Below are 57,322 nucleotides of genomic sequence, written 5' to 3'. Positions count from 1 at the left end.
CCCTGACCGATCTGCCCCACCCGCACGCCGCTGAGAACGACGTCATCGTGCAAGTCCACGCCGCCGGCTTCACCCGCGGCGAGCTCGATTGGCCAGGGACGTGGACCGATCGCGCCGGTCGCGACCGCACCCCGAGCGTCCCCGGCCACGAACTGTCAGGTGTAGTCGTCGCGCTCGGCTACGGCACCACTGGACTCACGGTGGGCCAGCACGTCTTCGGGCCGACCGACTGGGCCCGCAACGGTTCGCTCGCGGAGTACACCGCCGTGGAAGCCCGCAACCTGGCCCCGCTCCCCGCTGACGTCGACCACGTCGCCGCGGCCGCGCTACCGATCTCCGGTCTGACGGCCTGGCAAGCCCTGTTCGACCACGCTCACCTCGAAACCGGCCAAAGCGTCCTCATCCACGGAGTCGGTGGCGCCGTCGGCTCTGTCGCCGCGCAACTCGCCCAGGAGGCGGGAGCCCACATCATCGGCACCGGCCGAGCCTCCGACCGTGACGCGGCCCGAGATTTCGGCGTCCACGAGTTCGTCGACTTGGACGGAGAGCTCCTGGAGGACGTCGGCGAGGTCGACGTGATACTCGATGTGATCGGCGGCGACATCCGCGACCGCTCTACCGCGCTACTACGCCCCGGCGGCACCCTCGTCACCATCGCCGGTCCACCCACCATCCACCCTCACGACGGCCGAGCCATCTTCTTCGTCGTCGAGCCCAACCGGGAGCAACTGGCCCAACTGGCCACCCGCCTCCGTCATGGCCGGCTCATCCCGCTCGTCAGCAGCGTCTGCTCCCTGGCCGACGCCCCCGCGGCGTTCAGCCCCGACGGGCGCACCCGCGGCAGAACGATCGTCAAGGTGACCACGGACTGACGAGACCAGCCGTTTCGACCGTCGACCGAAGCGTCCAGCTCGGAGGCGCCTGGATTAGCTCATTAGATGCTGTCGCCGAAGTAACGCGGCAACTCGACCGATGAAATGCCGTTAAACAGGGAAATGCCACGGCACAATGTGGCGATGCGGACATTTGCTCGATTGTTGCACGCTGTCGTCGCCGGGGCACTGGTTGTGGTAGCCGGTCAGGGTCTCGCGGCCGCCCCCGCCGCGAGCGACGCCCATATTCAGTTGCCCTGGCTGACGTCTGGGCCGGATGCGGTGCAGGCGTCGGGTGCGGCGCTGGCAGACGGAATCACCGGCACGGTGCTGTGGTCGCGACAGCCGAACACCCCGGTCCCGATAGCTAGCATCACGAAGGTGATGACGGCACTGGTCGTGATCAATGCCGGCGACCTCGACCGGGCCATCACCGTGCCGCAGGAAATCATCGCCTACGACACCGAGTACGACGGAAGCACCGCAGGCCTGGTCCCCGGCGAGGTGCTCACCGCGCGACAGCTGCTGTACGCGATGATGCTGCCGTCCGGCTGCGACGCCGCCTATACCCTTGCCGAAGCCTACGGGCCCGGACAAGACGGTTTCATCGCCAAAATGAACGACACCGCGCGTCAGATGGGCCTGGCGGGAACACATTTCGCCGACCCCAGCGGGCTGCCTGCCCCCACCGACCACTCCACCTACTCCACACCGGCGGACCTGGTCGCCCTCGGCCTGCGCGCGATGAGCCTGCCGGTGTTCCGGGAGATCGTCAGTTCGCAGAGCTATCACGTGCCCGCCGGCCCGGGCAACCGCGCTCACCTCTGGCAGACCACGAACAGGATGCTGCACGACTATCCCGGCACTATCGGCATCAAAACCGGATACACCGACGCTGCGGGAACCTGCCTGCTGTTCGAGACGGTCAGGGCAGGAATACCGCTGATCGGTGTGGTCCTGCACAGCTCACCCGACAGCGGCGGCGCTGCCGCGAAGGATGACGCCGAGCGCATGGTGAACTGGGCCTACAACCCGATCTTCAGCGCGCTGCCGATCAGTTAGCGCCGAATGCGGTGAGCCCTCTGCTGATCCGGTTCCGAGGTCGGACTCCAGCTGTGGTCATGCCGCTTCGAGGACCGGATCCGTTCGGCGACGAAGTGCCCTGCGGTGGTGGCGGTGCGCGCCGCCTCGACCACCTGTTCGCGCTGTTCGCGGTGATACCGTGAACGCGACAAACGTCCCGTCGACCGACAGTGAGTGGCCAGCGTTGGTGTCCGAGTCCGTTGTGAGTGAGGCCGAGTCTCGTAAAGGACTTCCGCGCACCAAGCGCGGCGAACGCACACGCGCCGCGCTGATCGCCGCGGCGCGCGAGGTATTCGAGCGCGACGGATACCTCGATGCCAAGATCTCCGATATCTCCAAGGCCGCCGGGACGGCGTCAGGGTCGTTCTACACCTATTTCGACGGCAAGGAAGAGATCTTCGCGGCGGTGGCGGAGCAGGTGCAGGAAGAGATGCTGCACCCCCACGTTCGCGGGCGCACGGGCGTCACCGACCCGCGCGACCTCATCGAGGCGGCCAATCGGGACTACCTGCGCTCCTACAAGCGCAACGCGCGCCTGATGGCCGTGCTCGAGGAGGTCGCCCTGATCAACGAGGATTTCCGCGAGCTGCGGATGGAACGAGGCAAGGCTTTCGCGGAGCGCAACGCGAAGATGATCAGCGCGCTGCAGGAATCCGGCCGGGCCAGCGCGGACCTCGATCCCATGATCACCGCGCACGCCTTGTCGGTGATGGTGAGCCGGATGGCCTACCTGGTCTTCGTCCAGAATCAGCGCATCCCGTTCGAGAAGCTCGTCACCACCCTGACGCAGCTGTGGGTCAACGCGCTGCAGCTCGAATCGGACTGATCTATCGCGCAAGGTGGGCAGCGTTGATAAGCGATCGTTCGAAGGAAAGACCGCCATCGGTGTCGTTCCTGGTGAGCGAGGGAGCGGGATTCGTGTCCGGCCAGGTCGTCTATGTGGCCGGCGGACCTCGGGACAAGGACGGAAGGACAGCCACCGATGAAGGTATTCCAGGGCTTGGCCGAGCTGGAGAAGGCCATCGGAACTCACCTCGGATACAGCGACTGGTACACCGTGACCCAGGAGCAGATCGACCGTTTCGCCGACGCGACGGGCGATCACCAGTGGATTCACGTGGATCCGGTGAAAGCGGCGACGGGACCGTTCGGCACGACCGTCGCCCACGGATTTCTTACGCTGTCTCTCATTCCGATGTTGACCCGGCAGATCTATCGCGTCGAAGGGTTGTCGATGGGCGTCAACTACGGCGCCAACAAGGTGCGGTTTCCCGCGCCCGTTCCCGTGGGGTCCCGGCTGCGCGCGGGAGTCGAGTTGCTCTCGCTCGCGCCTGCGAACCTGGGATTCCAGGCGGTCAGCCGCGTCACCGTCGACATCGACGGCGCCGCCAAGCCCGCGTGTGTCGCCGAGACGGTCGCGGTGCTGGTGCCTTGATGAGCGACCGTAACCGCGAGGATCTGCCCGGCTTGGACCTGGATCGCCTGGCGGCATGGCTGGCCGAGGTCGAGCCGGATCTGCTCGCCGGGCCGCTCACCGGCCGCCTGATCGCAGGCGGGAAATCCAACCTGACCTACGAGATCAGCGACGGCAGGTCGGCGTGGATCGTGCGGCGGCCCCCGCTCGGTCACGTGCTGGCAACCGCACACGACATGTCCAGGGAATACCGGGTGATGACCGCGCTGGCCGGCACCGGCGTACCCGTTCCCGCCACCTACACGCTCTGCGAGGATCCCGATATCCTCGGCGCGCCCTTCTATCTGATGGAGCGGGTGATCGGGACGCCCTACCGCACGGCGGCCGAACTCGCAGCGATCGGCGCCGACCGGACGCGAACCATCTCGACCGGAATGGTCTACGCTCTGGCCGCTCTGCACGCCGTCGATCCCGCCGCCGCCGGAGCGATCTCGCCGATACCGCGAAGATCTGCTCGCCTTCATGGACGAGCACGTCTACCCCGCGGAGGCGGTCTACCACGCACAGATGACGGAGTCCGGTGATCCGCACTTCCACCCGCCGATTCTCGAAGAACTCAAGACCGAAGCGCGCAAGCGCGGTCTGTGGAATCTGTTCCACCCGCACCCGGAGTGGGGTCCGGGCCTGACGAATCTGGAGTACGCGCCGCTCGCCGAGATCATGGGACGAAGCGCGCATCTGGCGCCGGAGGCGACCAACTGCAACGCTCCCGACACCGGGAACATGGAAGTGCTGACGCTGTTCGGCACGCCCGAGCACAAACAGACGTGGCTGCGTCCGCTGCTGGACGGCGAGATCGCCTCGGCGTTCGCGATGACCGAGCCGGCGGTCGCCAGCTCCGATGCCACCAACATCGAGCTGCGCATGCGGCCCGACGGCGACGAGTACGTGCTCAACGGCCGGAAATGGTGGACCTCCAATGCCTTGCACAAGAATTGCAAGGTCCTCATCGTGATGGGCAAGACGGATCCGGATGCGCCCGTGCACCGCCAGCAGAGCATGATGGTCGTCCCGATCGACACCCCTGGCGTGACGGTCCTGCGCAATCTGCCCGTCTTCGGGTATCAGGACCGGGAAGGGCACGCCGAGGTGGTGTTCGAGAACGTCCGAGTGCCGCGCACCGCGCTGCTGGCCGGTGAGGGCGACGGGTTCATGATCAGCCAGGCCCGGCTCGGGCCGGGACGGATCCACCACTGCATGCGAGCGATCGGCATGGCCGAACGGGCGCTGGACCTGATGATCGACCGAGCGCAAGCGCGGACGACGTTCGGCGCGCCGCTGGCCGACCGCGCCAATATCCAGGATTGGATTGCCGAGTCCCGCATCGAGATCGAGATGGCGCGGTTGCTGACACTCCAGGCCGCCTATCTGATGGACACCGTCGGAAATCGCAACGCGCGGGTCCAAATCGCCGCGATCAAGGTGGCCGCGCCCCAAGTCGCGCTGAAGGTGATCGACCGGGCCATCCAGGTCCACGGCGGTGGTGGTGTCTCCGACGACTTCCCTTTGGCGAACATGTACGCGCATCTGCGCACTTTGCGTCTGGCGGACGGGCCGGACGAGGTGCACAAGCGCACGATCGCCCAGATGGAGTTGCGCCGCCGCGACCCTTCATGGGGCAAGCGACCGTAGCCGGACAGGACGAAGCGGCACAACCCACTTCAAGAGGAGGAACGTATGGCCGAGCCCTGTGTGGTGGTGGCGACCATGATCGCGAAGCCGGGCCGGGAAGAGCTGGTGGAGCGGACGTTGCGGACGGCCGCGCCCGCGGTGCACTCCGAGCCGGGCTGTCTGCTCTACGCACTGCATCGACGGATCGGCGAACCCGGTCGATTCGTGATGATCGAGAAATGGGCGTCGAAAGAAGCGCTGCGCGCCCACGGCCAGAGCGCGGTGTTGCGTGAGGTCAACGAGGCCTTGGGCGACGCGCTCAGTCATCCGGCCGAGGTGCTGGTCTTCGACGCGCTGCCCGCGGGCGATTCCGAACTGGGAGCGCTCTGACGCACGAACGACTGCCCGGCACGATGTTCACCGGAGCGAATATCGGAAAGTTCGTGCTAACGCTCTGAATTGGATGCGTCCGGGCTCGCGTTCTCGGCCAGTACGACGTCGGTGGATTCCTTGGTGCTCGGGCTCATTCGGGGTGCCCTTCGTTGTTCTCGCTGAACAGGTGCTTGCGAGCGTAGATCGGCGGAACGCCGAACTCACGACGGGCCGAGAGCGGCCCACAGCCGCTCGATGGTGTCCGCCGCGTCGCGGTGCAGGACGCCGGTGAGCCCCGCGTGTTCGGCCGCGACGATGTTCTGTGGCAGGTCGTCCACCATTACGGTGGCTCCCGGCTCCACATGCAAACGGGCGCAGGCGATGTCGTACGCGCGCCGCGATGGCTTGCGTACACCGATCTCGCCGGAGATGGTGACGGCGTCGAACATCGAAGCGAGGTCGAATCCGGCGTAGCAGTCGTCGCCGAGTGAGTTCGACAGCAGCCCCACACGGAATCCCGCAGTCCTGACTTCGGTCACCAGCTCGATCATGGCGCTGTCGGCTCGCAGGCCGGACTGAATGCGGTGAACGAGCCCGGCTCCGTCCACCTCGACCCCGTGCGCACGCAGCCGCGCCGCGAAGCCCTGTTCGAACTCTCGCTCGCCCATGCGTCCCTCCTCGTGGGCGACCAGCAGTGCCCGGGCCTCCACGTCATCGCTGAACAGGCGCAGCGGTAGGCGGGGATCGCAGCCGATCGACTCGCCGAACTCTCGGAACGCCTCGAAGACGCTGGACGTCAGCACACCCCCGAAGTCGAACAGCACGGCGGTCGCCCGGTGCTCGGCGGGTACGGAGGTGGGACCGGTCATGAGAGTTCCTTTCCGCTCCGTGCCGCCGGACGCGGCGTCACGTTGTCGAATGCGTGCAGTTGTCGGCGGCGCGGCCGAGCACTGGGCGATTGTCCGGCAATCCGGGGCATGCTTTCGCAACCCGAGCGTAGTTGAATCTGAGTTCATGTTCAATATCAAATGCTTGGCTGACCGCATGAGGCGCCGATGAAGAGCGGCCCCTACGCCTAGCCGTATCTTGAACGTGACATCAGATTCGGGTAACTATCGAAGTCGAGTTTTCAGCACCACGAGATATCGGAGCAGTCTCTTGACCACGGTCTCCCCGCGGAGTGCTCGTCTGACCTTCCGCGCCCTCGAGCCGATCCACGGCATGATCTACTTCACCCCGCACGGCCCCGAGGTGTATCGCGACCTCGGCCTGACGGATCCGCGGATGATGTACTTCGCCTCCAGGTCCGCTGCCTTCGGTCCGGTGGCGGCCGATGTCACCGTCGCCGCGTTCTTCAACTTCAATCCGGCCGCGGTGCGTGTCGCCCTGCCTGCCGCGTGGGAAATCGCATCTCCCGCAGCGATCTTGCGCGCTAGGTTGCTCGCCGTGGACCGTTCGCTGCGGCAGGCGTGGGGCGGTGACATCGCCGACGCCGACGTCCGCGAGGCCGCTGATTTGGCACGGCGTGCCGCCGAACGCGCCCGCGAGCGGCCCCAAGGGCGTGCGCTGTTCGCGGCCCATGCGGCGCTGCCCTGGCCCGACGAACCGCATCTGGTGCTCTGGCACGCGCAGACACTGTTGCGGGAGTATCGAGGTGACGGCAATGTGGCGCTACTGGCGACGGAGGGACTGGACGGTATCGAAGCACTGATCACGCACAGCGCGACCGGCGAGGTCGCCGCCGAGGTACTGCGCCTCAGCCGATCCTGGAGTGAGCAGGACTGGGCATCCGGCGTCGACCGGCTTCGTGCCCGCGGGTGGTTGGCGAACGGCGCTCTCGCTCTGAGCGAGCACGGCGCCGCCCGGCGCAGGGCGATCGAGGACAGGACCGACGAGCTGGCGGTCTATCCGTACGAGGCGATCGGCGAAGACGGGTGCGCACGTCTGCGCGCTCTGGCCTCGTCGTTGGCGGTTCGGGTCATCGAAGGCGATCTGGGATTTCCGTCCGTGCTGTCGGAGCGCTACCGGCAGGCGATCCAGGCCGAATCTCGATGAGCCGGGCGAAGGTGGCCGCGGTGCGGCCGGAGATCACCCGGGTACTCGCGGTCCCCGCCGCGTTCACCAGGGAGATTCCGCCGGAGTTCGAGGACGGCAACCGGCACATGAACGTGATGCACTACTTTCGGCTGCACGGCGAGGCGATGTGGCAGCAACACTGTGCGCTCGGCTACACCGAGTCCGGGGAGTTCGGTCTGTTCGCGATGGAGCAGCACGTCGCCTACTACCGGGAAGTGCTGGTGGGACATGAGGTCTCGGTGCACGTCTGCGATCTCGGGCGCACCGACAAGGTCGCGCGCGGTATCTCGTATCTGGTCAATCGCACCGTCGGCGAGGTCGCGAGCTCGTTCGAGTTCCTCAGCATGAACGTCGATCGGGGGTCTCGCCGCCCGGCGGAATTCGCCGACACGGTCGCCGCGGCCTTGGATGAATCAATCGCGCGCGCTCGATCGCTTGGTTTCGGACCCGACGACGGGGTGCTCGAATTGCGTCCCTCGCTGGTTCGCGAGCGGGACTGAACAGCTCCGGCCGGGCGGCGTAGCGTCTTCACGGCGCCGCCGCCCGGTTTCTTCGGCTCAGTCGAGGCTGCGGGCGAAGTCGATCAGGGCGGCGTTCACTTCGGCCGCGCGCTCCTGTTGAATCCAGTGCCCCGCGCCGTCCAGCATGATCGACCCGCGCAGGTCCGACAGCACGGCGGTCATCTTGGCGGTCGGGGTGAACCGGATGACCGGATCCTGCGACCCCGCGATGAACAGCGCGGGCTGGTCGATCGTCGCTTCGGCCAAGTGCGCGGTGAGTTCCCAGTTCCGGTCCAGGTTGCGGTAGTAGTTGAGACCGCCGGTGAAGCCGGTGGCGGTAAAAGTCTGCACGTAGTACTCCAGTTCGGCTTCGCTCGACCAGTCCGGGACCGCCTGCTTCGCGCCTTGCAGATCGCGAGCGCTGATAACGTCGTCCTGCAGCAGGGTGCGGCGCACGTCCGACGCCAGTGCCGCGTCGGCCGGCCCTGGTTCCTGGAACCAGCACATGTAGAAGTCGTCGCCCAGCCGAGACCGCAGGATCGCCACCGGCGGGGCCGAGGAGCGCGGAGTGGCCGGGACGCTCAGGCCCGCGACCGCCCGCACCCGACTCGGATAGTGCAGGGCGAACTGCCAGACCACCGACGCGCCCCAGTCGTGGCCGACGAAGATCGCGTCATCGAGGCCCGACTCGTCCAGGAGGCCGACCAGATCGGCGCAAAGGGTGACGATGTCGTAGTCCTCGATCCGCTCCGGGCGGGAGCTGCCACCATACCCACGCATATCCAGGGTCAGCGTACGGAATCCCGCCTCGGCGAACGCGAAGACTTGATGACGCCAGGAGAACCCGAGTTCGGGAAAGCCGTGGCAGAAGACCACCGCAGGGCCTTCGCCATGGTCGACGACGCGCAACTCGATCCCGTTCGTCGCGACCTGGCGGCTGCCGAGCCGCAGCCACCGGTCCAACGGATCGCGTGTTTCCATCCCTGAGTCCACCTCGTGCTCGGATGCTGTGGCGGCCACCGACAGTATTCAATTCTGACGTCGAATTCAACTCTTGGCCGAGCTCGTCGGCTCGACTGGAGCAATGACTCGAAATCCCTCTCGGAGAGTGGCATTCGTGCCGCGAAAGTCATCGGTGGACGAGTGGGTGGAGGACGTCCCTACCCGAATTGATGCCAGGGTATCCGGGCGCGGGCGAGTTCGGACTGTTCGTCGGCGGTGAGTGGTGCACGCCCGCTTGCTTTGGCCAATGTGGTGGTGCGGTCCCAGCCAAGGCGCGTGGCGGCCGTGCCGACACCGAGAAAGTCGGTGACGGCAGCTGCGGCCGCGGGTGTGGTCCAAGCGGGGGTGCTGAGGGCGTTGGCCAGGTCGAGGCCGTGCAGGGCCAGTTCTACGACGCGGGTGAGCAGGAATTCTCGCAGAGTCATGCCGTCACCCCATCGAGTGACGAGGAGCCGCTCGGGCGGTTGTCCGGCGATGGCGCGCAGAGCGCGGCGGCGTTGATGGTCGAAGGCGGCGACGAGCGCCGCTGTATTCGGATGTGCGGCTGCGGCGTCCTTGGCCGCCGACACGCGTGCGGCGTTGGCGGTCGCGTCGAAGATGCGCGGGTGGTAGTAGCCGGCGGCATCGAGGTTCGCGCGGGCGGGCGGGGGAGCGGCCAAGCCGTCGGGGACGCGAGCGATCGCGGCCGTGACGTGCGCGATGAGTTCGGCGACTGTCCATGGCGGGCATGGGGTTGGCAATGTGAACTGGTGTGCCGTCAGTGTGGCGGTGGCCCGCACCCAGGCGGTGCACTCCTCGTCGAAGGCCCGGGTAACGAGGTCATCCGTAGGCGCGTCAGGCATCGACCGGCCCTCGGCGCTTCGTACGGCGCAGTGTCGCGAAGACCGCGAGGGCGGCGGTGATCGCGAGGGTTGGATGCACGATGCGGTCGCGCATGTCGACCGGGATGACGCCGAGGATGGCGTCGCCGCCCACGATGCCAAGGGCGGTTTCGATCGCGTAGAGGACTCCGACTGCGGTGACCACCGGGATGGGCCGGGTGCGCAGCCCGGCGAGCAGGGTGATACCGACTACCGCTTGCAGGGCCGCACGCCATCCCGATCCAGGAAGGGAGAATGCCGGATCGCCGAGCAGTGTGGTGAGCGACCGGATGAGAAGGAACAGTCCGACGACGGAGCAATACCACTGTGTGGCAGTCATCTCCGCTGATCTTCGAAAGGTATGGGCGACCACGCGACTCCTTATTGCCATGGTGGCAGTAACTGTATTGCTTATACTGCCACTGTGGCAATAGCGGAGGTGAAACGGCGTAGGCGCACCGTGGCGGAGGCTCGTGCGGAGATTCTGGGAGCGGCTGGCGCGCTGCTGCGTGAGCAGGCATCCGAAGCGGTGACCGTGAGCGCGATCATGGCCCGGACGACATTGTCGCGGAAGTCGTTCTATGTGTACTTCCCGGATCGGGTCGCATTGCTGCGCGAACTACTCGCTCCGTTGCGCGCCGAGACCGATGCCGCCATCGCCCGGTGGCGCACTGCAGCCGATCCCCGCCCGGCCGCGCGTGCCGCGCTGGAATCGGCTGCGCGGATGTATCAATGCGACGGCGCCCTGTTGCGCACCCTGGCCGTGGCCTCGCAGCGGGACGCGGAGGCCGCCCAGTTGTGGCAGGAGTTCCTGGCTCCACTGGAAGAGGTTGCGGCCGAGACGATCACGCGAGCCGACGAGCGGCTTCCCGCTGTGTCGGTTGCCCGGGCCCTGGTCGCGATGAACGTGCACTATCTGCTCGACGAGGTCGTCGGCGCCGCACCCGAGTCGGTGGACGCGGCCGTCGACGCGGTCGCCGTCATCTGGGAGCGCACCCTGTATCCCCACGACTGAGACGGCGGTCGTTTCCGGCTCGACATGACCAACCCCAGAATGACCAGCAGGCTCAGGACCTATCGGTGCGGTGTCCGCGCAATCTGCGGCGCGCTGCCGGAATTCGGCTATCGCCCCTCCGGGGCGCTCAGGGCAGGTACCCGACCAGAGCCTCGCTGAGACGACGCGCCGCCACACACGGTTTTCGAGGTGCATCGGGCTCGGCCGGACTGCTGGAGATCCCGCTGTTGTCGATCACCTAGGTCGCGAAGGCGGACTGGGCCTGCGCCGGAGCGGGGACATCAGCGCCGCACCGGCGAGGAGGGCGGCAGGCGCGGGTCACCCCTTCGGTCAGCCGCGCACGTGCAGCCCGAAACCCGTACGGCCCGAGGGCTCCAGCCCTTCCTTCAGCTGCAGCGAGGGGATCTCATAATCACCGAAGTTCTGCCGCCGGAACGCGATCGGCTCGGTCGAATCCAGGGTGAGCAGGCGTTGCTGCCAAGCCTTGGCGACATCCGGGTGGTCCTCGCCGGTCATCCGGTCGGTCCCGTACAGCACGAACGGCGGCAGCACTTCGATGCCCGGGTAGTAGAGGATGCCGTGGTGGATCGGGAACAGTAGATCCTCGATCGGGCCGTTGATGCCGCGGGCGGCGTAATGCGACTCCGGGCCGCCGGCGGTCACCGACAGCAGAGCTTTCCTGCCCGCGAGTGTGCCTTCGCCGAAGCGCTCACCGTACTTCGTGTCGTTGTGCTCGCCGACGCCGTATGCGAAGTGGTAGGTGAACACGCGGTCTACCCAGCCTTTGAGGATCGCGGGCATCGTGTACCACCACAGCGGGAATTGGAAAATGATCATGTCGGCCCACAGCAGTTTCTCCTGCTCGGCCGCGACGTCCGGGGTAAGCGTCCCGGCGTCGAAGGCCCGGCCGGAGTCCAGGGCGACCTTCAGCGGACTCGAGGCGTGGGGCCCGTAGTCTGCGGCGTCCACGACCGCCTTCCAGTTCATCGCGTACAGATCGCTCACTCGTACCTCGTGCCCGGCTGTCTCCAATGTGGACACAGCGAGGTCCTTCAGCGAGCTGTTGAGCGACTTCGGCTCGGGGTGGGCGTAGACGATCAGCGCCTTCATGGGAACTCCTTCGGATCAGGTGCCTTCGATCCTGAGCACCGCTGCGCCCGGTGTTCAGAGACGCTTCTTCCGTCGGACGGGACTTCCTGGTAACGGCAGGACCACCTTCGCGAGCACCACCGAGGCCATACTGGGGACGTGGACGATCTTGCGGGCTACCTGCGGACCCGGCGTTCCCGGGTCGACCCGGCGACCGTCGGCATTCCCATCGACAGGCGCCGCCGGGTCGAAGGGCTTCGCCGCGAGGAGGTCGCGCACCTGTCCGGGGTCAGCGTCGACTATTACGTGCGCCTGGAGCAGGGCCGCGCGACCCAGCCTTCCGAGCAGGTCCTCGACGCGCTCGCTCGCGTCCTGGGCCTCGATGAGACCGAACGCGGGCACCTCTACCGGCTCGCCCGGCAGCGCCGCCGCCGCGCGAAGGCGCCGAGCGGGCGGGTCCGCCCGGAGCTGCTACGTGTCCTCGACCTGGTCGCCGACGCACCCGCGCTGATCATGGACCACCGCATGGACGTGCTCGCCGGAAATCGGCTCGCCGGCCTTCTCTACGGCCGACCGATGCCGGGCCTGAACACCGCCAGGCACATCTTCCTCGAGGAGGCCGAGCGCGGCCTCTACGCCGACTGGGAGAATTGCACCCTCGACGTGGTCGGGCACCTGCGCCTGGCCGCAGGCAAATACCCCGAGGACCCCCGCCTGGCCTCGCTTATCGGTGAGCTGGCGATGGGCAGTGAGCGCTTCCGCCGCCTCTGGGCCCGCGCAGACGTGCGCGCCCGCACGCATGGACGCAAGGCGTACCGACACCCGCTGGTCGGATTGCTGGAACTGCATCAGGAGAACTTCGCACTACCTGACGAAACGGGCATGGAGCTGCTGGTGCTGTCCGCGCTCCCCGGCAGCCCCGCCGAGGACGGGCTGCGTCTGCTCGCGGGGCTGGACGCGGACAGCGGTGACACGCATCCCACGATGAACGCTCAGGTTCGCGAGTAATTCAACGCCGCCCCCGGGAACACCTAGCTGAGGAAGTTTCGGGAGGCGAGTGGGGAGCTGAGTCGGGCCCGGAGATGCACTTGATCATCGCCGGGCCCAACACTTCAGTCTGAAGCAGCCGTCACCCCCATAACCCGAGAATGCGCGGATTCGACGAATCGGCCGCTATCCGCCTCCATGTCGGCCTGTCGGGCCGGCTTCACTTCAAGTGCCGGGCGAAGAACCGGTTTGCCTCCTCTCCCGCGAACTGCGGGACGCCGGTGTGCCCGCCCATGTTGGCGTGCAGCGTCTTCTCCTTGGAGCCGAAGGCGTCGAACAGGTCCAGGGCCATCTGCCGGTCGTTTCTCTCGTCGTCCCACTGCAGCAGGACATGCAGTGGAATAGTGACCTGCCGGGCCTCCTCGAATATGGCGCGCGGCACGAAACTCCCGGCGAACAGAACGGCGGCCACGATGCGCGGCTCGACCGCCGCCAGCCGGGTGCCGACGGAGATCACCCCGCCTGAATACCCGACCGGCCCGCCGATCTCGGGCAGCGCGAGAAGGGCGTCCAGGGCGGCCCGCCATTCTGGGACCGCCTGGTCGACCAGCGGGAGGACGAGCCGGTCGACGATGTCGTCGGTGACCGGCTCGCCAGCCCGTAGCACCCGGTGCAGGTCGGCGCGGACCTGCTCGGCGGCAGCCGAACGGGGCCGGTCACCGCTGCCGGGGAGCTCGATGGTGGCTGCGGCGAAGCCCTCCGCCGCGGAGTGCCGGGCCCGGGCAATCAGTCGGGGGTACATCTTGTCCAGTCCGCCTGGGTGGCCGATCAGGATCAGCGGCGCCGGCGCGGATGCTGATCCGGGCGTCCACAGGACGCCGGGGATCTCGCCAAGGGTGAATTCGCGCTCGAGGATTCCGTCGTCGAGGCGCTGTTCAGAAATGAATCGCACGGTGGTGCCTTTCGGGAGTGCTCTTGAACGGCGCTCCCGGACGATCTATCGCCCGACCGTGACCCCAGAGGGGAGCACCCATGTAGATACTGCGTTCACGGGTACCACCTCCTCGTTCACTTGCACGGCTTCCGGAAGGCTAGCAGTGGTCGCCGCGGTCGACCAACAGGTTTTGCGGAGGCTCCGGGGCCGATGCCGCGGAGCCGCTCGCTTACGGTGTCCGCCGTGTCTGGTGACGAGGGTGCTGCGGTCGAACGCAGCTCAGTCGGCGAGATAGCGCAGCATCACTGCGGTGTCGAAGTGCCTCGTCTCGACCAATCGGAGCTGGATGCGCTTGTCCAACGATGGGAACAGCGGTGTGCCGCCGCCGAGCACCACGGGCAAGACGAACAGTTGATACTCGTCGATCAGCCCGTGTGGTATCAGCGAAGCCGCGAGGCTCGCGCCACCTATCTCCATGACGCCATCGCCTCCCGCCTTGAGCCTGCGGACCTCCTCGACCGCGTTCTCGCTGATCAACGTGCTGTTCCAGTGGACCTCCGTGAGCGTCCGGGAAAAGACGACCTTCGGCTTCTCCGTCCAGAGCCTGCTGAACTCCCGCTCGATGCGCGGCGCGTCCGCGGGCACATGCGGCCAGTACTCGGCCATCAGCTCGTACAGGCGACGGCCGTGCAGCGAGACCTCGATTTCGCGGTAACGGTCGTTGTGAAACTGGTGTAGCTCCTCGTCAGGGTTGGTCCAGTCGATGCTGCCGTCGCGGTCGTTGATGTAGCCGTCCAGGGACACGCTGAACCCGTAGATCAGTTTTCTCATGACGAGGTAGACCTCCTACACGCTCGAAACTCATCGGCGCTCATCGGATAGAGGCAGGCGTCAGGCTCTGGGCCTGCCTCCAACGCCCGGTCGCACTTATGGATTCGTCATCGCGACAGCGAGTTGCGCAGATCCGTGATGGTGGCGCGGCGCTCGTAGGCGATCCAGGCGAAGATCGCGGCAAGCACCAAAGGGAAGATTCCCATCAAGGGCTTGTCGGCGATGAAAGCCTGCGTCGCTGCGGCGAGCACGGTGAGAACGGACAGACCTGCGGCAGCCAGGGCACTGAGCCGTGGCACCATCAGGCCGATACCGCCCGCCACCTCCGCAACTCCGATGAAGACGAGCAACCCGAGGGGGATGGTCAGATTCTCGGGGGCGTTGTCCGTCAGGGCGCTCGGCATAACGAGTTTCGGCCCGCCGGAGGCGATGATGAAGAACAGGCCGAGCAGGATCTGCAGGGCCCACAGGACGCGGTTGCGGACCTTGCCGGGACGGTCGGTGACGTCGCTGGAGAAGTTGGTGGTGGGGTTGGCGGTGGTCATTCCTGGTCCTTCTGGTTGGTGCGCCGCGTTGGTAGCGCGTTCACCGGATAGGACGGAGCACCGTCGGAGAACTCATCGCTGTCCACGAAGATTCTCCGGACCGCTTTACGTAGAGCAGTTTTGCTTCGATAGTGCGAGATCGTGGGTCTCACTCCGTTGGTACCGCATGCGAGTAGTCCGCTACGCGGCGGTTCGTTCTGGGCGTGGCGACCATAGTCATTCGTCGACGTTCGTTGTCTCGCGATCGCGTAGTCGGCTACTCGCGCCGACAGTTCGTGACCTGGGCATGATGGCCGGTGTGCGATAGCCGAGATCGACCGGTCGACGTACGCCTGCGAAATGAAGACCGACGCCGCGATCGAGTAGTGAAATGGTGCTCATCCATAATGCCACGCATGCGACGTGTTTCCAGCTCACGTTGATCGAAGAATTCGCCCTGCACAGCGGCGACCGCCGACTTTCCATTCCGCACGCGGCAGAGCGGGTGCTGACCTATCTGGCACTGCTGAACCGGCCGGTCTCTCGTGGCCGCCTCGCCGGCGCGCTGTGGCCGGAGTGCGCTGATCACTGCGCGGCGCAGCGTCTGCGAACCGCCCTGTGGCGCTTGCGCCGTATCCAGGACGCAGTCGTGGAGATCAACGGCGACCGTCTTCGCCTCCATCCGGACGTGGTCGTCGATCTGGCGTATCTGACCGAATTGGCGCAGAAACTGGTTCACCAGCCGTGCTCGGAGGATCTCGCGCGCGTCCCGCTGCTGCTGGATCGCGCAGCGCTGCTGGCGGACTGGGACGAGGAGTGGGTGGTCGTCGACCGGGAACGGTACCGATTGGCCTGGGTCGCGGCGCTGGAAGCGGCGGCCGAAGCCTTGCTGGAGCGTCGGCAGGTCGGCGCCGCCCTGATGGCCGCGTCGGCGGTGGCGGCGGCGGAGCCGCTCCGGGAAAGCTCCCGCAGGATTCTGATGCGAATCCATCTCGCGCAGGGCAACAAGATCGACGCCCTTCGGGAATACCGGCGATACCGAGACCTGCTGTGGGCCGAGTTCGACACCGAGCCGTCGCCGGAATTCGACGAACTCCTTCTTCGCATCCAGAAGTGCGACGCCCCGACGGTCGAGTCGCTCCGGAATCGCTGAGACGAGTCGCACGGGCGCGGTGACGATAGACGACGAACGCTGTCGGGCACTGCCGCGCTGGGCGAAACGCTGAGGTGACGGTGGTGTGACGCGCCTGAGGAACACTCCGCCAGTAGCGGACATGACCACATCAACCTCTGTTTCCAGGCGGTTGCACCATGAATTCTCGTGAACAAGTCCAAACGGCGTGGTTGAAGCAGATCGGGGCCGCCGCAGAGCGTTACGTCGCGACCGAGACCAAGCGCGAAGACATCGAGCAACGTCGCAAAATGAAGGACAGCCCGGTTGTCGACTCTCCGGAACAGATCAGCGCTCGGGCGCAGCGGCTGGCTACCAGCGGCGAGATGCCGGTCGAGGCCATGATCGAAGCCGGCCGGATCGAGCCCTCCGACCGGATCACGACGCTCGAGCGGATCATCGGCGCCAGCAACGAACTCCAACCGGCCAACTTCCTTTCCCGCGGTGCTCGCACGGCGGCGTCGGTCGCGCGGATATCGCTGAGCCGCAACGGCCGAGAAGTACCGCTGGGCACCGGGTTCCTGGTGTCGCCCCGGCTGCTCTTGACCAACAATCACGTACTTCCCGATCAGGACACCGCCCGGCAGGTCGTGATCGAGTTCGGCGCCGAGACGACGATCGACAACGACCCTCGCCTTCCTGTGCGGTTCCGTCTCGACCCCGACTTCTTCGTCACCGATGAGCACCTGGATTTCACTTTGGTGCCGGTTCGTCCCGGCGCCGACGGCAAGCCGCCCGGCGACGCCGTCGGCTGGTGGAACCGGCTGATCATGGACCAGGGAAAGATCGTCATCGGTGAGGCGATGAACGTCATCGGGCACCCGATGGGCAGGCTCAAGGAGATCGGCATCCGCCGCAACCAGCTCGACTTGCAGCTCGATGACTTCCTGCACTACTCGACCGACACCGAACCGGGGAACTCCGGCTCGCCGGTCTTCAACGACCAATGGGAGGTCGTCGCGTTGCACCACTCCGGCGTTCCGCGCACCGACGAGCAAGGGCGGCTTCTGCGCCGCGACGGCACAGTCTGGCACGAAGGCGACGGTGACGACGCGATTGCCTGGAGGGCCAACGAGGGAGTGCGCATCAGTGCGATCCTCATGCACCTGGCCGGACTGCAGCGCTCGGCGCGCGACCACGAGTTTCTCGCCGAACTCGGTCCCGACGCCGGGCCGGTCGGCGGACCATCGGCAATCCGCCTTCGCCTCGCACCTGCCGAGGACCGCACCGAACTGATAGTTCCGGCTTCGGCGGCGCGTGAAAGCACGGAACTCCGCCACGGCGTCACCGCCCGAGCAGGCGCCTTCGGCGGCACACGTCACCTGCTGTTCCTGCATGGCCGCAGCCAGCATGGTCGCGATCCCGAACTTCTGCGCCGCGAGTGGACCGCCGGCCTCAACAAGGGCCTCACCCTCGCCGGGCTCAGCACGTTGGATCCCGCGGATGCCTTCTTCCCGTTCTACGGCGACCGTTTGGCAGCCCTGCTGCAACCCACGGAGGAAACGGCACTCGCGCCCGAGACCATGGCCGTCGATCATGCGCTGGCAATGGCGCCGACCACGCCGCAGGCTCGCCGGCTGTACGAACAGATCCTGCAGAACGCGGCCGCGGACGCGGGCATGCCCGCCGAGGACGGGCAACCGGCCGACCGGGTAGAAGCGGAAGGACTCGGTTCGATCGGCAGCGCGATCGTGAGCAAGCTGCAGCGGCAGCTCAGCTGGCTGGCCGCCCGTACCGACCTGGACGAGCTCATCATCGCCCAAGTCTTCCGGGACGTCGCTTCGTACCTCGCCGACGAGCAGATCCGGCAAGCGGTACTCGACTGTGTCCTCGAGACCGTTCCCGCATCGGGACGGCTCACCCTCGTCAGCCACAGCCTCGGCACCGTGGTCGCGATGGATCTGCTCACCCGGCTCCAGCCCCAGCTCGACGTCGCCGTGCTGCTCACCCTCGGCAGTCCCCTGGGGCTGGACGCGGTTTACAACAAACTCCTGGTCCGAGGACCGCACCGGCCGGAGCGTGTCGGCGACTGGCTGAATGCCTGGTCCGTGGTGGATCCGATCACCATCGGATGCCCGCTGCGCCATATCTGGAAGGGACAACTGCGGGAGATTCCCGTCGACAATCCCAAGGAACGGGCCCACAGCATCGCTGAGTACCTTGCCCATCCAGCTGTCGCGCAAGCCATCCACAACGGTGTCGCGCCGACGACGGGACCATGACGGGGAGTCCGTGGTTCGTGATGGTCCGGACTCGTCGTGACGCGTCGGACGCGGCCGGTGAGAGCGGCGCTGCCCAGGGCCGGTCCCGGTCACTTGCTCAACCTGGCCGTCAGGTGCGGAACGGTGGCGAGCGAGTTCGCAGTCGTCGGCAATGACCGAGTTTGTGCCTGAGGACTGCGCGGATACTTCGCGGAGTTGCTGGAACTTTATTCCAGCAGGATTTCTACCGGCTGCTCATAGACGTGTTCGATGTCGGCGGACCGGTCGCGGATGGCTGTCGGTGCCGCCAGAGTCGTCCCCAACGGTATGAGCTTCCCGCACCGGTTCACGCAATGTGGATTGCCGACGGCTATGTGTGGGCGCTGGGTGCGGCGACGGCCTAGCGAAGAGTTCAGCGTGGCCCAGCAGGTCCGTCCACCTGGTCGGGGTCACCGTTGCGACCGCTATCGGGCTGACCTTCGGTGCCTGCTCTCTCGCTTGCACTCTTTCCCACTCGGCGCGGTTTGACCATGCGCCGAATACCGGCGGCCGGAGCATCGTCACCAGCTCGTTTCCGCCGCAACGCGTCGAGATCGATGACACTTGCATCAGGCTCGGCACTGCCCGGATCATCCTTCGGAGCGGGGTGCCGCGCCGCGCCGGGGTCGACCGGCCACCACCCTGTCTCCCGCTGCAGTTCCGATCGCAGTACGGGCTTGGTCGGTGCAGGATCATAGACGGAGCCACCGTCCGAGCGCCGAGTCTTTTGGAGACGTTCGCCGGCCTCTTCTGCCACGCGCCGCGGGCGACGTGGTAGTCGGGTGACTTTCGACGTGCCGTCTCCCACTCCGGGAGTCTCCACAGCCTTCATCCCTTCGTCCTGTTTTCTGCGCGACCGGTCCAGCTCGTCGAACCCCTTCCGGCTGGGCCCTGGCAAGGATTCCGGTGCGTCGCTCACGTCCGTATTCTCCCTCAATAGGTAAACCGCTGGGCACCGGAGCCAGGCCCGGGCCGCCGCGAGACTGGCGGGTATACCGGAATGTGTTGCGCACGCTGGTGTGCACGACCGCGCTGCCACACGGCGTCGATCGCATCCGGAAGACCATTCAGGCCGTCACACACCCGCGACACCATGACCGTCGTCGGCCACGCAAGGACCTCCCGATCGATGTCTCGCCGCCCTCTTGCGCAACCGCGGCGGGAGCGCGACGGTGTGAGTGTGAGTCCCACCCCCGCCGGGCTCGTCGGACAATGCGACGGACCGACCGATCGTTGGGAGGAAAAATGGCGAACAGGTGGACCGAGCAAGACATACCAGCCCAGAAGGGACGACTAGCGGTCGTCACGGGCGCCAACAGCGGGCTGGGGTTCGAGACGGCCCGAGCGCTCGCGGCGCACGGTGCGTCGGTGGTGTTGGCGGTTCGGGATGTCGACAAGGGCAAACACGCCGCAGACCGTATCGCCGGTGCCGTTCCCGGCGCGGACACCACCATCCAACAGCTGGATCTGACCTCGCTGGCATCTGTACGGACTGCTGCCGAACAGCTGAAATCCGCTCACGCCACGATCGACCTCTTGATCAACAACGCCGGGGTGATGTACCCGCCGAGACAGACCACCAGCGACGGGTTCGAGCTGCAATTCGGGACGAATCATCTGGGACACTTCGCGCTCACCGGGCTGCTGCTGGACAGAATGCTGCCGGTGCCGGGCTCGCGGGTGGTCACGGTCAGCAGTGTCGGACATCGAATCCGGGCGCGAATCGACTTCGACGATCTGCAAGGCGAACGGTCCTACAACCGGGTGGCGGCCTACGGCCGGTCCAAGCTGGCGAATCTGATGTTCACCTACGAACTGCAACGTCGTCTGTCCGGCAACGGCAAAACGATCGCGGTCGCGGCACACCCCGGTGCCGCGAACACCGACCTCATGCGCAACATGCCCAGTGCGCTGCGTGCGCTCGTGCCTGTCATCGCGCCCATCGTCACGCAAAGCCCAGCGATGGGGGCCTTGCCGGTCCTCCGCGCGGCCACCGATCCCGGCGTGCTGGGCGGTCAGTACTACGGGCCGGGCGGATTCCTGGAGACCCGCGGCTACCCGAAGATCGTCGAATCGAGCGCCCGATCCCATGACATGGCGATTCAGCAACGCTTGTGGACGGTCTCCGAGGAACTGACCGGAGTCACCTTCCCCGTCTGATCGCCACCGCACGGCCGGAAGGTCGTTCGACGAAGAACCTCCCCGGGCCTGTCCACGCACCTCCAGCAGTACCTGCACTGCTGCACCGCGCCGGCGGGGGCGGCGGGGCTGCCCCACCGACGCGGCGACGAGACAGATTGCAGCACAAGATGTCCCGATATCGCTTGCCGAATCACAGGTTTGGACGTTCATCCGACACTCGCACAGTGCCACAACTAGCTCCAGGAATGTGGCGTAGTGGAGAGACCGTGGCTATCGCAATGGGATCAGATGCGCGTGATCACGGGGTCGCCCCTCGTCATGGGACGTGCGTGATGCCTCGCCGAATTTCGCTGGTGGAGTGTTCGATCTTCGACAGGTCACGCGAGCGTGAGGAGCGCAGCTGCCACGGGACGCTGGTGACCGTTACCGCGGGTTGAAACTGGGCGGGCAGTCAAGGCTCTGTCGTCCACTTGATGCCTGATCAGACGGAGTGAGCCTGGAACTGCATCGTTTCCTGGGTTGACCTGCTGCTGCGCCGCAGGGGATGTGGCTGAATCGAAGCTCAGGCCGGCGGGTTCGTAGGGTGCCGCCTGTGGGTCTCGGCTACCTGCTCGGCCGCGGCAAGATGGTCGCGCACCAGGTCAGCCAGTGGATGGTCGCTGCCGAGGGCTCGCGTCGTCTGGTCGAACATTGTCTCGAAGAGTTGCACGGCCTCCTCGAATCGGCCTGCTGCGTGATAGGCGAGCGCGAGTCCGTTGACCGAACGCGCGGTGAGGGAGTCGTCGGGGCCGAACTCCTGCTGGTCGATGTTCGCCTCGTACAGGGGAATGGCTTCCTCGAATCGGCCTGCGGCTCGGAGGGTGTCGGCAAGCGCGTTGCGGGTGCTCCGGAGCCGTGGATGGCCGGGAAGAGCGCGGTGGTACTCGGCGAGATTCGTCTTGAACAAGTCGATCGCGGTGTCGAGGTGACCGGCTGAGCGGTACGCGGCCGCGAGGCTGTCGCGAGAGGCGAGGGTGGCGTGGTGGTCTGGTCCGAGGACGCGCAGTCGGTCGGTCAAGGTGGTGCGGTGGTTGGTGAGGGCGTCATCGATGCGGCCTGCCGCGTGGTAGGCGGCGGCGAGGTTGTACCGGTAGGTCAAGGTGTCGGGGTGGTCGAGACCGAGTTCTCGCGCGCTGGCGGAGACGTTGGCCTCCAGCAATGGAATGGCCCGTCCTGGTTGCCGCACTCCCAGGGCGTCGGCGAGGTTGTTGCGCGCCTTCAGGGTGTCGGGATGGTCGGGACCGAGAATCCGGAGGCGATCCCGCAGGGAGGCTTCCTGTATGGCGATCGACTCGTCCCAGCGTCCGGACGCGCTGTAGGCGATGGCGAGCCCGCCCTGAGTGAGCAGGGTGATCGGGTGGTCGGAACCGAGTATCCGGGGAAAATCGGCGATATTCGCTTCGAAGAGTGCGATGGCGTCCGCGAGCCGCCCGGCCGTCTGCAAGGCACAGGCGAGGTTGTGGCGGGTTATGAGTGTGTCCGGGTGTTCCGGCCCGAGGACCCGCAGCCGCTCGACGAGGTTTGCTTCGCCGAGACGGACGGCGTCGTCGGCTCTGCCGATGGCCTCGTAGATCTCGGCGAGATTGTTGCGGCAGGCCAGCGTGACGGGATGATCACCTCCGAAGATCCGCATGGCGTCGTCGAGGTTCTTCCGCAGCAGCGGGACGGCCTCGTCGGTGCGTCCTGCCGCCCCGTAAGCGCGGGCGAGTTTGTGCAGGCAGAGGAACGAATCGACGTGATCGGCACCGAGTACCCGCAGGTAGACGGGCAGAAGATCCTCGAAGATGGCGATCGCGTCCGCGAGGTGACCCGCCGACAGGTGGACCTGAGCGAGCCCGCCGCGAAAGTTGAGGGTCTGGTACGCGTCCGCACCGAATACCTGCTGGCTGTGCGCGATGTTCTCGGTGTGCAGGGCCCTGGACTTGTCCAGGAACCCGGCCTGGAGGTACGTGTCCGCCAGTTGAAAGCGCATGGCCAGCGTGACGGGATGGGCAAGTCCGAGAACCTGCCCGGCGTCGGTCAGGTACGCCTCGAGCCGGGCGGCTGCTTCATCGAGCCTGCCGCAGGCGGCGTGGGCCCGGGCCAGTAGATATCGGGCAGTGAACGTATCGGGATGCTCGCCGCCGAGGATCTGCTCGCTGGAGATGACGACATCCTGCGCGAGGGTCAGCGCTCTGGCGGTGTCGGCGGCCTCGGTCAGCTGCTCGACGGCCCATCTGCGAACGGCGATCATCGCCGCGGCATGTTTTCTGGTGCTGCTGTGCACCATTCCGGTGTCCCACAGCGCGTCGATCTGATCGACGAGATGCGCGCCGTCCTGCCGGCGCGCCCACGCCTGCGAGGGCGGAAACGTATTGCGCATGATGATGGCGAGTGCGGACCGGACGAGTTCGACCGTGGACCGCGCGGCAGGAGCCCGATTACGAAGTGCCGCGGCCGCTCGCCGAAACAAGCTGATGGACTGCGTATTCGAACCGCGTTCGCGCAGCACGCGGCTCACGAGCCGGTGCATGATCAGCGCCTCGCCGGAAGTCGACCAGGACAGCAGGGAACCAGCCACACATCGTTCCAGTGCCTCGTCGACTCGCCTGGGGCTGGTGGCGAGCAGGGATCGGTGCACGCCACCGGGCGAGAGCATGGCCATCGCACCCAGAAGCCAGGCGACGTCGGCCGCGAGCTGGTAATCGCCGGTGACGCCCTCGGTGGTTTCGATGCACAACGAGATCGCCTGGACGACCGACCGGGGATAGTCGTGACCGGCGGTGCGCCGCAATACGGTCGGCAATGGGCTGTCGTGCAGCAGCTGCCGGTACTGCGCGTAGCCGAGGCGGCGACCGACCATCGTCGCCGCGGCGGCGGACAGTGCCAGCGGCAGGTCACCCAGGTCCTCGGCGACCTGATCGGCACCGTCGTCGCCGAGACCGGTCGAGTCGGCGAGGTAGCGCACCGATTCAGGGCGAGTGAAACAGGTGACGTCGACCGCATCGCCGAAGGCCGCGAAGGACCGGTCGACGCTGGTGATCACGATGCGCGTGCGGCCACCGGTCGGCAACAGCTCCCGGAGGTGGTCGGCGTCGGTGGCGTTGTCGAACACCAATAGCGCCGCGACGGTGTCACCGGAGAGGTGATCGCGTAACCGCCGGGCCGACACCGCGGAGTCGCCGTCGGGGTCGGCGACGCCCAGCCGCTGGGCGATATCGGCGAGTCCGGACAGTGTGCTGTCCGGCGTTTCGGCATTGATCCACCCCACCAGACCCTGTCCGGAATCGAACAGTGAGCGTGCGTGAGCGGCCGCCAGGTGGGTCTTGCCCGCGCCGCGCAGTCCGGTGACGACGACGGCCGCCGCAGGGCGCTCCAGTGCTCGACGCAGACGTGCCAGCTCGTCGCGGACGACGAATCGTGGTGGCTGCCGGGGGATCCGGCCGACGACTACCACGCTGGTAGCCGGAGACGACACGCGAATGCCTGCTGTGAGATAGATGTCGCGGGCGTGAACGTCGGAGAGCCGAGTGACGATATGGGTGGTCAGCGCGGGGGCGTCGGTCGAGGCCGCCGCGCTCAGCCGGGGTGTGACGAGTCACCGGCCCCCGCATCGATGTCCTCGATGTGGATATCACCGCTGAATCGTCCGCCGTGCACCCGCACACCGGTGCCGGTTGCCGTGACGCGGCTGATCCGCAACGCGGCGGCCTCGACCATCTCCAGGTCGACGCCGGCGGCTCCCACGTCCGCTCGCGCTGCCGCGGAAATGAGTTCTGTTGCTGTGGTGAGTAATTCGTGGTCGTCGGCGGCGCCGTACGCCTCCAGCGCGCCCGCGAGGGCTTCCCGTTCGGCGGCGGCGTCCGGGTCCGCCTCCACCTGTGCTAGATCCACATCGCGATAGCGGCGGGTGAGTAGACCCTTCAACGCCGCATACGCGTCGGTCACGGATTGCTTGGCAGTATCGGTGAGACCGGCGGCGGCGCCGACCGCGACCGCGGTGGCGACTATGGTGGCCGGGTCCATTCGAATTCCCCCTCTGTGGCGACTCGGACGAGTAGCTCAAGTGTGCACGATCGCGGCAAAGCCAACCTTTTTTGCCGATCGGATATGCGGACTCGGATACCACAGCCCGGAGAAGGTCACCTTCCGGGCGACGGTTCGGTGTCGCGAAACCGGCGTTCCGGCACCGGGTTTCGTGGTCGATTGATAGCATTCGAGCCGCTGTCGGGCCACTGGATCGGGGGCGTTGATGGAGGTGGAGAACGTCCACCACGCGTACGGCAGACGGTCGGTGCTGCGTGGCATCGACATAGTGTTGCCTCCGGGGATGCTGGCGGGCATCGTCGGTGAGAACGGGGCGGGTAAGTCGACGCTGCTGAAGGTTCTGTCCGGAGAGCTGCGACCGGACCGGGGGAGGGTCCGCCACCGTGGGCGGTTCGGTTACTGCCCTCAGCAGGTGATCCTGAACGACGCTTTCACAGTGCGTCAGCACCTGAACTTCTTCGCCGAGGCCTATGCGATCCCGGACCTGCGCCGCGCGGAGGAGACCATGGAGATCTTGCGTTTCGCGGAGTACGCCGGTGAGCGGGTCGGGACGCTCAGCGGCGGTACACGGCAAAAGCTCAACCTGACGCTCGCGGTGATGCATGATCCACAGGTCTTGCTGCTGGATGAGCCGTATCAGGGTTTCGATTGGGAGACGTATCTGCGTTTCTGGGATCTGGTCGCGGAATTCCGTGACACCGACCGGTCGGTCTTGGTGGTCTCGCATCTGGCTCACGACACCGACAAGCTGGACCAGGTGTGGCGGTTGCGCGACGGCGTCTTACGAGGCGGACAGGAGAATGCCGGATGAGTGATCGTGTGCGGTTGTTCGTGATCGCCACGCGCTACGGTCTCATCGAGCACGCGCGTAACCGTTTCGCCATGCTGTTGGTGGCCTTCTTCCTTCCCATATTGATCACCGTGGTCCGCGTGGCCGTCACGGACCTCGAGGTGCCGTTCCGGCTTCGAGACACCGGTCTGGTTCTGCGGGCCAACGGTAACGAGCTCGCTCAGGTCAGCGGCGCCCTGATGGCGGTCTCGCTGATCATAGGTTTCATGATGTTCGCTGCGACTTTCAGCAGCGGCGCATTCGACCGGCGCCTCTCGATGGCGGGGTACCCTCGGGTCGCTTCGGGTTTGGCGAAGATCGCCTGCCTGGTGGTGGCCTCGGTGGTGGTTTGCGTGTACGCCACGGCGGTCATCTGCTGCTACTGGTCGCCGCGGCAGCCTGTCCTGCTCGCCGCGGCGCTTTTCGGCGCGGCGATGACATACGGGGCGCTGGGTGTGGCTTTCGGCGCGCTGCTGCGCCGAGAGGTGGAGGGGATGTTCGCCATCGCGATGATCTCCTGCTTCGACATGGCCGTACAGAACCCTATCGCCAGTGCTGGGGCGGACAGCGATTTCGTGCGCTGGCTGCCCTCCTATGGGGCCATGCAGGCTTCGACCACAGCCGGTTTCTCCGACGCCACGCCATTGACGGGATTCGCCGTACAACTAGCCTGGTTCATCGCGAGCGCCCTCGTCGGTCTGATCGCTTTCCATCGGCGCACCCGTTCCTCTCTTCGACCTACGATGTGGATGCGCATCTGGAGCCCGAAGGGGTCCGGACAGTCGGTGAAGCACTGAGGAGGCATCCCGCGCGACCACACGGTGGAGGTGCGGGACATGACTCTGCTTTGCCCGGCTGTGGAGCTTACGACGGCGTAGGAGCCGGTTCGTCGGCCGGGAGGTAGACCTCACGGCGCAAGCGTTCGAGATCCGGCGCTGAGACAGCGGAGGTTTGCGTGTACCGGTTGCTTTCACGCCCCCAGAGCCCGACGCTCGTAATGTTCACATACATCTCCGCGTAGTCCTTCCCCTGCCCCGCCAAGCCGGGAAGAACGCGCAGGAGCGCGGGGACGTAGTGGATTACGGCCTCGAGCTGGGCGCGCTGATCCGCCACTTGGCGCCGCACTTGGTCCACGGCTTCGTCGCGAGTGCAGCCGGTTTCGTGACGGACCGCCCGCACCAGGTTGTAGGGAACTCGGTCTGCCTCGTCCTGATCCAGTCCCACCAGGTCGTTCTCCACGAAGGTGACCCAAAAGGCGAGTTCCTCGAGACGGCGGATCACGGGGTGTTCGCGCAGCGTCGATGGCAGTTCCCGGTCGTGGTACACCTCCATGCAGGCGATGGCGGTTTCGATCCCACTGGTCGACATCCGCATCGGCAGGTAGTCGGCCGTGGAAGGCACGTAGCCACTGATGCGATGATGGGCTTCGCGTTCGGCGGCTTCGAACCACTCCTCGATGCCGTCGAGGAACCGCTTCTGCCAGCGGATGGTCCGGCCCTCGCGCAGGCGCGGCCATATGCTCGCCCAAGCCGTCGGAATCGCGCCGGGCCGCCACGGTTTCTCCGGGTCCTGGCGCAGCGTCGCCACCATGCCACGTCGCAAGGCGGTCACGGCTTCCGGGTCCCTCAGTTGCGGATCCTCGAAAAGGTCATCCCAGGCGAGGACCAGCACGGCCATGCCGTAGGCGGTCTGTTCACGGGCCTCGTTCGCCGCTGGGGCCAATGTTTGCGCCGGGATCTGGATCGCCCCCGTCCACCGGTGGTAGTCCGCCTCGGTAGAGGAGACGGCAAGGCCGGTGTCAACCAGCCAGTTCCGCAACCATCGCCCGAGCTGCGGCGGAAGCCCATCGCCGCGGGTTCGAGGCGGCTGCGTCGACCGCCGGGGGACCGCGCGACCAGGAGTTCGCCGGTCGAGTATGGACCGGGCGTAGGCGGTGATCGCGTGGCGAGCGCCCGGATCGACGGGCAGAGTGGCGAGCTGACCGGCGGCCCGGTCCATGAACTCATCAGCCACCGTTTGTGCTTCGTCCACGGCGCCGCAGGCGATGACGATCTCGCGGGCGCGCGCGGCTTGCTCGAGCGTCATTCTGCTCTGCAACAAGCGAGCAAGGCTTCTGTTGCGGGCGGCCGCGCGGATCACGGGCAGTGTGTAAATGCCCGCGGACAGATCCGCGTTGACGGGCTTACCCAGTTCTTCGGCGGTGGAGGTCAAATCGAGGATGTCGTCATACAGCTGGTAGGCCAGTCCGAAGTACCGGCCGAACCGGGCCGACGCCTCTTGCTGATCGTCGGGCCTGCCGGCCTGCATCGCGCCCACCCGGCATGCCAGCGAGAGCACCGCCGCCGTCTTGCCGTCGATCGCGTCCAGGTAGGACTGCTCGCCGCGGGAGGCCACGTAGAGGTCGGCGGCCTCGATCACCATGCCCGCGCACATCCGCTCACCGGCGATTGCCCCCGCCAGGACTTCCCGCCCGCCGAGTTCGGCCAGCATGCGCACACTTGTGAGCATCACGGAGTCCCCACCCAACACGGCCATATGCGAACCCCACACCACATTGGCACTGGGACGGCCTCGACGCTCGTATGCGTGATCGATGACGTCGTCGTGGTAGAGCGAGCCCAGATGCAGCAACTCGACGGCAGCGGCGGCGCGCACCGCCCGGTCGTCGGCCGGGGCCGCGGGATCGGTGAGCAGGTAGTACGACAATAGGGTCAATGTGGGACGGACCAAGCGGCGCGAGGTGTCCGGGCCTTCCGCTGTAAGCGCCGCCAGTTCAGGCCTACCCTCCAGCCGAACGGGTCCGAGAACGTCACGGACCCGGTCCAGGTCCGCATCCAGATGGGGGAAGACAGCCGAATCGATTTCACGTGGCACGCGGGCACTCTCCTGACTGGTTGCATCGGTCATCCAGAACACCGCCGATCAATGGCAATGAGACACCATGTCGCTGCGGAACATGTTGGTATCGGCCGAAATTGAGGCCCGATCCGCAGGTGCGGTACAGCTCGACCGGACATCGGGAGGGTGCGCCGCGCATCGAGCGACGCCCGATTTACAGCGAAAGTTGTTCCAGGAGGTCATGCTGCGCGAGACCGCCGCCGGTACCTGGATCGACGTTCACTCGGCGCGCTGGCAGGCGACGTTCACCTTCTCCGCTGTCTTTCGGCCCGTAGATCGTTCGTGATCGTCGACCACCAGCAGGGCCTCTCCTCTGAGCGTGCTCTGGTGATGGCGCGGCCGCGCTGGGACCTGCACGACTCCAGTTGCTCGAAGACTCCGGCGACGGCGAATCAGTCCGCCGCGGTACAGGTCTGATCAGCGGGGATGCAGGGTTATCCTGGCGTTGTAGGCGGGGCTGAGGCCGGTGTGATAGCGACGTGGGGGCTCGACGGGACCGGTGGCCGCACCGATGCGACGATGCTCGAGAATGGTGCGGAAGAGGATGCGCGCTTCCGCCAAGGCGAATTGGGCACCCAGACAGCGATGCGCACCCGCGCCGAAGGTCAGCCAGGTGCGGCCGTTCGGCGGCTCGTCGAGGAAGCGTTCAGGGCGGAAGGTCATCGGGTCCGGGTAATGCCGTGGTGATTCGTGAATGAGGAGAATCGGGACTATGACGATGGCCCCCTTGGGGACGTGGACTCCGTTGACCACGGTGTCGCGCAGTGCGCGCCGCCCGGTGAACGGTGACACCGGGCGGATTCGCATTGTTTCGGCGACCACGGCGTCGAGGTATGCGTCGAGCCGGGCGGAGTCGCCTGCGTCGAGCGCTGCATCGAGTTCGGCCATGGCTGCCGGGTGGACGGCCAGCATGGCGGCGATCCAGCCGAGCGTGATCGCGGTGGTCTCGTAGGCGCCGAGCAGGATGCCACGCATATTGCGGGCCAATGCGGCGTCGTCGTGCTGATCCAGTTCGGTGCCGACATACCGCGACAGCACATCCTTCCGGCCGTTTCTGTCACCGGGCGTGGACCGGCGCGCGGCGATTTCCTCGATGATGAGGGCGTCGACCTCGGCCTGGCGGCGGCTGAGCGGCGGGTAGGGCAACGTGTAGCCGCCGACCAGCGGGGTGAGCAAGGTGACGGCGAGAAAACCGCGACTTTCTATTTCCCCGAACCACCGGCTCACCGCCTGTTTCAGCCGGTCCTTGCGGGGCGCGGCCACGTCGCCGAAGACGACGCCGAGCAGCACGCCGATGGCCAGGTCGTAGCCGACCTTCAGAAACTCGAACGGTTCACCGACAGGCCAGCTCGGCAGTTCGCGCTGGACCACCTCCACCATGAGGTCCTCGTAGGACCGGAGTGCCTTGCTCTGGAACGGCGGTGCGAACAGCTTACGTTCGCGGCGATGTTCGTCACCGTCGAGGAAGATCAACGTCTGCTTGCCGAACATCATGTCGTGGCTGGAGAAGCGGCTCAGCACCTGCCCGACCGAGAAGTCGTCGTGGTTTGCGAACAGTCCTCGCACATCGTCCATGTCGTAAGTGACCAGCATGGTCGGAAATCCTGGCGGCGAGACGACGAACCGTTCGCCGAATTCCAGCAAGGGGGAACGGTGCGTGCCGGGGCGCATCAGTCCACCGATCTGCGCGATGTGGCGGGTGCGTAGCCTAGGGAGTTCACGCAGATACAGCGTGGCATGCGACATGTAGCCATCCTTAACCCGTCGCTCGGCGACTCGCAAACATGAAATCCCCGCAGTGGCAATAGATACCGGGCCTATCGCCGCTTCGCACAGGCGAAGTCGTCGACGTGCCGGTAAGGATCTTGTACTCGAGTGTTCAGTGCATCACCGCGCGAAGGCCACCCGGCGCCCCGCTGACTTGGGCACGGGCGTCGGTCCTCGGTGGGGCGCCGATTGGATCCCGGCCCCGTCGCCGTCATCGTCGGCCGCCACGACCGGCCCGAAACCTGCTCGGCGCGGCGAGCGCCCAGGACTACGAACCACCGTCGACGGTTTCGATCACCGGCAGCCACGGCACGGCGTGGGGTTTGAAGGACTGGTGTACCGGGGTGAGCGCGCTGTGGTCGTCGAGGGCCATCATCGTGGTCCCCATGGCGGTGCCGCCCTCGTCGATCGCGGCGACGAGCGAGCCACAATTGGGGCAGAAGCCGCGTTTGGTGGTCGGGAAGGTTGCGAACCAGGTCGGCTCACCGCCCGCACCGGTCCATTCGAACTTCTCGAGCGGGAAATCGACCCAGGCTGTGACCGGCCCGCCGGCCAGCTTCTGGCAGTGCGGGCACGAGCACAGGTGCGGCCATCCGGCCTCGGCATAGGCGCGGAACCGGATCTGCCCGCACAGACAGCCACCCTCATACATCGACTTTCCCCTCTCTACCGAAAAGTGTTGTGAATACAGCTAATTCGCGCATCGCGTGACAGCCTTGACGTCCGCCCCGGTCAGCGTAATGGAACGCGGCGGGCCGAGCGGGGACTTACGGCTGTGCCATGAGCCATGTGTCAGAACACCGCGGACTACTGAAAGAGTCTGATGTCGCGTGCCCCGGTGGCGGCCATGCAGAGACGTTCGGATGCCGATGCCGAGTCCGACACTGCGGGCCGGAGGGCTCACCGTCCCGCGCTCGGCGCTGACCGCGGCTCAGTTGCCGGGTTGGTGTCGCGGTCGTGACTGGTGGGGTAGCCGTCGTTGTACCACTGGCCGTTCGCGTCGCGGGTCCGCCCTTCGAATTCGGTGCCCCCAACGTTCTCCCCGGCCAGGGGGCGCGGTGTCCGTCGTGTTGGCCATGAGTTCGTTGCCGGCGACCTCGTTGGGCGGCGTGCCCAGCGGGCTCAGTACTCGAACGTCCCTCGCGCCGGCCAGGTCCCGTCCTCGCGGTTGCGCATCTCTGCCCAGGCCACTGCGTTCGCCGATGTGGTGTCGGTCGGTTGGTAGGACAGGGTGTGTTTGTCGATCACCAGTTGGAGCGTGATGGTCGGCTCCGGGTATTGCGCCATCGATTCGGCTTCGAGCCGGTACTCGATCCTCTGTGGATCTTCCCGCATCCGCTGGATGCTCACGCGCCACTGGGGCGGGTAGACCTGACTGCCCTGAACCGGTTGCCCGTTCCGGATCGCTTCGTCGTACATCTGCCCGATCACGTGCGGAGGAAGACTCGAATGCGCTGTCACTACTCCGGTCCGAGCGTTGATCACGTAGTTCCCCAGCCCGAGTCCCATCCCCTTGGCGCTCTCTTCCGGGGTCAGCACCTTCCTACAGACCCACCCGAACTCGGTCTCGAGTATCTGGAACTGTTGATCGGTCGGGAAGACGCGTGCCAGATACTGTTCCACTTGTTCACGCGTCTGAAGCTGTTCTGGCACTGTCGATCCTCCCATGGGGCCACTCGTCATGAACCAGAGCAACGATGACTTCGCGGACATGTAGGCCAGCGATGTATCCGACAGCAGTCACTGCTGCGGCTCCCACCATACGGATCCGTCCGCGCCGTTCGGCTCACCCGATCTCGAATTCCGCTCTGAGCGCGGCGAACAGCGTGTCCACCTCGGGGCCGAAGACCAATCCCGTGGCGAACAGGGTCGTCATCGCGGCATCGAGGGCGTCGGGTCGGTTCGCGTCGATGATGGTGGGCAGTGCGAAGGACGGACGGTGGATCGGACCCAGGTCGAAGGGGTTCGCCGTCGTACCGGCCGAACCGAGAACCATCGTTGCTTCCATTGCGCCGACGTGTTCGTCATCCGGCGGGCCGAAGTCCTCGTCGTGCAGTCGGGTCATGGCCGCGTCTACGTCGTCGAACGGCGGCGGTAGCGGTCGGCCGTCCCGCAGCGCCGCCAAGGCGGGCCGCACCCATGGCCGGTCGCTGAGGCCTGCTTTCGCGCAGGCTTGGGCCGCAGACCAGCGCGCCAGGCGCCGCAACTCGGGATCACCCATGGTGGCGATCGCCTCGGCGATCGCGCGGTCATGGCGTGCCAGGTCTTCCGCGCCCGGGTGATCTTCCAGCCGGGGTATCGGCTCCCCGCCCCAACGCTGCCGCTGGAAAGCGGCCGCTTGCGCCGGTAGTTCGTCGATGCGCAGGCGGCGAGAGCCTTTGTCGTCGACTACGACGACCCATTCCTCCGCGTCGACCGACGCGGTGACCTCGGGTAGCGGGACATTCTCGGGCACACCGTATCCGGGCATGTTCCACTGCATGGCCGGGAGCGGTTCGCTGCCGTCGTCCGGCCAGAGCCGGATACGCCACACATCGCCGGGTTCGGTCGACCCGGGCCAGCCGTAGTTGACGAATCCACGGCCGCTGATCTCGATCAGGTACCGGCCCTCCGGAACCGGGCAGTCGACCGCGCCGTCGGTGGGCGACGACAGGCACAGTGTGCCCTCCGGTCCGACTCGCAACCGGGTCTCACACACTTGCTGCCACTCGGCGCGATCGCCGGGCGGCCGCTCGTCCCAAACCTGAACCGTTACTGGCATATGGAAGTTGTTCTGGTGCGGGCTCAACACCACCACCGCCAGCCCATCGGAGGCGAACGGGTGCGCCGCCAGCGCCCGGTCGAGCAGTTCGAGTTCCTCGACCGGGCTCTCGACGCCACCGTCGATGCGGAACTGCCCGTAATCCATGAACAGAATCACGGTTTCCTCGCTGACCGGCCGCCTGAACACGGTGCTCATCGCGTCATCCTGGCACGCGAGGCACGTCTCGGCCCGAGGGCGACGTTCCCGGTCAGGGGGAGTCTGCATGCCGGACCAGCGCGGCGGCATGCGGCGCGACGGGCGCTGTGCGTATCTCCGAGTGCAGTCGGACAACCGTATGGTCCGTGGCCGTGCTGCGGATCGGCGGCATGTCGAAAGCCAGCGGCCCCGTAGCCTCGGACCGTCGCTTGACGCCTACGTGGAGCTCGTGACGTAGAGTGCGGTTCCGGGGACAAGCCGAGACCGCCGTCGGGTGCGGCCTGCGGACCGGCCTCCTGCCCGCTCCGCAGGCCGCCGGTACGACCGCGTGGCCATGGCTGAATCGAGGTCGGCGCTCACGTGGAGACCGCAGCGAACTCCCCGCACGCAGTGACGTCCTCCTTCCCGGGCGCGGCGATATCCCGTGACGCGGCGACGACCCGCCACATGGCGCGCCCGGCGCGTCTGCAAGCCCACAGCGCCGTCTCCACGGCCCTGGCGCTGCACAGCGATCACGCGTTGCGAGAGCTCGTGGACACGGCCACGCCGATCGGCGCCGGTATCGGCGGGAAGTCGGCGCTGCTGGAGGTCGCCGGAACCCCGGTCTTCATGAAGCGAGTGCCCCTCACCGACCTGGAACGGCAGCCGGAGCACGTCCGGTCCACGGCGAACCTGTTCGACATGCCGCTCTTCTGCCAGTACGGCGTCGGCCTCATCGGCGGGCCGGGCTTCGGAGCCTGGCGCGAACTCGCCGTGCACACCATGACGACGAACTGGGTGCTCGCCGCCGAACACGAGGGCTTCCCGCTGATGTACCACTGGCGGGTGCTGCCGGACACGACGCCGCTGCCGGAGGAGCTCGCCGACATCGACCGTGCCGTCGCCTACTGGGACGGCCGACCGCAGGTACGCCACCGGATCGAGGCCCTCCAGAACTCTTCGGCGAGCATCGCGCTGTTCCTGGAATACATCCCGCAGAACCTGCACGAGTGGCTCAACGCCCAGATCGAGGCGGGCGACGAGGCCACCGACTGGGCCTGCGCCATGGTCGAGCGGGAACTGGCCGCCGGCACCGCGTTCATGAACAGCCGCGGGCTGCTGCACCTCGACGCGCACTTCTGGAACATCCTGACCGACGGTCGACGCCTCTACTTCGGCGACTACGGCCTCTCGCTCTCCTCGGCGTTCGACCTCTCGCCGGAGGAGGCCGCGTTCTTCGACCAGCACCAGAGCTACGACCGCGGCTACACCGCAACCTACCTGGTGAACTGGCTGGTCACGGCCCTGTACGGGCTCCGGCGGGAGGACCGGGAGGCGCGCGCCGCGATGGTGCGCGCCTTCGCCGAGGGTAAGCCGCCGGAGGGCATCCCTGGGCAGGCCGCCACGGTCCTCACCCGGCACGCGCCGATCGCCGCGGCGATGTCCGCGTTCACGCGCGCGTTCCAGCAGGAGAGCCGGAGCACCCCGTACCCGGACCAGGAGATCCGCTGCCTGCTGGGCGGCCAGGCCTTTCGGAGCCCTGACGTTAGGTGACCCACCGTGTCCTCGGAGCGAACATGTAGTTGGCGAACACCGATCGACATGACGGACGTGGGGTGTTCCGGCCCCGGTTCATCGACAAGGCGTGGATTCTTTCCCAACTATGCGGACCATTCGGAGTTGTTCTGGCTGTTTGCCGACGCGCCGACGCCACCGACGCGTGCGCTGACCAGACCCACGATCAGGTCCACGGTGAAGTCGAACTCGCGGTCGCGGTCGAAGCGGGCGAGGTGGGCAGCGGCCAGGCGGACCTGGGGCAGTCCGGATGACTCGAGGGTGCTCTGCCGTGCGGCGATTTCGCCGGGGTCCGCGGTGCCGTAGGTGGGCCCGGCGGAGGCTTCGCGCAGCAAGGTTCCGATCAAGGTGGCCAGCAAGGCGCGCATCAAGTGAACGGCGTCCTCGGGGCTGCAGCCGGTGCGGCGCAGCACCGCGAGAGCGGCCTCGACCGGAGCCAGGCCGGCGGCCGATGAGAGCTGGCGGGTCAGGACCAGAGTGGCGGCTTGGGGGTGGGCGAGGGTGATCCTGCGGAACTCATGCGCCCATGCTCGGAGGTCATCTTCCAGCGAGCCGGTCTCCTCCGGTGGACGCAGTTGCTCGAGCAGGTATTCGGCGACCGCGTCGAGCAGGTCGTCCTTGTCCCGCACGTAGTGGTAGAGGCTCTTGGCATCTACACCCAGCGAGCGGCTGACCGACCGCATGCTCACCGCACCGACACCTTCGGCGTCGATCACCGCCAGAGCTGCCTCTCGGATCGCCGCACGGGAGAGCCGGCCCTGCGCCTTCGGTGGACGCCCGCGGCGGGCCGAGGCCTGGCGGGTCGAGGTCGGTGGCGTCGCGGGTGCGGGGTTCATGGCTTCCACTCTGGCATATTTCCCACGTTGTGGGTTTACTGGATCGTGCCGATCAACCTGCCCGGCCACAGCCGCGAGCATGCAGCCGTGGCGGTCGATGCGGCCAGCTCGACGGCAACGGATCGACGCCGCGCGCGATCACCGCGATGGAACGCGTGATCGCCTACGACTGGCAGAAGGTCGAGGCCAACCACGCGCGCCTGCGCGAGCTGCGGGCCGCCGCCGAACCTGATCTGCTGCTGGTCAACGCCCACGACCCGCAGCTGCTCGACCGCGCCCTCGGACGAGGCTGAGCCACTTCCCACCCCATCCCGAGCCTGTGGGTGACGTACGCCCGTACCCCGGGGTGCCCTGAGGCGGCTGCGTCCTTCGACGGAAAGAGCCGGATCTTCGGTGACCTCGCCCAAATGGGTCAACCGCGGCAGCAGCTCGCCGGTGAGGACTACCAGAGCCTCTACGACGAAGCCCTCGCGCTCGGCTACGAGTTCGGCCCGACAGCCAGGTTGACACATCTCCGTGAGCGCGTCACTTGATGCTCAGCGGTTTGCGGATAGGTCATCGCGCCCGGCCTCGATGAATTCCACATTTATGTGATCCAAGTCGGCGACGAAATCGTTGATAGTTTTGACCATTGCAGCCGAATCATGCTCCCACTCCGCAATATCCGACTCGTTCGACGCGCCAAAGCTCAAATATTTCCGCGCAAAAGTGACCCATTCGTCCTGATCGAATCGGATATAACGCTCGGCGAGTCGACCCGCGACGTCCGCCATCGCGGGGCTCCCTACCATCATCGCCAATTCCAGCTGACCCAGAACACGAATGCCCACGCGAGAGTATTCGGGTAAGTCGGGTTTGACCTCTTCCCGACTTGTGTGCGCAATCATGCATGGCCCCCGGGGGGAACCGGGGCCTGAAGAATGGTGGCTGGCCTTGGGCAGGATTTTCATCGCCGGAGCGGGGGCGTGTATCCGTCCGGCCAGCGCGCGGCGTCGTCGTACACCACACCGATCAGGACTGCGTCGCTGAGGTCGGCGGCGGTCAGGTCGGCGTGGCGCAGGTCCGCGCTAATGAGTTCTGTGCCGGTTGAAGCTCGCGCCGACCCGCTGCAAGGTGGTCACTGCGGTCCAGGCGACCGCGTGGACTTGGTCGTCGGTCATCGGCAGCTGAGCACGTGATGGCGCGGAACCGCCGTGCAGGCGTCGAGGCAGGTCGAGAAAGTGGTGAGTTCCGCCGACCGAAAGCCTGCACCGGCGCTCGCTTCGGAGTTATCGTTGAAGTCCCTGCTGGAGGCCATGGTCGGGGTGCACAACAGACCTCCTGGCTGTGGCCTTGGGATACGACATGCACGCACCGACCGCGTCGCTCGCCGACAACCTCTGCATGCCGCCGCTCGCGAAGCCTGTCGCGGCGGTCGATGCCACCGCGCTGGTCCGGCTGGCAGGGGCAGATGCCAACTCGCGCGAGTTGAGCTTCATCGTGGGTAACGAGTCGATCATCAGTGGTCCGCCAGTGCACCGTGAAGTCGGCGGGCTGTTCACATTTGCCGCCGATCCGGCGGTATCCAGCAAGTCGCGGCGTCTATGGCCTTCCGAATCGAGCGGTCGACGTCTGCCGTCTTACATCCCGGACTGCGGCCGATGCGTCGACGGAACCTCCGTCGGCGCGGACGCCGTCCTGAGCCTGGCTCAGACTGAGAGAAAAGGAATACGACATCTGTAGTGCTTGATCGTGAGGAATGGCCCGAGTGGCTACACCGGTCAGAATAAAGGTCTTGTCATGCAACAGTCTTCCGCTAGACCGATCGCTACCGGCAATAGGCTGTCCGACGGAGTTTTCCCGCTTTCGGCGGCCCAACGCGGAATTTGGTTCGCCCAGCACGTCGCAGGCGATGTCCCGATCTCTATTGCCCAGTACGTCGACCTGGCGGGATCGATCGACCTCGACCTGCTCGCCCCGGCAGCGCGCCGAGCCGGGCGCGAGTTCGGCACCGGGTATCTGCGCCTGATAGAAAGCGACGGTTATCCGTTCCAGTGCGTCGACACCACGCTCGACGATCGTGCACGCGTTGTCGACTTCCGAGGTGAGCGCGATCCCGCGGGCGCGGCTCATGCCTGGATGCGCCACGAATACTCGGCGCCCCTCGATCTGATGAACGATCGGCTGGCCTGTGTCGTCATGCTGCGGATCGCCGACGACCGCTGGTTCTGCTACTGGCGGATGCACCACATCGCACTGGACGGCATGGGGGTCTCGGCCATGGCGCGACGCACCGGCGAGCTCTACACCGCGGCGATCGAGGGGAGGCCGCCCCCTGCCGCACAGGCCGAGGACCTGAGGAAGATCGTCGATGCCGATCAGGCGTACCGCAGCTCCGACCGTTTCGCGGCCGACCGGGAGTATTGGCTTCGGCACCTGGACGGGATCGCCGACCCGGTGAGTCTGGCGGGCCGTACCGCCGAAGTGGACGCGCATCCCAGACGTGTGGAGGCGGCGCTGACGCAGGAAACGGCTGCGTTGCTGGAGATGGTCGCGAAGGCGGCGTCGTCCGGTGTGGCGCCTACGGTGGTCGCAGCCTTCGGCGCCTATCTGGCTGCGATCACCGGTGCTCCAGAGGTGGTCTTGAGCCTGCCGGTCTCTGCGCGCACGACGGCGACGATGCGGCGCTCCGGCGGCATGATCGCCAACGTCGTCCCGGTGCGACTGAGCTTGCGGCCGACCACGACCGTCGGTGAACTGATCCGGGCAGCACAGGCTGAGCTGACCGGCGCGCTGCGGCGGCAGCGCTACCGCCAAGAGGACATCTTCCGCGACCTCGGTTGGCCGATGGACGAGGTAGCGACCTTCGGTCCGTCGGTGAATTTGATGATGGTGGACACCAGGGTTCAACTCGGTGCGGTCACCGGACGAGCGCATGTGCTGACGGCCGGGCTGATCGACGACCTCTACGTCAATCTGTATCCGGGCGTTGGGGGCGAGAGCACCCACATCGACTTCCAGGGCAACGCTAACCTGTACAGCGATACCGAATTGATCACTCACCACAGCCGATTTCTGCGGTTCCTGCGCAGGTTCCTCACCGCTGGACCGGACGCGGCACTGTCCACGATTCCCGTCGTACCTGATAACGAGCTCGCCGAACTCGCACCGGCACGCGGACCGACGGGCGTCGCGCCGCGCACGCTCCCCGAAATTCTCGCCGAGGGTGCGGGAATCGACCCCGGAGCGATCGCTGTCCATAGCGGGTCAGCTCGGCTGACCTACCGCCAAGTGGACGAATACACCAACCGCCTGGCACGCATCCTGATCGCCGCCGGTGTCGGGCCGGAACGCGGTGTGGCGATCTCGATTCCGCGCTCGATCGATTCCGTGCTCGCGATGCTCGCCGTGGCCAAGACAGGCGCCGCATTCGTGCCGATCGACCCGACCTACCCTTCGGACCGGATCGAGCACATGGTCGACGACAGCGGCGTCGGCATCGGCCTCACCGTAACGACCGCGCGAAGTCTGCTTCCGAATCGGGTGGACTGGCTGATCCTCGACGAGGACGAGACCGGCCGGGACATCGCGGAGCAGAGTGCGGCCGCGGTCGACGATACGGTGCGGCACGCTGCGGTGCTCTTGGATCAGGTCGCCTACATGATCTACACCTCAGGGTCGACCGGATTGCCCAAAGGCGTCCTGGTCACACACCGTGGCTTGGCGAATCTGGTCGCAAACTCCGCGCAGGGTTTCGGCGTCGCCGCGGATTCCGTGATGGCACATGTTGTTTCGCCGAGCTTCGATATTTCGGTCGAAGAGATCCTGGTCAGCTTCGCCGCCGGTGCGACACTCGTCGTTGTTCCGCCATCGGCGTACGGCGGTGAAGAGATGGCGGCGGTTCTGCGCGCGGAAGGTGTGTCCCACCTGGACGCCACACCGGCGGTCGTGGGATCCCTCGACCCGGCGACATTACCCAGCGTGCGCACTGTCGTTGTCGGTGGTGAGAGCTGCCCAGGCGAGTTGGTGGCCAGGTGGTCCGGTCGTTCTGTACTCAATGGGTACGGGCCCACCGAGACCACGGTCACGGCGACCTTGAGCGACGCGTTGAGACCCGCTGGGCCGGTCACGATCGGAAGTCCGGCTCGCGGTTTCTCAGCGGTCGTGCTCGATTCCTGGTTGCGGCCGGTGGCTCCCGGGACGATCGGGGAGCTCTATCTCGCCGGGGCGGGTGTGGCGCGCGGCTATCATCAGCGTAGAGGCCTCACTGCCTGCCGATTCGTAGCGAACCCTTACGCGTGCGGAGAGCGGATGTACCGCACCGGAGACTTGGCTCGCTGGACCGAGAGTTCCGGGAGATTGGAGCTGGATCATCAGGGTCGCAGCGACTTCCAGGTGAAGGTGCGCGGCTTCCGTATCGAGCTCGGCGAAATCGATGCCGTTCTGCGACAGCACCCCGGCGTCGACTTCGTGGTCACCCTCGGCAAGGAGACCGACTCGGGTTCCACCGCGCTGGTGTCGTACGTGCTGCCCGAACCGGGTGCCAAAGTCTCTGTGGACGCGTTGAAAGCGGCTGCGCGCAAGGCGCTTCCGGCCTATATGGTGCCCGCCGCGGTGGTAATACTGGACAGTATTCCGCTGACACCGCTGGGCAAGGTAGATCGCACGGCACTGCCAGAACCAGAGTTCGGCTCGGACGCGCCTGTGGGCAGACCACCTTCGACCCCACGGGAGCAGGCGCTGGCCGCGCTGTTCGCCGAGGTTCTCGGGCTGGATTCGGTGGGCGTCGGCGCGAGCTTCTTCGCACTCGGTGGCGACAGCATCTCGGCCATTCAACTGGTCTCGAAGGCGAACTCCGCCGGGATCGGCCTCAGCGCACGAGATGTATTCGAGCGCAAGACCGTTGCCGCTCTCGCAGCGGTGGCCACCGAGGCGCGCACTCCGGTGGCACGCGAGCTGCCCGGCGGTGGCGTCGGCACCGTCGAACTCACACCGATCGTGCGCGCGATGCTGGACCAAGGACAGACCTGGCGCAGACTCGGCCAGGCGGTCTTGGTCGGTCTACCGGCCGACGTGGACCACACACGATTGGTCGAGGCCGTGCAAGTGCTTCTCGACCATCACGACCTACTGCGCTCCTCGATGCGAAACACCGATCACGGCTGGGAATGGGTTGTCGCACCAGCCGGTGCGGTCGAGGCAGGCACCTTGGTGGACATCGTGAGCGCCGATCGCGATGGCGATCCGACGTTCGATGACGAATTGCAAGCTGCCGCGGACCTGCTCGATCCGGAGGCCGGAGTCGTCGCACGCTTCGTGCTGATCGAACGAGCGGATGCTCCTTCCTTGTGCTGGATCGTGCTGCATCACCTGGTGATCGACGTGGTGTCGTGGCGCACCCTGCTGCCGGATCTGGCGACCGCGGCCATGGGCCTCGCCCTGGCTCCGGTCGGCACCTCGTTTCGGCGTTGGGCGCACGGACAAGTCGAGCATGCGGCAGGCCGCAGCGCCGAACTGCCGGTCTGGCAGAGCACTTTGGCGACGCCCGATCCGCCGATCGGCACGGGCGTTTGGGACCCGGCCCTCGACATCGCCGCCACCGCGGGGACTTTCCGGACCATCATCGTTCCGGATGTCGCGAACTCGGTACTCACCACGGTGCCGGACCTTTTCCACTGCGGTGCCGACGATGTGCTGCTGACCGCGCTCGCGATGGCAGCATGCCGCTGGCGTGATCGAAGGTCATTGCTTCTCAGCACGGAGGGCCACGGACGCACGGAGGCCGTCCTGCCCGGCGCCGATATCGCGCGCACCGTGGGCTGGTTCACCACGGTCCATCCGATCACCATCGATCTGACGGGCATCGACCTCGCAGACGCTTTCACCGGTGGCCCCGCGGCGGGCGCCGCGATCAAGACCACGAAGCAACAGTTACGCGCGGTGCCCGACAAGGGTGTCGGCTTCGGCATGCTCCGGTATCTGAACGCCGACACCAAGAATGCGCTCGTGGACGCGCCGACCCCGCAGATCAGCTTCAACTATCTGGGCCGGGTGCCGACCGACAGCGAGGCCGGGGCCTGGTTGCCGCAACGCTTCGCGGCAACGCGGGACGAGCGAGCGCCGCTGGCCGCGGTCGTCGATATCAATGCCGCACTGACCGACGCCGGGCTGGAAGTGACGTGGGCATACGCAGCTCGGCTGCTCGAGGCCGTGGACGTCGAAGAGTTCGCCGATCTCTGGGCAGCCGCGTTGCGGGCACTGGCCGATCACAGCGGCAGCCCAGGAGCCGGAGGACACACTCCTTGCGACTTCGACCTCGTCGCGGTGACGCAGGCACAGATCGACGCCTGGGAACGCACCTATCCGACTCTCACCGATGTCTGGCCGCTGTCACCATTGCAGCATGGCCTGCTCTTCCATGCGCTGTACGATCCCGAAGGCGCCGACGTCTATACGGTGCAGTCGCTACTCACGCTGACGGGTACCGTCGACACCGCGCGACTACGCTCCGCCGCGCAGACGCTGGTGGCACGGCACGACATCCTGCGGGTCGCGTTCGTGGAGACCGATGAAGGGCCCCGCCAACTCGTCGTCACCGACGCCGACATCTGCTGGCGGGAGATCGACCTGACCGGCATCGCGGAAGCCGAGCAACGACAGCGAGAACTCGACCGGGTGATCGCCCTGGACGCGGGCAGCCGGTTCGAATTGACCCGCCCGCCGCTCGTGCGCTGCACGCTCGTGCGTACCGCTCCCGCGCAGTACCGGTTCGTGCTGACCAACCATCACCTTGTGCTGGACGGCTGGTCGACGGCGCTGCTGGTGCGGGAATTACTCACGCTCTATGCCACTGCGGGCGACACCTCCGCGCTGCCGCCCGCGCACTCTTACCGCGAATTCCTCTCCTGGCTGCGCCAGCAGGATCATGCTGCGTCGACCGCCGCGTGGGCACAGTACTTGGCAGGTATCGACATCCCGACACGGGCGGTCTCGACATCGACCGGCACGGAGGCGACAGGGACCGGGACGGTGTCCGCCGACCTGTCCCAGGACATCGTCGCACGTCTGCAAATGGCCGCGCGCGATTCGGGCACCACGGCGAACACGATAGTGCAGGCGGGTTGGGCGATGCTGCTGGCCGTGCTGACGGGCCGATCCGACGTGGTATTCGGCGCGACGGTGTCGGGCAGGCCACCCGAGCTGGCCGGTGTCGAAGAATCGGTCGGTCTTTTCATCAATACGTTGCCGGTGCGCGTACGGTTCGATCCCGCGGAGCGGGTCGCCGACCTATTGGCTCGCATGCAGAGTGAACAGGCACGGCTGATGGATCATCAGCAAGTCGGGCTCGCTGCGATTCACAAGACGGTGGGCTTGGCCGAATTGTTCGATACGCTCACCGTTTTCGAGTCGTATCCGCTCGACCGAGGCGCGTTGTCGGTGCTGCCGGACATCGCGGGCATGCGGGTAGCCGACATCGAGGGCACCGATGCCACGCCGTATCCGTTGAATCTCATGGTTGTTCCGCTGCCCGGCAGCGACGGGCAGGCCATCCTGCGCATCAGCGTGAAGTACCACGCCGACCAGTTCGTGCCGGAGACAGCGCGCCTACTGTTGGATCGCTTGATCCGGTTCCTGACTCAACTCGTAGGCAACCCACAGGCGCTGGTGTCCGAGCTACAGTGCTGCGACGACGCGGAGCGCGCCACGCTGCTGTCGGTGCGTGGACCGGCGTCGATGCCGCCGCGAACACTGCCCGAAATTCTCTGTGCCGGAGCACGGATCGACCACAGTGCCATCGCTGTTCGCGCGGGCGAGATAACGATGTCCTATGGCGAGCTCGACGCCTGGTCGAATCGTCTTGCCCGCGTCCTACTGCGCCGAGGCGTGCGGCCGGAAATGTGCGTCGTGCTTGCTCTCAGTCGATCGCTGGAATCGGTGGTGGCGGTGTGGGCAGTCGCCAAGACCGGCGCGGCGTTCGTGTCGCTCGATCCTTGCTATCCGATCGAGCGGATCGAGCACATCCTGGCCGACTCGAAGGCGGAGATCGGCGTGACGGTGACCCGCGAGACGCTACCGGGAACCATCGACTGGCTGCTGCTCGATGACCTCGTTACGCGCCGCCGGGTCGAGAAGGTCTCCGCAGCACCGATCACCGACGCGGAGCGCGGGAGTCCCATCCGCATCGACCACGCGGCGTACCTGATCTACACCTCGGGCTCCACCGGCGAACCCAAGGCTGTGCTGGTCAGTCATCGCGGGCTTGCGAATCTGGTGGCCGACTTGACCGAGTCACTGGACTTGGATCCGGCGGTCGGCGTGCTGCATGTGGCGTCGCCGAGCTTCGACGCGTCGATCTTCGAACTGCTGACAGCACATGGCGCGGGCGGCGAACTCGTGATCGCGCCGCCTGACGTATGTGCGGGCGGAGAGCTGGATCGACTGCTGCGCGCCGAACGGGTCACCCATGCGTCGATCACGCCGTCGGTACTGGCCACGATGGATCCTGGCGGACTCGATCAGCTGCGGGTGCTTGCTGTGGGGGGCGAGCCCGCGAGGGCTGAACTGATCGAGCGGTGGTCGACCGAGCGTCGGATGGTGAACCTGTACGGTCCGACAGAGTTCAGCACTTGGGCGACCTGTCACCGCGATCTCGCCGCGGCAGCACCGATCACCATCGGCGGGCCGATCCGTGGCGCCGCGACCATGGTGCTCGACACCTGGTTGCGTCCGGTGCCGGTCGGCGTCGCCGGTGAACTGTACCTGGCCGGTCCCGCGCTCGCCCGCGGCTATTTCGGCCGTTTCGAGGCGACCGCGACACACTTCGTCGCCGATCCCTACGGCCGGCCGGGGGAGCGGATGTACCGCACCGGAGACATGGTGCGATGGGTCATCGGGACCGACCATACATACGAGCTGGAGTTTCTGGGCCGCAACGACTTTCAGGTGAAGATCCACGGCCTGCGGATCGAACTCGGCGAGATCGATTCCGTGCTGTGCCGCGATGAACAGGTCGAGTATGCGGTGACGATAGGCCGCGCCGGGCCGACGGGGGCAACCGTACTGGTGTCGTATGTGCTGCCTGCCGAAGATGTCACGGTCGACGTCGCGCATCTGCGTATGGTCGCGACCGCTGCCCTGCCCGCGTACATGGTCCCTTCCGTGTTCGTCGTGCTCGATACGATTCCGCTCAACGCGGTCGGAAAGCTCGATCGGACCGCCTTGCCCACACCTGAATTCGCGGACGGGCAGGCCGAGTACCGGCCACCCTCGACACCGACCGAAGCAATTCTCGCCGACATCTGCGCGGAGCTGCTCGGTGTCGACAAAGTCGGCGCCGACGATTCCTTCTTCGTTCTCGGCGGCGACAGTATCCTCGCTCTCCAGCTGGTATCCAGGGCCGAGCGGCGGGGCGTCCACCGCACGCCGTTTCAGGTGTTCCAGCACCGCACCATCGCCGCATTGGCCGCGGCCGCCGGGCGCATGGCCGATGAGCTGCCTCCAGTCGACGCCGGACCTATGCTCGACGTCGTGTGGCCGATCCGGCTCGGCGGCAGCGAACCCGCGCTGTTCTGCGTGTCTCCGTCCTCCGGAGTCGCCTGGCCCTACTCGGGATTCGCGGATGTGCTGTCGCCGGGCAGGCCGATCTATGGGCTACAGGCACCGGGCCTGGGCGGCGGCGAAGCACTGGCGCGATCGATCGAAGAGTTGGTCGATCGGTACATCCACGAGATCCGGATTCTGCAGCCGACGGGTCCATACCACCTGCTCGGGTGGTCGTTCGGCGGGCTCCTCGCGCACGCGATCGCCACGAAGTTGAGGAACGCCGGTGAGCATGTAGGACTTCTCGCGCTACTCGACACGGACTTCGCGGACATCGATGGTGACAGCATCGAGCAGCTTTCCGCCGGCGGCTTCGTCAGTACTTTCGGCCCGATGTTGGGTATTCGTGGCGTGCCCGCCGATGCGTCCGCGGAAGATGCCGCCGATCTGATTCGTACCCAACTGGGCGGTGTTTCGCCGATCGACGCGGGCGCAATCGAGCGTCTGACGCGGTGGTACAACATAGTGGCACAGATCAGAACCGGATATCATCGTCCCGTATTCGACGGGGACGCAGTGTATTTCAGTGCGACCGTCGACGCTTCCGGCAACTCGGGCCCCGGTGGATGGCGGCCCTATGTGACCGGCGAGATCGTCGATCACGATATCCGAGTCACCCACGACGAACTGACCGCACGACACGTGTTGCCGATCATCGCGCGCGTACTCGACGAGCATTTGGCCGGTCGAAGATGCACCTTCAGGACAAGCCGGCATGTCACGGCAGCTCGCGGAGATAGGTTGGGTCGGTCCGGGTCTGCGGAACAGTCATGACTGACTGTCGATCAGTGTGATGCGGGCGGGATGCTCTGCTCGTACTGGAAAACGTTGTGGGGGTCGTACTTCGCTTTGATCGTGCGCAGCCGTTCGAAGTGCTGTCCGCCCCAGTAGGCGGTTCCCCACTCTTGCATTCCGACGTTCGGTACGTTGACGTAGGCGCCGTCCGCGTAGGGCCGCAGCGCCTGGCTGAACTCGGCGGTCCAGGCCTGGGCCTGCGAGGTCAGCGGGTCGCTGACGCCTGGTTGTGTTGAACGAGTTCCCCAAGCTGCGCCGATCTCACCGTAGAAAAGCGCGTCACGATGCGCGAACGCCGTGCCGCCAGGGGGTTCCGACTTGATCGCCCCACCGAAGGCATCGACGAAGTAGTTGCTGTCCTCTGTGGGAGCGTTTCGCATGAAGTCGCCGATGATGTCGATCGCCTTCTTCGGGAACGGCTCTTTGACGAACTGCGAGAAGAACTTCCAGTTCGCGGGCTCTTGCGGGAGCGGGACCTGGGCTCCGGCGAAAATATCGCCCCAGTTACCGACCTGCACCGTGACATCGGGGCTGCCGACCGACAGGATCGGAGCCAGCATCTCTGTGGCCTGTGCCGCCGCCCCCTCCACGAGCCACGCGGACAGCAGGATCTGGGACTTGTGGACCTCGAGCTCGGATCCCAGACGGCTGTCGGCGGACGGTACCGTACGCTGCCACGCCTCGAAGACCCCGTACAGGTCCCCGAGTCCATCCCATGTCGCCTGCACATAGGCGAGATGCTCGAGCGGATACACCTTGTAGGTGAGTTGGGTGACGATCCCGAAGTTGCCGTTGCCCGCGCCGCGAAGCGCCCAGAGCAAGTCCGAGTGGTGCTGCGAGTCCGCGTTGATCACCTCGGCGCAGTCGTCACCCGACGCGACGACGACCTCGGCCGCGATCAGGCTGTCGCAGGCCATGCCGAGCCAGCGGTTGAGTGGCCCGAGGCCACCGCCGAGCGTCGCACCGCACACGCTTACGCTGCCCTCGCTTCCGGTTGTGATCGCGAAATTCTGCTTCGCGAGCGTCGTCACCGCTTCCAGCTGGTTCAGCCCGGCGCCGACCGTCGCGATACGAGCGCCAGGGTCGATCCGGACCGACTTCAGCCGGCTGACGTCGATCACGATGCCGTTGTCGACGTTCGACCAGCCCTCGAGGGCGTGGCGGCCGCTGCGTACCCGCAACGCGACGTTGTGCTGCCGCGCCCACGTCAGGGCGTTCACCACGTCCTGGGTGTCCTGCGCGAAGACGATGACCAGCGGATAGTGCGAAAAGAGCTGATCCCAGCCGAGTCGGGCCTCCGTGTACGACACGTCACCGGGGCGGACGATGTGGCCGGTCAGCGTCGCGGGCGGGCATCCCGGGCTTTTTTCGGGGACGCTTGCGTCCGCGATATCCGGCGTGTCTGCGCCTGTGAGGCCCGAAACAACGACTGCTCCTACGCCGACGGCCGTCGACGTCCTGAGCAGGTCACGGCGAGAAAGATCACTCAAGGCCAAGTCCTCTCGATCGGCTACGCCAATACCGGGCCCCCCATGGAACTCTTACCCGCCAACCGCCGGGCAGTCCTTCGCGCTCGATTTCCGAACGGTAACGGGTGACTTGGCGGTGCGTTCCGACCCGCCAATCGAGGACGATCACAACCGCCCGAAGGCGTGACTCAGTGCCGAACCCCTACCGGCCTATTTTCCCGGGCGGCACCGTGGCAGGGCTACCCGCGCCGGGTGACCGCAGCTTCACGCTAGGTGAGGTCCTTCCGTGCCTGTTTCAGGAAATCACCGGTGATCGCTTCCAGGTCTGTGACAAGCGTACGAGCCGCTGCACCTAGAGCCGAGGTGGACTTCCGCCATTCGTCCTCGCCGTACTGAGAGTAGGAACCTTTTGGTATGTAACGATCGGTGAATGGCGCCATGTCGTCGCTGGAAAATTTGCTCAACCGCCCTACGTAGCGGTCTGCGATCACGAACATGTCTTCGCTGCCCGTCATCCACACGGTGTTCAACGCGTCGACGAGCAGGATCTGGCTCTTTCCGAGTTCCGCCAGCTTCGCGGTCTGAGTATCCGGTGCGAGTGTCGGCTCGAGCATCACAGCGCTGACCTCGGACAACGCCCCCTCGTAGCGGTTCAGGCTGCTGAGGAATTCGCGGTACAGCTTTTGGCGGCTCTCCCTTGCCGCCTCGGATGCGGCCAGCTGGCTACTTCGGTTCGACTCGTTGATGCTCACGTAGACTGCCGCACCCGCAGACACAAAGCTCGAGATCATCGCCGTTATCAGTGCTGTGATCAGCGCGTACCGTCCGCCACGGGTTGCAGCCTCCGGCGCGGGCCTCGGATCCGCCTCCCGCTCGGGCCCGTGGCCAGCAGGCGCCATAGATGATGTGTCCGGTTCCGACGGTGGATCAGGCTGCGGTTGTTCCCCTGACTGTGGCTGTGTTCCGGCACCCATCGTTCCTCCGCTCACGGTGCCCCAATGGATATCTCGGTGATCTTAAGATTCGGACTCGGGCCGTGTCGGTTACGCGCGTCCCCTTGGCGTGTTACTCAGCGTCCAGAGATGGAGAAGCCCGACAGGTGCGGCTCATTAGGCTGGCTGGGTGGAGTTCACAACGGATTTCGAGCGTGGTGGGTGGCTGCTGGCGCGCGTCGGCGAACACGGGGTCGGCGGCGTCGCTGGTACCGGCTTCGAGGCTTATGCGCGGATCCTGCACCCGGTCGAGGCGACCCGCCGCGATGTCACGGTCACCGACGAGTGGGGTAGTCCCGAGATCGTGGAGGAGGCGAAGTGGCCGTGGGCCGAGGTCGCCGTGCGCAACGGCAGAGTGATGCATCCGCTGGTGCAGTGGCGCAACCTCACCGACGATGAGGACGAAGCGGCGATGTCGTTCGATGACGGCTGGCAAGTCGGCCAGACCGTCGAGGGGTGGTTCGACCCGAGTCTGCTGGCCGCGCTCACCGTCCACCTTCGCGCAGCCACCGAGGCACCGGAAGAGGTGACGGCTGGAGTGTGGAATGGATTCGGCGAGCTGAACACATCCTCGGGTGCGGTGTTCGTCGCGTCCACCGACGGCGATCCGCAGAACCTCGAGCGCGAGCGAGCTCGAATCGACGCCGAGTTGGCAGCGTCTGTCGCGCCACAGGTCAGACGAGCGGTCCGGACAGGGCCTTTCCTGCGGTGGCCGGGACGCGACTTCATGCTGTTCGACACCAGTCTCTCCGAACTCGCCGACCCCAGCTGGGTGCATGCGGCGGGCCTGGGATGGACGACCGACTTCCCCGGAGTGACGCCCCAGCTGCTCTGGCCCGCCGACCACGCATGGGTCGTGGCCAGCGAGATCGACTTCGACTCCACGATCGTCGCCGGCTCACGGGCTCTGATCGACGCGGTTGTGGCCGACGATCGTTTCGAGGCCTTCGAGGTCGCCGAGAATTCGGATCTGAGTTGGTACGGCGACACAATCAATTCCGCGCCGAAGGACTGAGATGTCGGCGAGAGCTCGACCAGGGCGTGCAGCCGAGGTGCACGACGATCTGACGAAAAGGTCTGGAGACGGCAGGCACGGTAGATCCGACCTACTCGTATGTTCCTAAACGGCCGTTCCCACGTGTCGTGGTGTCGCGGGGTTGGGCCTGGCGGGTGGTGTCGGCCAGCCATCCGCCAGACCCAACACCTCCAGTCTGGAGAACATCCGTTCTCAGACGCGGAGAATTTGCAGGAGTTTGCGGGTTCAAAAGAGTTCACAGCCTTTCGACGCCGATTTTTCGGGCAGTCCCAAGGAGTAGGCCCGGTCTGCGATCCCAGGCTGCGAGTGCTCTTGCTGGGACGGGCAGGATTCCGACCTTGGCCGCACATGCGATGCCGCAGCGTCGGATCGAACTCTCTTGTACCGCGAACACATTCGAACTGTGATTCCCAATGCCGCGACCAGCTCGCCAATCGCAAACGGATTCGTCCTGGCCCTCATCGTCGAGTGGCTCGAATCATTGGGAGACACAAGCTAGTACTGCAACGGCAGTCGGTTCGGTAGCTTGCTGGTGTGGTGGTGGATGTTGTTGCAGCGGAGTTGGATTCGTTGCTCGAGAGGATCGGTGGGCGGTTCACGCGGTCGGAGCCGCGGGGCCGGGCCCGGGAGTACGTGACCGGGCTGGTCGCGGGGCTCGAGCGTAAGAACGGGTGGACGCTGGCCGAGCGGGCCGGTCAGGTGAGCCCGGACGGGATGCAGCGGTTGCTGCGGTGGGCGGATTGGGACATCGACGGAGTCCGCGACGACGTGCGCTCGTATGTGGCCGAGCGGCTCGGTGACCGGGATGCGGTGCTGATCGCCGATGACACCGGGTTCCTGAAGAAGGGTTTGCGCTCGGCCGGGGTGCAACGCCAGTACTCCGGCACGGCCGGACGCACCGAGAACTGCCAGATCGGAGTATTCCTCGCATATGCCTCCAGCCACGGCCACGCCCTGGTGGACCGGGAGTTGTATCTGCCGGAGTCGTGGACCGACGACCGCGACCGCTGCCGGGCCGCCGGTATCCCCGAGGAGGTCGGGTTCGCGACCAAGCCACGGCTGGCGATGGCCATGCTGGAACGGGCACTGGCCGCGAAGATGCCGTTTCGCTGGTTCACCGCGGACGAAGCCTACGGACAGGTCAAATACCTGCGGGTTTGGCTCGAACAACACGACATCGCCTACGTCCTGGCCACCCGCCGCAACGACACCCTGATCACTACCGGTTTCGGCCAGGCCCGCGCTGAGGAGCTCGTCGCCGCGCTCCCGGCCCGAGCCTGGCAACGGATCTCTGCCGGCGCCGGCGCGCACGGGCCACGCGACTACGACTGGGCGAAGGTCCCGATCCGCATCGGCTGGCAACCCGGCCGCGGGCACTGGCTCCTGGCCCGGCGCAGCCTCAGCGACCCCGCCGAGATCGCCTACTACGTCTGCTACGGGCCGCGCCGGTCCACGATCGCTGATCTGGCGTGGATCGCGGGGTCACGGTGGCGGATCGAAGAGTGTTTCCAGCAGGCCAAGAACGAAGCCGGGCTGGACCACTACCAGGTCCGCAGCTGGCGGGCCTGGTATGCCCACATCACCCTGTCCATGCTCGCCCTGGCCTGGCTCACCGGGACGAAAGCCGTTGCCGCAAAAGGGGAACCACCGCCAGCGATCAAGACATGATCGCACTCACGCTACCGGAGATCCGACGCCTCACCATCGCCCTGCTCCTACCCGCCATCCGCTGCACCCACCGCGTCTGGGCATGGTCGAACTGGCGCCGCCGACGACAACACCAAGCCCGCCTATTCCACTACCGACGACGCGGCCACCCACTCACATAACTGCCGTTGCAGTACTAACTGCTGCTGATGTACCTGTGGGACAGCGGACCCTGCCGTCAGGCCGAGCTCGCGGCCGCGTTCGACACCGACTCGGCCTCCATGACCCGCACGGTGCAACGCCTCGAACGATCGGGTTTCGTGCGACGGCCCCCCGATCCGGACGACCGCCGAGCCACACTCGTCGAGTCCACCCCGGCCGGCAAGGCGCTGCGTCACCGCGTCGAAGAGTTGTGGACCGAGCTCGAGGCCGACACCGTCGGCGGCATGAGTGCGGCTGAGCAACAGCAGCTGCTGTGAGGACAGCAGCGGCTCGAGGCCAATCTGACCACCGGCAACATCGCGCGCTGAAGTCCAGCGGCCTGGGGGATCCCTATCGCGAACAGGATCTCGGCATCCGACGCAGGCTTCAGGTTAGGCTGCCGTCCGAGCGTGTGGATTTACCTGTTCGATACAGATTGAGACCGGCCGAGGCCTACTGCATCCGGATACCGATCACCTGTAACGCCCGACCCAGCCGTACCGCGCACAGTAGCTCGCGGCGACCGCTATATCGCGAGGACGATCTTGCCGTGGGTGTGCCGGCGTTCGAGCTCGGTATAGGCCTCACGGATCTGCGCCAGCGGATACACCTTGGCGATCGGCAGTTCGAGTCGGCCGGCCGCGATCAGGCCTGCCATTCGCGCGAGGACCACACCCCCCGGCCCGGCCTCGGCTCCGCCGTCGGTCTTCACGCCATACTTCGCGGCGGCCGCATAGTCGGCGATGGTGTCGATCCGGTCGAGCGGAACACCCAGGGCCAGAGCAAGGTCCACGTATCCGTCGCCGAAGGTGTCGATGAAAGCGTCCACTCCGTCCGGCGCGGCGGCCCGGATCCGGTCCGCGACACCGTCAACGTAGGCGACCGGGATCACGCCGTGGCCGCGCAACCACTCGTGGTTGGCCTCGCCCGCCAGGCCGATCACGGTGACTCCGCTGTCGCGCAGCAGCTGCACGGCGAGCGAGCCGACACCACCTGCGGCTCCGGAAACGACAACGGTCTCACCCGGTTTCGGCTCGACGGCCTGGACCACTCCCCACGCGGTCACCCCGACGACGTAGAGGCTGCCCGCGACCTCCCACGGCATATTCGCGGGCTTCGGCGTGAGGTTCTGCGCGTCGACCACGACCAGTTCGGCTTGGGCGGAACGCGTCTCGGAGAATCCGATCACCTCGTCGCCGGGCGCGTAACCGCCGACCCCGGGACCGACCTCCGCCACGATCCCGGCGAGGTCGCTGCCCTGTCCGGACGGGAAGGTGGAGGGAAACATGTCGGACAGTGCGCCGGTGCGGATGACCGACTCGCTCGGGTTGATCCCGGCCGTCTTCACCCGGACGAGGACTTGCCCGTGCCCGGGCACCGGGCGATCGATATCGTCGATCCGCAGCACGTCGATGCCGCCGAACTCGTCGTACCTGACTGCCTTGGTCATGATCGCGTCTCCTGTCGAAAGTTGTTCGGTGGCAATCCCTTCAGGACCGCTGATCAGGCCCGGGCCAATTCGAGCACCGGGATGGTGCGCACGCCGGCGGTCTGCCGTTCGTATTCGGCGAAACCCTCGAAGCGCCCGGCCTGCTCGGCATAGACGCGGTCGCGTTCGGCGCCGGACAGTTCGCGGACGGTCACCGGATATTCGTCGGTTCCGCGCTCGACGCTGCCGCCGCCGGCCGCCGTGAGGTTGTAGTACCAATCGGGGTTAGTGGGCGCGCCGCCACGTGTGGCGAAGACGTAAATGAGATCGGGCCGTGTCTCGTGCGGGAGATACATCACCGGGCTGACCAGCTCACGCCCGGTCTTGCGGCCGCGGTGATGCAGCAGCACGATCGGGGCGCCTTCGAAGACTCCGCCGACCTTGCCTTCGTTGGCCCGGAACTCCGCGATGGTCTGCGCGTTCCAGTCGTTTGCCGCACTCATGTCGCACTCCTGTCGTCGACCCTTTTGTTGCTATGTAAACAACTCAAGCCTAGGCTCGAGAGAGTTACATGTCAACAAAACTGCGGCGACCCGGTAGGCTCGACGGCATGAGCGAGGTGTGGATGAACGAACGGGAGACCCGCGCCTGGGTTGCGTTCCAGCGCATGCGGATCGAGGTCAACGAAGTGCTCGCCCGCACGCTGACCCGCGACTTCGGGCTGACCGAGGCCGACTTCGTCATCCTGCTCCGGCTGTACAACATTCCTGGTCTACGGTTCCGGGCCCGCGACCTCGCCGCCGCACTGGACTGGGAACGCAGCCGGCTCTCCCGCCAGATCTCCCGAATGGAGAGCCGCGGCACGGTCGCCCGCGCACCGAGCGAGGGCGACGCCCGCGGCTACGACGTCGTGCTGACCGACGCGGGCCGCGCGGCGTTCCAAGCGGCTTGGCCGACCTACGTGCAGGGCATCCGCCACTGCTTCGCCGACGTCCTGTCCCCCACCCAGCTCGACTCACTCATCGACATCGCCGAGACCATCGACACCCACTTCACCGCCGAGCACTACCCCGGCGGGCTGATCGACACCGCGGTCGGCGGCGGCGTGCACACCACCTCGGCAGGGATCGAGCCCTGCGGGACAACGGATTCGCTCGAATCGGCGTCCTGAGGCGTCGCCCGAAAATGCCCGGAAGGTATGTCAGGCACCGGGATTCGGCAGTCGCTCGAGCGCGTCGCGTAGTGCCGCCCGAGAGCTGATACCGAGCTTGGGGAACATCCGGTACAGGTGTGTCCGACGCGCTGACCGCCGACGGATTCGACGTCCGCATCGTGCAGAACCCGACGAAGTCCCTGGCCGCCGACACCGCCACCACCCGCGCGGAGCTCGACACCGTCGACGGCACCGCGGTCCTCGTCGGCCACTCCTATGGCGGCGCGGTGATCACCGAAGCTTGTCGACATAGATTCTTCACCTGGCAGTCCGGCGTTGGCGAGGGCGTCGAGCTGGCGCTCGAGGCTCTGCTTGGTGGTCGAGACTCGGGCGTAGCCGAGTTCGAATCCCTCGGCGAAGTGTTCTGGTGTACTTGCCATTCCGGAAGGCGCCGGAATTCGTCAACGTACGGGCCTTTCGGAACACTTTCGATGGAACGACTTCCGGAACGACAGTTGCCACTCCTGACCGGTCCAGTTGTAGACGCCGACCGTCTTCCCGGTGCGGTTCCAGTACGAGCTCAGACGATCTCCATTTCCTTCGTTGCCGATGTCGTGCAGCAGGCAGTTGCTGTCGACCTGCACGAACATGCCGGTGCCGTTGCGGTGGTCGTAGCCGCAGAACAGTCCGCCCGGGCAGTCGTAAGCCGCCGACGCCGGTGCCGGCGCGAGGGCCGCGCCGTATCCAGCGACCGCGAGGGTAGCCGCCGCCGCGATGCTGAGACGGCGAAACAATGTGAGTGAGGACATGATTGACCCTTCGAAGCCGATGGGATCGAGTATCGGTGCGGCGGAAATGCGCCGCACTCATGATGGGTGGACCGGACCGCCCGCGACTATCCACCTCGCGCGAGTTCTATCCGGGCTGCGCGGCGGGTTCGGCGCGGCGCGGTGTTTCAGGTGCGCAGCGTCACCGACGGCGACACACCCCATCGCCGTCGGTACGGGGCTGAAAAACGGCCCAGATTCCAGAACCCCCAGTCCGCGGCCACCGCCGCGACCGTGGTCATGGTGGGGTCCGCGGCGGCCAGCGCGACGTGCACGCCCACCAGCCGGGCTTCACGCAATCGCGCCGTCGGTGTGGTGTCGAGGTATCGCCGGAAGCCCTCTTGCAGGCTCCGCACCGAAAGTCCCACTGCCTCTGCGATGTCGGTGATGGTGAGCATTTCGTGCGCATGGTCGGTGATGAGTTGTTCGGCCAGGCGGATGGGGCGCGGCGTCGACTTTCCGGGTGCGTCGTCGAGCAGGAGCTCGGTGTAGCTGTTCGGCTGGGCCAGCAGGAGTTGGGACATCATCAGTTGCTCGATCTGCGGCCGCAGCCGCGAATCCAGGAACAGGCCAGGGCCTTCGGCGTCGGCCTGCAGCATGCGCAGCGATTCGAACCAGGTCCGGGCGGCCGGTGACCGCAATTGCATGGCGACGGCCATCCGCAGCGGACGATCCGGCGGCCGGCCCAGCATCCGCTGCAAATGGTCGTCCAACGCGGCACGGTCGAATCGGACGAGCAGTTGCCTGCTGCTCTCGTGCCAGTTCATGTCCAGGGGAGCGTCCGGGTCCGGAACCGAGGCCACCGCAGGGTCGGAGGCGATATCCGCGGTCCCGTTGAGCACCCGGGCCCACCCGGCCAGCGGTATTTGAACCAGGCGGAAGGTTTCGATGGGCTCGGTCCGGATCCGAACCTGGACCCCGTAATGCTTGTAGACCAGGCCGACATCGCCGTACCGGACGACATTGCAGCTGGCCTCCATGGTGGAGGCGCTCGGATCGAGCCGGTGCTCACGCAGAATGCCGCTCATCCCCGCCCGGGCCACCTCGGGGTCGGCGGTCCGAAAATAGCGATGCCTCGACAGCGGTTCTACGAACATCCCGACTACCCTCCAAGCAGCAGGCACCGCGCGAACGGGCCTGGATCAGTGGATATCTAAGGTATTGTCCGCCGAAACCTGCGGGCACGCAGTCGGTTTCACATTCCGCAGCGCGTCTTGTGGGCGCTTCACTGTCATCGGGAACCCACAGCCGTTTGCACTGGTCGGCCCGTCGCCGCAACCCTCGGTGCCTGGAACTCCACACAGCCGCGTGGCGGTCACCCCAGCCCAGACGCCCAGCCGAGGAAACAACGCTTCGAGCGCCGCGACAACAACCGTGCGACCTGGGGAAACGTCGACGGCTCGAGTACCGCCAACTCACCCCGTCGACACCCGCACCTCGCGCATCTGCCCAGGCTTCGAGAGCCTGCCCTCCAACCGGTTCGAGAACCTCTACGGCAGTATCCGTTTGGGCTCATTCCCGCTGAAAACCACCTCACCCGGACATACATGGACGCACAAGCTCGGCCCGCTGGTCGCGACGAGATTCGCCGGCTTCACTCTCCGCGCCGCGCACGAGATGGGGTTCCCGCTCGACTGACGTGGCAGTGCCGCCGATATTGCCGTTCGCCCGACACTGCGACTACCGAGGTGCACCTTCCATAGCAACTGCTGGGCCGACCCCGCAATGCCGGAACCTTTTGATAGCTAACGATGGGTGACACCGATGTCATCGAAGAGGATGATGTATGAGACCGGTCTTGATATTTCTGTGGATGGGGATGTCCGATCAGATCCTATCTATCGCACTAGAGCTGAAGTCTGCGACAGTTCCGGCATATTCGCTCTTGTGCATAATGCGCACTGTCGATCGTAATACGACGCACTGGTAGGTGATCAACCATGTCGACAATCAACCGAATATTTATCAATTCCGCCCGTGAGGGTCATCCTTTCGATGGCTGGTCGGAGGTGCAAGGGGGCGGAAAGACGGATGTCGCGTTGGCTGCGGCGCCCTTCGGGGGCCGGTTCTATGTTTTCGGCAAGGGTGATGACGATAATGTCTACGTGAATTCTGCGCGTAAGGATGAGCCATTTGCCGGTTGGAATGGGGTGCACGGTGGTATGAAGACGAACGCAGCTCCGGCTGCGGCGGCCTTCGGGGATCGGCTCTACGTGCTGATCAAGGGGCGCGATGACAATCGGATCTACATCAATTCCGCCCGTGAGGGTCATCCTTTCGATGGCTGGTCGGAGGTGCAAGGGGGCGGAAAGACGGATGTCGCGTTGGCCGCGGCGCCCTTCGGGGGCCGGTTCTATGTTTTCGGCAAGGGTGATGACGATAATGTCTACGTGAATTCTGCGCGTAAGGATGAGCCATTTGCCGGTTGGAATGGGGTGCACGGTGGTATGAAGACGAACGCAGCTCCGGCTGCGGCGGCCTTCGGGGATCGGCTCTACGTGCT

General features: G+C 66.1%; 51 protein-coding genes (1 of these 51 cut by a window edge). 27 read left to right on the top strand and 24 right to left on the bottom strand.

Annotated elements, in window-relative coordinates; all coding sequences use genetic code 11:
* From ABZ824_RS17690 to ABZ824_RS17660, 7 genes are all read left to right on the top strand, one after another.
* Nucleotides 1-872, top strand: partial view of an NADP-dependent oxidoreductase gene (locus tag ABZ824_RS17690; RefSeq protein WP_356964166.1) — the 3' portion only. 49 nt of this gene lie to the left of the window's left edge; the window shows 872 of its 921 coding nt (coding positions 50-921); its start codon lies off the left edge, out of view; its stop codon occupies nucleotides 870-872.
* A 144-nt stretch (nucleotides 873-1,016) separates the two neighbouring features.
* Nucleotides 1,017-1,934: a serine hydrolase gene (locus ABZ824_RS17685; protein ID WP_356964164.1), complete on the top strand. Its 918-nt coding sequence runs from the start codon at nucleotides 1,017-1,019 to the stop codon at nucleotides 1,932-1,934.
* Nucleotides 1,935-2,157: 223 nt separating this feature from the next.
* Entirely contained in the window at nucleotides 2,158-2,781 is a 624-nt protein-coding gene (locus ABZ824_RS17680) for a TetR/AcrR family transcriptional regulator (protein WP_356964162.1), read from the top strand.
* Between the two features lie 156 nt (nucleotides 2,782-2,937).
* Nucleotides 2,938-3,390 carry a MaoC family dehydratase gene (locus tag ABZ824_RS17675; protein WP_356964160.1) on the top strand — a complete coding sequence of 151 codons (453 nt, stop codon included), beginning with the start codon at nucleotides 2,938-2,940 and terminating at the stop codon, nucleotides 3,388-3,390.
* Nucleotides 3,390-3,953, top strand: a complete 564-nt coding sequence (locus ABZ824_RS17670; protein WP_356964158.1) for a phosphotransferase family protein — start codon at nucleotides 3,390-3,392, stop codon at nucleotides 3,951-3,953. Before ABZ824_RS17675 ends, ABZ824_RS17670 begins: the two co-directional genes overlap by 1 nt.
* Nucleotides 3,892-5,061, top strand: coding sequence for an acyl-CoA dehydrogenase family protein (locus tag ABZ824_RS17665; RefSeq protein ID WP_356964157.1), 1,170 nt, complete (start codon nucleotides 3,892-3,894; stop codon nucleotides 5,059-5,061). Before ABZ824_RS17670 ends, ABZ824_RS17665 begins: the two co-directional genes overlap by 62 nt.
* 45 nt (nucleotides 5,062-5,106) lie before the next feature.
* Nucleotides 5,107-5,430, top strand: a complete 324-nt coding sequence (locus ABZ824_RS17660; RefSeq protein ID WP_356964155.1) for a putative quinol monooxygenase — start codon at nucleotides 5,107-5,109, stop codon at nucleotides 5,428-5,430.
* 203 nt (nucleotides 5,431-5,633) lie between these two features.
* Here ABZ824_RS17660 and ABZ824_RS17655 read toward each other — a convergent pair whose 3' ends face one another.
* A complete protein-coding gene (locus ABZ824_RS17655; protein WP_356964153.1) occupies nucleotides 5,634-6,281 on the bottom strand; it encodes an HAD family phosphatase in 648 nt (215 codons plus the stop codon).
* A 289-nt stretch (nucleotides 6,282-6,570) separates the two neighbouring features.
* Here ABZ824_RS17655 and ABZ824_RS17650 point away from each other — a divergent pair, with 289 nt between their 5' ends.
* Nucleotides 6,571-7,467 carry a hypothetical protein gene (locus tag ABZ824_RS17650; protein WP_356964152.1) on the top strand — a complete coding sequence of 299 codons (897 nt, stop codon included), beginning with the start codon at nucleotides 6,571-6,573 and terminating at the stop codon, nucleotides 7,465-7,467.
* Nucleotides 7,464-7,988, top strand: a complete 525-nt coding sequence (locus ABZ824_RS17645; RefSeq protein ID WP_356964151.1) for a thioesterase family protein — start codon at nucleotides 7,464-7,466, stop codon at nucleotides 7,986-7,988. The genes ABZ824_RS17650 and ABZ824_RS17645 overlap by 4 nt, the downstream gene beginning before the upstream one ends.
* A 57-nt stretch (nucleotides 7,989-8,045) precedes the next feature.
* On the opposite strand, the gene ABZ824_RS17640 is transcribed toward ABZ824_RS17645, so the two are convergent.
* From ABZ824_RS17640 to ABZ824_RS17630, 3 genes are all read right to left on the bottom strand, one after another.
* Nucleotides 8,046-8,969: an alpha/beta hydrolase gene (locus tag ABZ824_RS17640; RefSeq protein WP_356964554.1), complete on the bottom strand. Its 924-nt coding sequence runs from the start codon at nucleotides 8,967-8,969 to the stop codon at nucleotides 8,046-8,048.
* Between the two features lie 179 nt (nucleotides 8,970-9,148).
* Nucleotides 9,149-9,832 carry a maleylpyruvate isomerase N-terminal domain-containing protein gene (locus tag ABZ824_RS17635; RefSeq protein ID WP_356964149.1) on the bottom strand — a complete coding sequence of 228 codons (684 nt, stop codon included), beginning with the start codon at nucleotides 9,830-9,832 and terminating at the stop codon, nucleotides 9,149-9,151.
* Nucleotides 9,825-10,190 carry a hypothetical protein gene (locus tag ABZ824_RS17630; RefSeq protein WP_356964147.1) on the bottom strand — a complete coding sequence of 122 codons (366 nt, stop codon included), beginning with the start codon at nucleotides 10,188-10,190 and terminating at the stop codon, nucleotides 9,825-9,827. The genes ABZ824_RS17635 and ABZ824_RS17630 overlap by 8 nt, the downstream gene beginning before the upstream one ends.
* Before the next feature lie 84 nt (nucleotides 10,191-10,274).
* Between ABZ824_RS17630 and ABZ824_RS17625 the strand changes: the two genes are divergently transcribed.
* On the top strand, nucleotides 10,275-10,865 hold the full coding sequence (locus tag ABZ824_RS17625; RefSeq protein WP_356964145.1) for a TetR family transcriptional regulator: 591 nt from the start codon (nucleotides 10,275-10,277) through the stop codon (nucleotides 10,863-10,865).
* 330 nt (nucleotides 10,866-11,195) lie between these two features.
* Here ABZ824_RS17625 and ABZ824_RS17620 read toward each other — a convergent pair whose 3' ends face one another.
* The gene (locus ABZ824_RS17620) at nucleotides 11,196-11,975 is read right to left on the bottom strand and encodes an NAD(P)H-dependent oxidoreductase (protein WP_356964144.1); all 780 of its coding nucleotides are present in this window, start codon (nucleotides 11,973-11,975) and stop codon (nucleotides 11,196-11,198) included.
* Between the two features lie 138 nt (nucleotides 11,976-12,113).
* Here ABZ824_RS17620 and ABZ824_RS17615 point away from each other — a divergent pair, with 138 nt between their 5' ends.
* Entirely contained in the window at nucleotides 12,114-12,962 is an 849-nt protein-coding gene (locus ABZ824_RS17615) for a helix-turn-helix transcriptional regulator (protein WP_356964143.1), read from the top strand.
* A 199-nt stretch (nucleotides 12,963-13,161) separates the two neighbouring features.
* Here ABZ824_RS17615 and ABZ824_RS17610 read toward each other — a convergent pair whose 3' ends face one another.
* From ABZ824_RS17610 to ABZ824_RS17600, 3 genes are all read right to left on the bottom strand, one after another.
* The gene (locus ABZ824_RS17610) at nucleotides 13,162-13,893 is read right to left on the bottom strand and encodes an alpha/beta hydrolase (protein WP_356964142.1); all 732 of its coding nucleotides are present in this window, start codon (nucleotides 13,891-13,893) and stop codon (nucleotides 13,162-13,164) included.
* A gap of 261 nt (nucleotides 13,894-14,154) precedes the next feature.
* Nucleotides 14,155-14,706 carry a dihydrofolate reductase family protein gene (locus tag ABZ824_RS17605; protein ID WP_355078137.1) on the bottom strand — a complete coding sequence of 184 codons (552 nt, stop codon included), beginning with the start codon at nucleotides 14,704-14,706 and terminating at the stop codon, nucleotides 14,155-14,157.
* A 107-nt stretch (nucleotides 14,707-14,813) separates the two neighbouring features.
* Nucleotides 14,814-15,251: a DoxX family protein gene (locus ABZ824_RS17600; protein WP_355078136.1), complete on the bottom strand. Its 438-nt coding sequence runs from the start codon at nucleotides 15,249-15,251 to the stop codon at nucleotides 14,814-14,816.
* Between the two features lie 370 nt (nucleotides 15,252-15,621).
* Between ABZ824_RS17600 and ABZ824_RS17595 the strand changes: the two genes are divergently transcribed.
* From ABZ824_RS17595 to ABZ824_RS17585, 3 genes are all read left to right on the top strand, one after another.
* Nucleotides 15,622-16,383, top strand: a complete 762-nt coding sequence (locus tag ABZ824_RS17595) for a BTAD domain-containing putative transcriptional regulator (RefSeq protein ID WP_356964140.1) — start codon at nucleotides 15,622-15,624, stop codon at nucleotides 16,381-16,383.
* A gap of 158 nt (nucleotides 16,384-16,541) precedes the next feature.
* Nucleotides 16,542-18,623: a serine protease gene (locus tag ABZ824_RS17590; protein WP_356964138.1), complete on the top strand. Its 2,082-nt coding sequence runs from the start codon at nucleotides 16,542-16,544 to the stop codon at nucleotides 18,621-18,623.
* 1,263 nt (nucleotides 18,624-19,886) lie between these two features.
* Nucleotides 19,887-20,801 (top strand): SDR family NAD(P)-dependent oxidoreductase, encoded by a 915-nt coding sequence (locus ABZ824_RS17585; RefSeq protein WP_356964136.1) that lies wholly within the window; start codon nucleotides 19,887-19,889, stop codon nucleotides 20,799-20,801.
* Between the two features lie 544 nt (nucleotides 20,802-21,345).
* Here the strand turns inward: ABZ824_RS17585 and ABZ824_RS17580 are convergent.
* Together ABZ824_RS17580 and ABZ824_RS17575 are read right to left on the bottom strand one after the other, a co-directional pair.
* Nucleotides 21,346-24,279 (bottom strand): tetratricopeptide repeat protein, encoded by a 2,934-nt coding sequence (locus ABZ824_RS17580; protein ID WP_356964134.1) that lies wholly within the window; start codon nucleotides 24,277-24,279, stop codon nucleotides 21,346-21,348.
* Nucleotides 24,280-24,380: 101 nt separating this feature from the next.
* On the bottom strand, nucleotides 24,381-24,827 hold the full coding sequence (locus ABZ824_RS17575; RefSeq protein WP_356964133.1) for a hypothetical protein: 447 nt from the start codon (nucleotides 24,825-24,827) through the stop codon (nucleotides 24,381-24,383).
* A gap of 226 nt (nucleotides 24,828-25,053) precedes the next feature.
* On the opposite strand from ABZ824_RS17575, the gene ABZ824_RS17570 reads away from it, so the two are divergent.
* Nucleotides 25,054-25,659 carry an ABC transporter ATP-binding protein gene (locus ABZ824_RS17570; protein WP_356964132.1) on the top strand — a complete coding sequence of 202 codons (606 nt, stop codon included), beginning with the start codon at nucleotides 25,054-25,056 and terminating at the stop codon, nucleotides 25,657-25,659.
* Nucleotides 25,656-26,474, top strand: a complete 819-nt coding sequence (locus ABZ824_RS17565) for a hypothetical protein (RefSeq protein WP_356964130.1) — start codon at nucleotides 25,656-25,658, stop codon at nucleotides 26,472-26,474. The genes ABZ824_RS17570 and ABZ824_RS17565 overlap by 4 nt, the downstream gene beginning before the upstream one ends.
* Nucleotides 26,475-26,541: 67 nt before the next feature.
* On the opposite strand, the gene ABZ824_RS17560 is transcribed toward ABZ824_RS17565, so the two are convergent.
* A complete protein-coding gene (locus ABZ824_RS17560; RefSeq protein WP_356964129.1) occupies nucleotides 26,542-28,551 on the bottom strand; it encodes a polyprenyl synthetase family protein in 2,010 nt (669 codons plus the stop codon).
* A gap of 67 nt (nucleotides 28,552-28,618) precedes the next feature.
* Here ABZ824_RS17560 and ABZ824_RS17555 point away from each other — a divergent pair, with 67 nt between their 5' ends.
* The gene (locus ABZ824_RS17555; protein WP_356964127.1) at nucleotides 28,619-28,861 is read left to right on the top strand and encodes a hypothetical protein; all 243 of its coding nucleotides are present in this window, start codon (nucleotides 28,619-28,621) and stop codon (nucleotides 28,859-28,861) included.
* A 131-nt stretch (nucleotides 28,862-28,992) separates the two neighbouring features.
* Here ABZ824_RS17555 and ABZ824_RS17550 read toward each other — a convergent pair whose 3' ends face one another.
* The 4 genes from ABZ824_RS17550 to ABZ824_RS17535 form a co-directional block, all read right to left on the bottom strand.
* Nucleotides 28,993-30,321 (bottom strand): cytochrome P450, encoded by a 1,329-nt coding sequence (locus ABZ824_RS17550; RefSeq protein ID WP_356964126.1) that lies wholly within the window; start codon nucleotides 30,319-30,321, stop codon nucleotides 28,993-28,995.
* A gap of 289 nt (nucleotides 30,322-30,610) precedes the next feature.
* On the bottom strand, nucleotides 30,611-30,994 hold the full coding sequence (locus tag ABZ824_RS17545; protein ID WP_356964125.1) for a GFA family protein: 384 nt from the start codon (nucleotides 30,992-30,994) through the stop codon (nucleotides 30,611-30,613).
* 470 nt (nucleotides 30,995-31,464) lie between these two features.
* On the bottom strand, nucleotides 31,465-32,055 hold the full coding sequence (locus ABZ824_RS17540; RefSeq protein WP_356964123.1) for a hypothetical protein: 591 nt from the start codon (nucleotides 32,053-32,055) through the stop codon (nucleotides 31,465-31,467).
* Nucleotides 32,056-32,128: 73 nt separating this feature from the next.
* A complete protein-coding gene (locus tag ABZ824_RS17535; protein WP_356964122.1) occupies nucleotides 32,129-33,301 on the bottom strand; it encodes a hypothetical protein in 1,173 nt (390 codons plus the stop codon).
* A 360-nt stretch (nucleotides 33,302-33,661) separates the two neighbouring features.
* On the opposite strand from ABZ824_RS17535, the gene ABZ824_RS17530 reads away from it, so the two are divergent.
* Nucleotides 33,662-34,834 carry a protein kinase family protein gene (locus ABZ824_RS17530; protein ID WP_356964120.1) on the top strand — a complete coding sequence of 391 codons (1,173 nt, stop codon included), beginning with the start codon at nucleotides 33,662-33,664 and terminating at the stop codon, nucleotides 34,832-34,834.
* Between the two features lie 107 nt (nucleotides 34,835-34,941).
* Here ABZ824_RS17530 and ABZ824_RS17525 read toward each other — a convergent pair whose 3' ends face one another.
* Complete coding sequence (locus ABZ824_RS17525; RefSeq protein WP_356964118.1) at nucleotides 34,942-35,691, bottom strand: TetR/AcrR family transcriptional regulator C-terminal domain-containing protein; 750 nt, start codon at nucleotides 35,689-35,691, stop codon at nucleotides 34,942-34,944.
* A 146-nt stretch (nucleotides 35,692-35,837) separates the two neighbouring features.
* On the opposite strand from ABZ824_RS17525, the gene ABZ824_RS17520 reads away from it, so the two are divergent.
* On the top strand, nucleotides 35,838-35,984 hold the full coding sequence (locus ABZ824_RS17520) for a hypothetical protein (RefSeq protein ID WP_355078122.1): 147 nt from the start codon (nucleotides 35,838-35,840) through the stop codon (nucleotides 35,982-35,984).
* Nucleotides 35,985-36,098: 114 nt separating this feature from the next.
* A complete protein-coding gene (locus ABZ824_RS17515) occupies nucleotides 36,099-36,224 on the top strand; it encodes a hypothetical protein (RefSeq protein WP_356964117.1) in 126 nt (41 codons plus the stop codon).
* Nucleotides 36,225-36,227: 3 nt separating this feature from the next.
* Here the strand turns inward: ABZ824_RS17515 and ABZ824_RS17510 are convergent, their stop codons facing one another.
* Nucleotides 36,228-36,641 carry a hypothetical protein gene (locus ABZ824_RS17510; protein WP_356964116.1) on the bottom strand — a complete coding sequence of 138 codons (414 nt, stop codon included), beginning with the start codon at nucleotides 36,639-36,641 and terminating at the stop codon, nucleotides 36,228-36,230.
* Entirely contained in the window at nucleotides 36,638-36,763 is a 126-nt protein-coding gene (locus ABZ824_RS17505; RefSeq protein ID WP_356964553.1) for a pentapeptide repeat-containing protein, read from the bottom strand. Before ABZ824_RS17505 ends, ABZ824_RS17510 begins: the two co-directional genes overlap by 4 nt.
* A gap of 272 nt (nucleotides 36,764-37,035) precedes the next feature.
* Between ABZ824_RS17505 and ABZ824_RS17500 the strand changes: the two genes are divergently transcribed.
* Nucleotides 37,036-37,413, top strand: a complete 378-nt coding sequence (locus ABZ824_RS17500) for a hypothetical protein (protein ID WP_356964114.1) — start codon at nucleotides 37,036-37,038, stop codon at nucleotides 37,411-37,413.
* 57 nt (nucleotides 37,414-37,470) lie between these two features.
* Nucleotides 37,471-46,044, top strand: a complete 8,574-nt coding sequence (locus ABZ824_RS17495; protein ID WP_356964113.1) for an amino acid adenylation domain-containing protein — start codon at nucleotides 37,471-37,473, stop codon at nucleotides 46,042-46,044.
* A gap of 11 nt (nucleotides 46,045-46,055) precedes the next feature.
* On the opposite strand, the gene ABZ824_RS17490 is transcribed toward ABZ824_RS17495, so the two are convergent.
* Together ABZ824_RS17490 and ABZ824_RS17485 are read right to left on the bottom strand one after the other, a co-directional pair.
* Nucleotides 46,056-47,555 (bottom strand): FAD-binding oxidoreductase, encoded by a 1,500-nt coding sequence (locus ABZ824_RS17490; protein WP_356964112.1) that lies wholly within the window; start codon nucleotides 47,553-47,555, stop codon nucleotides 46,056-46,058.
* A 248-nt stretch (nucleotides 47,556-47,803) separates the two neighbouring features.
* Nucleotides 47,804-48,286: a hypothetical protein gene (locus ABZ824_RS17485; protein WP_356964111.1), complete on the bottom strand. Its 483-nt coding sequence runs from the start codon at nucleotides 48,284-48,286 to the stop codon at nucleotides 47,804-47,806.
* Nucleotides 48,287-48,656: 370 nt separating this feature from the next.
* On the opposite strand from ABZ824_RS17485, the gene ABZ824_RS17480 reads away from it, so the two are divergent.
* From ABZ824_RS17480 to ABZ824_RS17470, 3 genes are all read left to right on the top strand, one after another.
* Nucleotides 48,657-49,541 carry a hypothetical protein gene (locus tag ABZ824_RS17480; RefSeq protein ID WP_356964110.1) on the top strand — a complete coding sequence of 295 codons (885 nt, stop codon included), beginning with the start codon at nucleotides 48,657-48,659 and terminating at the stop codon, nucleotides 49,539-49,541.
* Nucleotides 49,542-50,096: 555 nt separating this feature from the next.
* Nucleotides 50,097-51,230, top strand: a complete 1,134-nt coding sequence (locus tag ABZ824_RS17475; protein WP_356964109.1) for an IS701 family transposase — start codon at nucleotides 50,097-50,099, stop codon at nucleotides 51,228-51,230.
* Nucleotides 51,231-51,418: 188 nt separating this feature from the next.
* Nucleotides 51,419-51,688 carry a MarR family winged helix-turn-helix transcriptional regulator gene (locus ABZ824_RS17470; RefSeq protein WP_356964108.1) on the top strand — a complete coding sequence of 90 codons (270 nt, stop codon included), beginning with the start codon at nucleotides 51,419-51,421 and terminating at the stop codon, nucleotides 51,686-51,688.
* Nucleotides 51,689-51,936: 248 nt separating this feature from the next.
* On the opposite strand, the gene ABZ824_RS17465 is transcribed toward ABZ824_RS17470, so the two are convergent.
* Together ABZ824_RS17465 and ABZ824_RS17460 are read right to left on the bottom strand one after the other, a co-directional pair.
* Entirely contained in the window at nucleotides 51,937-52,860 is a 924-nt protein-coding gene (locus ABZ824_RS17465) for an NADP-dependent oxidoreductase (RefSeq protein WP_356964107.1), read from the bottom strand.
* A gap of 53 nt (nucleotides 52,861-52,913) precedes the next feature.
* Nucleotides 52,914-53,342, bottom strand: a complete 429-nt coding sequence (locus ABZ824_RS17460; protein ID WP_356964106.1) for a nitroreductase family deazaflavin-dependent oxidoreductase — start codon at nucleotides 53,340-53,342, stop codon at nucleotides 52,914-52,916.
* Between the two features lie 107 nt (nucleotides 53,343-53,449).
* On the opposite strand from ABZ824_RS17460, the gene ABZ824_RS17455 reads away from it, so the two are divergent.
* Nucleotides 53,450-54,010, top strand: a complete 561-nt coding sequence (locus tag ABZ824_RS17455) for a MarR family winged helix-turn-helix transcriptional regulator (RefSeq protein WP_356964105.1) — start codon at nucleotides 53,450-53,452, stop codon at nucleotides 54,008-54,010.
* Between the two features lie 443 nt (nucleotides 54,011-54,453).
* Here ABZ824_RS17455 and ABZ824_RS17450 read toward each other — a convergent pair whose 3' ends face one another.
* Nucleotides 54,454-54,801, bottom strand: a complete 348-nt coding sequence (locus tag ABZ824_RS17450; protein ID WP_356964552.1) for a peptidase inhibitor family I36 protein — start codon at nucleotides 54,799-54,801, stop codon at nucleotides 54,454-54,456.
* 146 nt (nucleotides 54,802-54,947) lie between these two features.
* Entirely contained in the window at nucleotides 54,948-55,916 is a 969-nt protein-coding gene (locus ABZ824_RS17445; RefSeq protein ID WP_356964104.1) for an AraC family transcriptional regulator, read from the bottom strand.
* Between the two features lie 843 nt (nucleotides 55,917-56,759).
* On the opposite strand from ABZ824_RS17445, the gene ABZ824_RS17440 reads away from it, so the two are divergent.
* Nucleotides 56,760-57,322: hypothetical protein (locus ABZ824_RS17440; RefSeq protein WP_356964103.1), on the top strand; the 563-nt coding region annotated here is incomplete at its 3' end.

The organism is Nocardia sp. NPDC047038 (assembly GCF_040644075.1).
Taxonomy (GTDB): domain Bacteria; phylum Actinomycetota; class Actinomycetes; order Mycobacteriales; family Mycobacteriaceae; genus Nocardia; species Nocardia sichangensis.
Note: the sequence above shows the minus strand (reverse complement) of the source record. Positions and strands in the feature narration are given on the sequence as shown.

Bases quoted from the DNA above. Each gene is read 5' to 3' on its own strand.
- ABZ824_RS17570 (WP_356964132.1), top strand. From the start codon at position 25,054: ATGGAGGTGGAGAACGTCCACCACGCGTACGGCAGACGGTCGGTGCTG.
- ABZ824_RS17620 (WP_356964144.1), bottom strand. From the start codon at position 11,975: ATGAAGGCGCTGATCGTCTACGCCCACCCCGAGCCGAAGTCGCTCAAC.
- ABZ824_RS17455 (WP_356964105.1), top strand. From the start codon at position 53,450: ATGAGCGAGGTGTGGATGAACGAACGGGAGACCCGCGCCTGGGTTGCG.
- ABZ824_RS17555 (WP_356964127.1), top strand. From the start codon at position 28,619: ATGTCGCTGCGGAACATGTTGGTATCGGCCGAAATTGAGGCCCGATCC.
- ABZ824_RS17585 (WP_356964136.1), top strand. From the start codon at position 19,887: ATGGCGAACAGGTGGACCGAGCAAGACATACCAGCCCAGAAGGGACGA.
- ABZ824_RS17605 (WP_355078137.1), bottom strand. From the start codon at position 14,706: ATGAGAAAACTGATCTACGGGTTCAGCGTGTCCCTGGACGGCTACATC.
- ABZ824_RS17510 (WP_356964116.1), bottom strand. From the start codon at position 36,641: ATGAAAATCCTGCCCAAGGCCAGCCACCATTCTTCAGGCCCCGGTTCC.
- ABZ824_RS17575 (WP_356964133.1), bottom strand. From the start codon at position 24,827: ATGGACCCGGCCACCATAGTCGCCACCGCGGTCGCGGTCGGCGCCGCC.
- ABZ824_RS17450 (WP_356964552.1), bottom strand. From the start codon at position 54,801: ATGTCCTCACTCACATTGTTTCGCCGTCTCAGCATCGCGGCGGCGGCT.
- ABZ824_RS17525 (WP_356964118.1), bottom strand. From the start codon at position 35,691: ATGAACCCCGCACCCGCGACGCCACCGACCTCGACCCGCCAGGCCTCG.
- ABZ824_RS17545 (WP_356964125.1), bottom strand. From the start codon at position 30,994: ATGTATGAGGGTGGCTGTCTGTGCGGGCAGATCCGGTTCCGCGCCTAT.
- ABZ824_RS17635 (WP_356964149.1), bottom strand. From the start codon at position 9,832: ATGCCTGACGCGCCTACGGATGACCTCGTTACCCGGGCCTTCGACGAG.
- ABZ824_RS17640 (WP_356964554.1), bottom strand. From the start codon at position 8,969: ATGGAAACACGCGATCCGTTGGACCGGTGGCTGCGGCTCGGCAGCCGC.
- ABZ824_RS17595 (WP_356964140.1), top strand. From the start codon at position 15,622: ATGGTGCTCATCCATAATGCCACGCATGCGACGTGTTTCCAGCTCACG.
- ABZ824_RS17660 (WP_356964155.1), top strand. From the start codon at position 5,107: ATGGCCGAGCCCTGTGTGGTGGTGGCGACCATGATCGCGAAGCCGGGC.
- ABZ824_RS17630 (WP_356964147.1), bottom strand. From the start codon at position 10,190: ATGACTGCCACACAGTGGTATTGCTCCGTCGTCGGACTGTTCCTTCTC.
- ABZ824_RS17540 (WP_356964123.1), bottom strand. From the start codon at position 32,055: ATGTCCGCGAAGTCATCGTTGCTCTGGTTCATGACGAGTGGCCCCATG.
- ABZ824_RS17590 (WP_356964138.1), top strand. From the start codon at position 16,542: ATGAATTCTCGTGAACAAGTCCAAACGGCGTGGTTGAAGCAGATCGGG.
- ABZ824_RS17565 (WP_356964130.1), top strand. From the start codon at position 25,656: ATGAGTGATCGTGTGCGGTTGTTCGTGATCGCCACGCGCTACGGTCTC.
- ABZ824_RS17535 (WP_356964122.1), bottom strand. From the start codon at position 33,301: ATGAGCACCGTGTTCAGGCGGCCGGTCAGCGAGGAAACCGTGATTCTG.
- ABZ824_RS17685 (WP_356964164.1), top strand. From the start codon at position 1,017: ATGCGGACATTTGCTCGATTGTTGCACGCTGTCGTCGCCGGGGCACTG.
- ABZ824_RS17445 (WP_356964104.1), bottom strand. From the start codon at position 55,916: ATGTTCGTAGAACCGCTGTCGAGGCATCGCTATTTTCGGACCGCCGAC.
- ABZ824_RS17600 (WP_355078136.1), bottom strand. From the start codon at position 15,251: ATGACCACCGCCAACCCCACCACCAACTTCTCCAGCGACGTCACCGAC.
- ABZ824_RS17645 (WP_356964151.1), top strand. From the start codon at position 7,464: ATGAGCCGGGCGAAGGTGGCCGCGGTGCGGCCGGAGATCACCCGGGTA.
- ABZ824_RS17515 (WP_356964117.1), top strand. From the start codon at position 36,099: ATGGGTCAACCGCGGCAGCAGCTCGCCGGTGAGGACTACCAGAGCCTC.
- ABZ824_RS17665 (WP_356964157.1), top strand. From the start codon at position 3,892: ATGGACGAGCACGTCTACCCCGCGGAGGCGGTCTACCACGCACAGATG.
- ABZ824_RS17460 (WP_356964106.1), bottom strand. From the start codon at position 53,342: ATGAGTGCGGCAAACGACTGGAACGCGCAGACCATCGCGGAGTTCCGG.
- ABZ824_RS17550 (WP_356964126.1), bottom strand. From the start codon at position 30,321: ATGTCGCATGCCACGCTGTATCTGCGTGAACTCCCTAGGCTACGCACC.
- ABZ824_RS17670 (WP_356964158.1), top strand. From the start codon at position 3,390: ATGAGCGACCGTAACCGCGAGGATCTGCCCGGCTTGGACCTGGATCGC.
- ABZ824_RS17470 (WP_356964108.1), top strand. From the start codon at position 51,419: ATGTACCTGTGGGACAGCGGACCCTGCCGTCAGGCCGAGCTCGCGGCC.
- ABZ824_RS17500 (WP_356964114.1), top strand. From the start codon at position 37,036: ATGCACGCACCGACCGCGTCGCTCGCCGACAACCTCTGCATGCCGCCG.
- ABZ824_RS17495 (WP_356964113.1), top strand. From the start codon at position 37,471: ATGCAACAGTCTTCCGCTAGACCGATCGCTACCGGCAATAGGCTGTCC.
- ABZ824_RS17675 (WP_356964160.1), top strand. From the start codon at position 2,938: ATGAAGGTATTCCAGGGCTTGGCCGAGCTGGAGAAGGCCATCGGAACT.
- ABZ824_RS17520 (WP_355078122.1), top strand. From the start codon at position 35,838: ATGGAACGCGTGATCGCCTACGACTGGCAGAAGGTCGAGGCCAACCAC.
- ABZ824_RS17655 (WP_356964153.1), bottom strand. From the start codon at position 6,281: ATGACCGGTCCCACCTCCGTACCCGCCGAGCACCGGGCGACCGCCGTG.
- ABZ824_RS17465 (WP_356964107.1), bottom strand. From the start codon at position 52,860: ATGACCAAGGCAGTCAGGTACGACGAGTTCGGCGGCATCGACGTGCTG.